38 protein-coding genes and 4 pseudogenes are annotated in these 41,338 nt (G+C 68.9%); 23 read left to right on the top strand and 19 right to left on the bottom strand.

Going from position 1 to position 41,338, the window contains the following annotated elements:
• Positions 1 to 538 precede the first annotated feature (538 nt).
• Positions 539 to 2,299 (top strand): S8 family peptidase, encoded by a 1,761-nt coding sequence (locus tag ACZ48Z_RS40420; RefSeq protein WP_468740909.1) that lies wholly within the window; start codon positions 539 to 541, stop codon positions 2,297 to 2,299.
• A gap of 227 nt (positions 2,300 to 2,526) precedes the next feature.
• Positions 2,527 to 3,240: a TolB family protein gene (locus ACZ48Z_RS40415; RefSeq protein ID WP_468740908.1), complete on the top strand. Its 714-nt coding sequence runs from the start codon at positions 2,527 to 2,529 to the stop codon at positions 3,238 to 3,240.
• 160 nt (positions 3,241 to 3,400) lie between these two features.
• Here the strand turns inward: ACZ48Z_RS40415 and ACZ48Z_RS40410 are convergent, their stop codons facing one another.
• Positions 3,401 to 4,192 (bottom strand): SDR family NAD(P)-dependent oxidoreductase, encoded by a 792-nt coding sequence (locus ACZ48Z_RS40410; protein ID WP_468740907.1) that lies wholly within the window; start codon positions 4,190 to 4,192, stop codon positions 3,401 to 3,403.
• A gap of 261 nt (positions 4,193 to 4,453) precedes the next feature.
• Here ACZ48Z_RS40410 and ACZ48Z_RS40405 point away from each other — a divergent pair, with 261 nt between their 5' ends.
• Positions 4,454 to 5,071, top strand: coding sequence for a TetR/AcrR family transcriptional regulator (locus tag ACZ48Z_RS40405; RefSeq protein ID WP_468740906.1), 618 nt, complete (start codon positions 4,454 to 4,456; stop codon positions 5,069 to 5,071).
• A 187-nt stretch (positions 5,072 to 5,258) separates the two neighbouring features.
• On the opposite strand, the gene ACZ48Z_RS40400 is transcribed toward ACZ48Z_RS40405, so the two are convergent.
• Positions 5,259 to 5,861 carry a TetR/AcrR family transcriptional regulator gene (locus ACZ48Z_RS40400; RefSeq protein ID WP_468740905.1) on the bottom strand — a complete coding sequence of 201 codons (603 nt, stop codon included), beginning with the start codon at positions 5,859 to 5,861 and terminating at the stop codon, positions 5,259 to 5,261.
• A gap of 165 nt (positions 5,862 to 6,026) precedes the next feature.
• Between ACZ48Z_RS40400 and ACZ48Z_RS40395 the strand changes: the two genes are divergently transcribed.
• Positions 6,027 to 6,740: an SDR family oxidoreductase gene (locus ACZ48Z_RS40395; RefSeq protein WP_468740904.1), complete on the top strand. Its 714-nt coding sequence runs from the start codon at positions 6,027 to 6,029 to the stop codon at positions 6,738 to 6,740.
• Between the two features lie 564 nt (positions 6,741 to 7,304).
• Here the strand turns inward: ACZ48Z_RS40395 and ACZ48Z_RS40390 are convergent.
• The 4 genes from ACZ48Z_RS40390 to ACZ48Z_RS40375 all read right to left on the bottom strand — a co-directional run bounded on the left by ACZ48Z_RS40390 (position 7,305) and on the right by ACZ48Z_RS40375 (position 11,024).
• On the bottom strand, positions 7,305 to 8,048 hold the full coding sequence (locus ACZ48Z_RS40390) for an enoyl-CoA hydratase/isomerase family protein (RefSeq protein ID WP_468740903.1): 744 nt from the start codon (positions 8,046 to 8,048) through the stop codon (positions 7,305 to 7,307).
• Between the two features lie 224 nt (positions 8,049 to 8,272).
• A complete protein-coding gene (locus ACZ48Z_RS40385) occupies positions 8,273 to 9,079 on the bottom strand; it encodes a strictosidine synthase (protein WP_468740902.1) in 807 nt (268 codons plus the stop codon).
• A 33-nt stretch (positions 9,080 to 9,112) separates the two neighbouring features.
• Complete coding sequence (locus ACZ48Z_RS40380) at positions 9,113 to 9,979, bottom strand: alpha/beta fold hydrolase (RefSeq protein WP_468740901.1); 867 nt, start codon at positions 9,977 to 9,979, stop codon at positions 9,113 to 9,115.
• Positions 9,980 to 10,028: 49 nt separating this feature from the next.
• On the bottom strand, positions 10,029 to 11,024 hold the full coding sequence (locus tag ACZ48Z_RS40375) for an NADP-dependent oxidoreductase (protein WP_468740900.1): 996 nt from the start codon (positions 11,022 to 11,024) through the stop codon (positions 10,029 to 10,031).
• 148 nt (positions 11,025 to 11,172) lie between these two features.
• On the opposite strand from ACZ48Z_RS40375, the gene ACZ48Z_RS40370 reads away from it, so the two are divergent.
• Complete coding sequence (locus ACZ48Z_RS40370; RefSeq protein WP_468740899.1) at positions 11,173 to 11,796, top strand: TetR/AcrR family transcriptional regulator; 624 nt, start codon at positions 11,173 to 11,175, stop codon at positions 11,794 to 11,796.
• A 69-nt stretch (positions 11,797 to 11,865) separates the two neighbouring features.
• On the opposite strand, the gene ACZ48Z_RS40365 is transcribed toward ACZ48Z_RS40370, so the two are convergent.
• The 3 genes from ACZ48Z_RS40365 to ACZ48Z_RS40355 form a co-directional block, all read right to left on the bottom strand.
• The gene (locus ACZ48Z_RS40365; RefSeq protein WP_468740898.1) at positions 11,866 to 12,513 is read right to left on the bottom strand and encodes an ATP-dependent DNA ligase; all 648 of its coding nucleotides are present in this window, start codon (positions 12,511 to 12,513) and stop codon (positions 11,866 to 11,868) included.
• A 79-nt stretch (positions 12,514 to 12,592) separates the two neighbouring features.
• Positions 12,593 to 13,828, bottom strand: a complete 1,236-nt coding sequence (locus ACZ48Z_RS40360) for a hypothetical protein (protein WP_468740897.1) — start codon at positions 13,826 to 13,828, stop codon at positions 12,593 to 12,595.
• A gap of 595 nt (positions 13,829 to 14,423) precedes the next feature.
• Positions 14,424 to 14,978, bottom strand: a complete 555-nt coding sequence (locus tag ACZ48Z_RS40355; RefSeq protein WP_468740896.1) for a hypothetical protein — start codon at positions 14,976 to 14,978, stop codon at positions 14,424 to 14,426.
• A gap of 733 nt (positions 14,979 to 15,711) precedes the next feature.
• Between ACZ48Z_RS40355 and ACZ48Z_RS40350 the strand changes: the two genes are divergently transcribed.
• Positions 15,712 to 17,217, top strand: a complete 1,506-nt coding sequence (locus ACZ48Z_RS40350) for a hypothetical protein (protein ID WP_468740895.1) — start codon at positions 15,712 to 15,714, stop codon at positions 17,215 to 17,217.
• A 254-nt stretch (positions 17,218 to 17,471) separates the two neighbouring features.
• A complete protein-coding gene (locus ACZ48Z_RS40345) occupies positions 17,472 to 18,158 on the top strand; it encodes a hypothetical protein (RefSeq protein ID WP_468740894.1) in 687 nt (228 codons plus the stop codon).
• A 234-nt stretch (positions 18,159 to 18,392) separates the two neighbouring features.
• Here the strand turns inward: ACZ48Z_RS40345 and ACZ48Z_RS40340 are convergent.
• A pseudogene (locus ACZ48Z_RS40340) lies at positions 18,393 to 19,198 on the bottom strand (phosphotransferase).
• Between the two features lie 275 nt (positions 19,199 to 19,473).
• Between ACZ48Z_RS40340 and ACZ48Z_RS40335 the strand changes: the two are divergent.
• From ACZ48Z_RS40335 to ACZ48Z_RS40320, 4 genes and pseudogenes are all read left to right on the top strand, one after another.
• A pseudogene (locus ACZ48Z_RS40335) lies at positions 19,474 to 20,403 on the top strand (transposase).
• Entirely contained in the window at positions 20,397 to 20,555 is a 159-nt protein-coding gene (locus ACZ48Z_RS40330; protein WP_468740893.1) for a hypothetical protein, read from the top strand. The pseudogene ACZ48Z_RS40335 and the gene ACZ48Z_RS40330 overlap by 7 nt, the downstream one beginning before the upstream one ends.
• Positions 20,552 to 21,187: an MFS transporter gene (locus ACZ48Z_RS40325; RefSeq protein WP_468740892.1), complete on the top strand. Its 636-nt coding sequence runs from the start codon at positions 20,552 to 20,554 to the stop codon at positions 21,185 to 21,187. Before ACZ48Z_RS40330 ends, ACZ48Z_RS40325 begins: the two co-directional genes overlap by 4 nt.
• 76 nt (positions 21,188 to 21,263) lie before the next feature.
• Positions 21,264 to 21,833: a hypothetical protein gene (locus ACZ48Z_RS40320; protein ID WP_468740891.1), complete on the top strand. Its 570-nt coding sequence runs from the start codon at positions 21,264 to 21,266 to the stop codon at positions 21,831 to 21,833.
• Positions 21,834 to 22,324: 491 nt separating this feature from the next.
• On the opposite strand, the gene ACZ48Z_RS40315 is transcribed toward ACZ48Z_RS40320, so the two are convergent.
• Positions 22,325 to 22,756 carry a spore-associated protein gene (locus ACZ48Z_RS40315; RefSeq protein WP_468740914.1) on the bottom strand — a complete coding sequence of 144 codons (432 nt, stop codon included), beginning with the start codon at positions 22,754 to 22,756 and terminating at the stop codon, positions 22,325 to 22,327.
• A 624-nt stretch (positions 22,757 to 23,380) separates the two neighbouring features.
• Between ACZ48Z_RS40315 and ACZ48Z_RS40310 the strand changes: the two genes are divergently transcribed.
• Positions 23,381 to 23,551, top strand: coding sequence for a hypothetical protein (locus ACZ48Z_RS40310; RefSeq protein WP_020121623.1), 171 nt, complete (start codon positions 23,381 to 23,383; stop codon positions 23,549 to 23,551).
• A gap of 121 nt (positions 23,552 to 23,672) precedes the next feature.
• On the opposite strand, the gene ACZ48Z_RS40305 is transcribed toward ACZ48Z_RS40310, so the two are convergent.
• On the bottom strand, positions 23,673 to 24,854 hold the full coding sequence (locus ACZ48Z_RS40305) for a WD40 repeat domain-containing protein (RefSeq protein WP_468740890.1): 1,182 nt from the start codon (positions 24,852 to 24,854) through the stop codon (positions 23,673 to 23,675).
• Between ACZ48Z_RS40305 and ACZ48Z_RS40300 the strand changes: the two are divergent.
• Positions 24,838 to 25,002: pseudogene (locus tag ACZ48Z_RS40300) on the top strand (lipocalin family protein); the annotation flags it as partial. The gene ACZ48Z_RS40305 and the pseudogene ACZ48Z_RS40300 overlap by 17 nt on opposite strands.
• On the opposite strand, the gene ACZ48Z_RS40295 reads toward ACZ48Z_RS40300, so the two are convergent.
• From ACZ48Z_RS40295 to ACZ48Z_RS40265, 7 genes and pseudogenes are all read right to left on the bottom strand, one after another.
• Complete coding sequence (locus ACZ48Z_RS40295; RefSeq protein WP_468740913.1) at positions 24,960 to 25,754, bottom strand: IS5 family transposase; 795 nt, start codon at positions 25,752 to 25,754, stop codon at positions 24,960 to 24,962. The pseudogene ACZ48Z_RS40300 and the gene ACZ48Z_RS40295 sit on opposite strands and share 43 nt — an antisense overlap.
• A 285-nt stretch (positions 25,755 to 26,039) precedes the next feature.
• Positions 26,040 to 26,780 (bottom strand): hypothetical protein, encoded by a 741-nt coding sequence (locus tag ACZ48Z_RS40290; RefSeq protein WP_468740889.1) that lies wholly within the window; start codon positions 26,778 to 26,780, stop codon positions 26,040 to 26,042.
• Positions 26,781 to 27,167: 387 nt separating this feature from the next.
• Positions 27,168 to 27,551: a hypothetical protein gene (locus tag ACZ48Z_RS40285; protein WP_468740888.1), complete on the bottom strand. Its 384-nt coding sequence runs from the start codon at positions 27,549 to 27,551 to the stop codon at positions 27,168 to 27,170.
• 835 nt (positions 27,552 to 28,386) lie between these two features.
• On the bottom strand, positions 28,387 to 29,811 hold the full coding sequence (locus tag ACZ48Z_RS40280) for a family 43 glycosylhydrolase (protein ID WP_468740912.1): 1,425 nt from the start codon (positions 29,809 to 29,811) through the stop codon (positions 28,387 to 28,389).
• 900 nt (positions 29,812 to 30,711) lie between these two features.
• A pseudogene (locus tag ACZ48Z_RS40275) lies at positions 30,712 to 31,110 on the bottom strand (IS5/IS1182 family transposase); the annotation flags it as partial.
• Positions 31,111 to 31,279: 169 nt separating this feature from the next.
• A complete protein-coding gene (locus tag ACZ48Z_RS40270) occupies positions 31,280 to 32,959 on the bottom strand; it encodes a molybdopterin-dependent oxidoreductase (protein WP_468740887.1) in 1,680 nt (559 codons plus the stop codon).
• A 26-nt stretch (positions 32,960 to 32,985) separates the two neighbouring features.
• Positions 32,986 to 33,189: a hypothetical protein gene (locus ACZ48Z_RS40265; protein WP_355754855.1), complete on the bottom strand. Its 204-nt coding sequence runs from the start codon at positions 33,187 to 33,189 to the stop codon at positions 32,986 to 32,988.
• Between the two features lie 219 nt (positions 33,190 to 33,408).
• Between ACZ48Z_RS40265 and ACZ48Z_RS40260 the strand changes: the two genes are divergently transcribed.
• The 10 genes from ACZ48Z_RS40260 (at position 33,409) to ACZ48Z_RS40215 (ending at position 41,156) form a co-directional block, all read left to right on the top strand.
• Positions 33,409 to 34,656 (top strand): sensor histidine kinase, encoded by a 1,248-nt coding sequence (locus tag ACZ48Z_RS40260; RefSeq protein ID WP_468740886.1) that lies wholly within the window; start codon positions 33,409 to 33,411, stop codon positions 34,654 to 34,656.
• A gap of 18 nt (positions 34,657 to 34,674) precedes the next feature.
• Positions 34,675 to 35,310, top strand: coding sequence for a response regulator (locus ACZ48Z_RS40255; RefSeq protein ID WP_468740885.1), 636 nt, complete (start codon positions 34,675 to 34,677; stop codon positions 35,308 to 35,310).
• Positions 35,311 to 35,323: 13 nt separating this feature from the next.
• Positions 35,324 to 35,851, top strand: coding sequence for an acyl-CoA-like ligand-binding transcription factor (locus tag ACZ48Z_RS40250; RefSeq protein ID WP_468740911.1), 528 nt, complete (start codon positions 35,324 to 35,326; stop codon positions 35,849 to 35,851).
• A gap of 62 nt (positions 35,852 to 35,913) precedes the next feature.
• Entirely contained in the window at positions 35,914 to 36,192 is a 279-nt protein-coding gene (locus ACZ48Z_RS40245; protein ID WP_468740884.1) for a hypothetical protein, read from the top strand.
• Between the two features lie 142 nt (positions 36,193 to 36,334).
• Positions 36,335 to 37,246 (top strand): alpha/beta hydrolase, encoded by a 912-nt coding sequence (locus tag ACZ48Z_RS40240; protein ID WP_468740883.1) that lies wholly within the window; start codon positions 36,335 to 36,337, stop codon positions 37,244 to 37,246.
• A 36-nt stretch (positions 37,247 to 37,282) separates the two neighbouring features.
• A complete protein-coding gene (locus tag ACZ48Z_RS40235; RefSeq protein ID WP_468740882.1) occupies positions 37,283 to 37,882 on the top strand; it encodes a flavodoxin family protein in 600 nt (199 codons plus the stop codon).
• A 51-nt stretch (positions 37,883 to 37,933) separates the two neighbouring features.
• A complete protein-coding gene (locus tag ACZ48Z_RS40230; protein WP_468740881.1) occupies positions 37,934 to 38,326 on the top strand; it encodes a nuclear transport factor 2 family protein in 393 nt (130 codons plus the stop codon).
• Positions 38,327 to 38,351: 25 nt separating this feature from the next.
• Positions 38,352 to 39,050 carry a type 1 glutamine amidotransferase domain-containing protein gene (locus ACZ48Z_RS40225; protein ID WP_468740880.1) on the top strand — a complete coding sequence of 233 codons (699 nt, stop codon included), beginning with the start codon at positions 38,352 to 38,354 and terminating at the stop codon, positions 39,048 to 39,050.
• A gap of 169 nt (positions 39,051 to 39,219) precedes the next feature.
• Positions 39,220 to 40,089 carry a helix-turn-helix domain-containing protein gene (locus ACZ48Z_RS40220; protein WP_468740879.1) on the top strand — a complete coding sequence of 290 codons (870 nt, stop codon included), beginning with the start codon at positions 39,220 to 39,222 and terminating at the stop codon, positions 40,087 to 40,089.
• A gap of 134 nt (positions 40,090 to 40,223) precedes the next feature.
• Complete coding sequence (locus ACZ48Z_RS40215) at positions 40,224 to 41,156, top strand: NADP-dependent oxidoreductase (RefSeq protein WP_468740878.1); 933 nt, start codon at positions 40,224 to 40,226, stop codon at positions 41,154 to 41,156.
• Positions 41,157 to 41,338 lie beyond the last annotated feature (182 nt).

The raw sequence follows: 41,338 nt of genomic DNA, 5'->3' as shown, positions 1-41,338 counted from the left end.
CGCGGTCTGCCCTCGACCAGTTTCGGACCTGGCTTGGGCAACAACGGCTCGATGAGCGACCAGAGTTCGTCCGAGACGACCCACGGCCGCGACTCCCTTTTCCCCACGGCAAGACCAACGAGGAACCACGCCGACAGTCACATGATCAACAACTTCTGTTAGGACCTCTTAGACCGACACGAGAGGGCAGTACGCCGCCGACGGCCGCCAGGGCGCGGGCAGTGTCGGTCACCGCGCGGGTCCGGCGCTCTGCTGCGGGCAGCACGGCCGGCACCAGGCCGGCGGCGTACGCCAGGGCGCGGTCGCCGTCGCCGATCTCTCGGTGGATCCCGACCCCCGACGCCGGGTGTGCGTCTCTTTTCAGCCATTCCTTTCTAACGTCCCTGCACAGAAAGGTACTTCCGCACAGGGGCATGCACCTGACATCTTGCATCCACCACTCGTTTCGTACGACCCGGCCGGTGCCACGAGCACGGCCGGGCCGTCTCCGGAGGACGCATTGATACCCCACATATTCAGCCGATCCAGACGCACGCTGGTGCTCGCGGCCACGCTCGGAGCCACCCTCGCGTTGGGCTCCTCGGGCGCCCTCGCGGGCACGCTCCCGGTCGTCCCCTCCACCGCGCCGGCCGCCAAGGCCCACGCTCCGGCCGCAGTGGCGGCTGCCCAGAGTGCGACCTGGGTGGCCGGGACGCGTGCCTATCTCGTGATCACCGCCCCCGGTGACAGTTCGGCGGTCCGCTCCGCGATCGAGGCCAACGGCGGCACCGTCTTCTCGAACTTCGACGCCATCGGCGTGATCGTCGCCCACTCGGCGTCCAGCGGATTCGCCGCCACCATGCGCAACGTCGCCGGTGTGCAGCAGGTCGGCGCCACGCGTACCTCGGACGTCCCGGCCGACGCCTACAACCCGGCACTCCCGGCCAACCCCGCCCAGGCCTCGACCCCGGCCGGAGAACCGGTCCGGGCCGACATGAGCCAGATCAAGGCCGACCAGGCCTGGGCCGTGAACCCAGGCTCCGCCTCCGTCACCGTCGGCATCCTGGACACCGGTGCGGACGACCAGCACCAGGACCTGGCGCCCAACTTCGACGCGGCCGACTCGGTCTCCTGCGCCTACGGCAAGCCCGACACCCGCGCCGGCGCCTGGCGGGACGTCGACACGCACGGCACCCACGTAGCGGGCACCATCGCCGCGGCCAAGAACGGCAAGGGCGTCGTCGGTGTGGCACCCGGGGTGAAGATCGCCGCGGTCCGGGTCGCCGAGCCGGGCAACGCCTTCTTCTTCGCCGAGAACACCATCTGCGGCTTCGTCTGGGCCGGTGACCACGGCTTCAAGGTCACCAACAACAGCTATTACACAGACCCGTGGCAGTTCAACTGCCCGGACAACATCGACCAGGCCGCCATCATCGAGGGCGTCAAGCGCGCCCAGGAGTACGCCGAGAGCAAGGGCTCCCTCCAGATCGCCGCCGCGGGCAACGAGAACTACGACCTCGCCCACAAGACGACCGACTCCGCGAGCCCGAACGACTCGACGCCGGTCACCCGCACCATCACCAACGCCTGCCTCGACATCCCGACCGAGCTGCCGGGCGTGGTCACGGTCGCGGCAAACGGCACTGGCGTCACCAAGGCCTCGTTCTCCAACTACGGTCAGGGCGTCATCGACGTAGCGGCGCCGGGCAGCAGCGTGTACTCCACCGTCCCGGGCGGCGGCTACGGCAGCAAGAGCGGCACCTCGATGGCCACCCCGCACGTGGTCGGCGTGGCGGCACTCATCGCCAGCGCCAACCCGGGCATCACCCCGGCGCAGCTCCGCGCCAAGCTGGCCGAGCAGGCCAACGACATCGCCTGCCCCTCGGACAGCCGCTGCACGGGCACGACCGCCAACAACTCGTTCTTCGGCGAGGGACAGGTCGACGCCCTCAAGGCCGTCGGGACCACCCCGCCGGCCGGCAAGTACTTCGAGAACCTCGCGGACTTCGCCATCAACGACAACGCGACCGTGGAGAGCCCGATCGCCGTCACCGGTGTGACGGGCAACGCCCCGGCCACCCTCAAGGTGGGTGTGGACATCAAGCACACCTACATCGGTGACCTGAAGGTCGACCTGGTGGCGCCGGACGGCACCGTCTACACGCTGCACAACCACACCGGCGGCAGCGCCGACAACATCGCCCAGACCTACACCGTGAACGCCTCCTCGGAGGTCGCGAACGGCACCTGGAAGCTGCGCGTCAACGACAACGCCGCCTCCGACACAGGCAAGCTTGACGCCTGGAACCTGACCTTCTGACGCAGGTCCCGGCAACGCCCGCGCACAGCACGCACAGCGTCGGCGACGGCTCCCCCGCTCGCGACCGCCAGACACCGCGGGTGCGCCGCGGCCGCTCGGCCAGGGCTGCGAACTGCTGGGCGGCAGAAGGCATATGGGCCCCGGTGGCGGTGTACGCCGCGGTCGGGGCCCATATGCCGGAGGCGTCCAGAAAGGCCGCGGACGGCCTGGCAGTACGGGCCGGCGGCATGACCCAGGCAGCCATGGGCGAGGGCACGCGCGCGGCTCGCGCGGGCCTACCCGCGGATCGGGTCAGCACCGCCGCCGATGACGACACACAGGGCGATGGCGCCTCCAGTGCGGCCCTCACCACGCCGAACGGCCGCTACGTCGCGTTCCGTTCGTCGGCCACCAACCTCCTGCCCGAGGGGGTCACCCACCCGGGCGCCTACTCCTACATCCGTGACCTGACAGCCGGTGAGGTCACCAAGATCGAGCAGGCACTGAGCACACCCCGGCTCAGCGCCGACGGCCGCTGGGCCACGTACACCGACTGGCCCAGCCGCACCATGAACGTCTTCCTCTCCGACCTGAGCACGGACACCAGGATCCAGATCGGGGCTCCCGGCGGCCGGGACACCTCGGCACAGCCGGACATCAGCGCGGACGGCCGCTACATCGGCTCCCGGTGGCTAGGGCATCCGCAGGTTCCGACCCGCATCGACCTCTGCGACCGTCCCACCAGCACCCGCGAGACCGTCAGCGCGGGCCCGCAGGACTCCACCCAGGACATGCACAAGCCGTCGATCAGCGGCGCCGGCCGCCGGGTCGCCTACCAGGGCAACGGCACCAGCGACGTGTGGGCCGCCGACCGCGCCACCGGCGCGCAGACCGAGACCGACGACGGCACGACCTCGACCGCGGGGCAGTCGACGGTACGGACGGGCTTGCCGCGCACATGACCGCCGCCACTGCGGTGCCGGGCCCCGGCTGTTCGGGCGAGGGAGGGGAAGATGGCGAGTGTGTCGGTCTTTCCCCCACGCCGCACGACGCATCGGCCGTGTGCAGCAGCGGCCGTGCCGTTGTCACAAAGGGACTCCCGCACGGGAGTCGGAGCGGGTGTCAGCCGCGGTAGCGATCGGCCGGGACCTGCCGGGACAGGTTCGGGACGAGGGTCTGACGCGCCTTCTCGAACGACTCCCAGTCACTGATGTCAGGCAGTGACAAGATGGTGACGGGCTCCCCGGCGTCGAGGCCGGCGAGCGCCGCGTCGACGGCGTCGTCCACGTTCATGACGATCTCGTCGGGAAACGTCGCGAGGTCGACACCGGAGCCGTCCCAGAGATCCGTGCGGACGGCGCCCGGCAGCACGGCCTGCACCGTGACGGGGCTCTCGGCGAGTTCCTGCTGCAGGGCCTGGGTGAACGTCAGCACGTAGCTCTTGGTGCCGCTGTAGACGGCGCTGACGGGCAGGATGTTGAGAGCCATGGCAGAGGAGATGTTGACGACGGTGCCGCGCCCGCGGGCCGTCAGCCCCGGCAGGACCGCGATGGTAAGCCTGGTCAGCGCTGTCACATTGAGGTTGATCAGCGCCTCGTAGGCCGCCGCGTCGGAGCCTGCCAGCGGCGTGAGCAGCGCACCGCCGGCGTTGTTGACCAGCATCTCGATGCTCTCGTCGGACCGCAGACGCTCCTCGACGACGGAGAGCTGCGCCGCATCGGTGAGGTCGGCGGTGATGACGTCCACCGCGCGGCCCGTGCGGCTGCGGATGTCCGACGCCAGCGTTTCCAGCCGCGCGGCGTTCCGGGCCACCAGGATCAGGTCGTAGCCCCGGTCGGCAAGTCGCTGCGCGTAAGCGGTTCCCAGGCCGGCGGACGCCCCGGTGACGACGGCGGTCTTGTTCTGCGTGGTCATGGGGTGGATCTCATTTCTGGTGGCGGATGAGGGGGCCAAAGCGCCGCCCTCGCTTTAGATTACGATAGATATCTAACGCCGTCCAGCCAACGGCTGCGACGCCGCCGGCCACCCACCCGCGACCGGAGACCGACGCGGACTCGCAAGCCCCTCGCCTTGCGACAGCGAGAACGGGTCATGCGGGAGGAGGGCGCTGCGGCCGGCCGTCGACACTTCGCGTACGATAGATGCACTTAAGTATCTAACGTGAGCAGGTGACTGATGAGTCGCGTTTCGCAGGCGCAAGCGATCGAAAACCGCAGGCGCGCGGTCGCCGCGGCCTCCCAGCTCTTCCGGGAACGCGGCGTGAACGGCATCAGCGTCGCCGATCTGATGAAGTCCATCGGGCTGACCACCGGCGGCTTCTACAAGCAGTTCCCCTCCAAGGAGGCCCTGGTGGCCGAGGCGGCTCAAGCCGCTTTCGGGGACCTCGACCTACTCCTGGCGTCGTTCGATACGGACCACGGCGACCACGCCACCGCGCGCGGCGCCCTCGTCGACTTCTACCTGTCGGCCGAGCACCGTGACATGCCCGGCACCGGTTGCCCCACCGCCGGATTCGCAGGGGACATGGCTCGCGAGCCCACAGCCGGGGAGGTGCGCGAAACGTACGCGGCCGGAGTCCAGGAATTTGCCGCGTGGATGTCCACCGACGCCAACGACGGCCTTCCCATGGTGGCCACCCTGGTCGGCGCGATCCTGCTCGCCCGGGCCACCGCCGGCACAGAACTGTCGGAGAAGATCCTGGAATCGACCCACAAAGCCCTGACCGCACCGCACGGGCCTCGACTCGGAATCCAGGGGACAGGGACTGAGCGACGGGGACCCGACGCCACGTAGGTAGGCAAGCGCCGAAATCCCAGCAGCACGCGGTGGCGGAAGCCCTGCGCCCGCCCTCGCCCGCTCGCTCCTCCGGTCATGCCGGAATGGGCAGCAACGGCCGGATGACCTGCCGTCTATGGATTCGGGCCGTGACGCAGCCGAGGACCACCCAGATGGTCGCCTGGGCCTGACGCCGGGCCGCGCTTCAGTGAGGCAGCAAGACGTCGACCTGCCCCCGGATGTCCTGCACGATCTCCTCGACGCTCAAGGCGATGTTCACGCTCGCCGCCGTGCTGAGGAACATCACGGCGGACACGATGTGTGCCAGCGTCGCGGCGTCGCCCTCCGCGACCCGCTCGTCTCGGCGCAGCACGGCGGCGATGGCCTCCTCGGCCTGGGCGACGATGGCGAGTGCCGCGCCGTGCCGGGGCTCCTCGGGGTCGCCGAAGACCATCTCTCGCAGGTAGGTGCGTCCGTTGTCGATCTGGGTGCGGTTGCATTCCACGATCGGCCTGACGATCGCCATCACCGCGTCCAGCACGCCTGGGATGGCCTCGGCGTCCGCCCGGCCCTGCTCAAGTGCTTCGGCGTACTTGGCGTTCTGCACCAGCAGGAGGAGTTCGCCCTTGGTCTTGGCATAAAGGAACAGGGTCCCGGTGCCGATGTCGGCCTTGTCGGCGATCTGCTGGGTCGTGACCTCATCGACGCCGTGTTCGGCGAACAGCTCAGTGGCGGCAGCGACGATGCGGTCGAATTTCTCCTGCTTGTTCCGCTCGCGCCGTCCGGCCGACCGGGGGGCGACAGGCATGACGGTGTCCTCCAGGAATAGATTCTGACTATAGTCAGTTATGACTGTAGTCAATATCGTGTGGGCTCGGATACGGCTGCGCTCATTCTCCCATGGCGGGGCGACGAGTCATTGCTCCATCCGGGCACAGCCACGCACTCACATCCCCTTGGAAAGAAGGAACCCATGCCCTCTCTCGATGGAGCAGTCGTCCTCGTCACCGGCGCCAATGGCGGTATCGGCACCCACTTCGTCCACGACGCCCTGGCTCGCGGCGCCGCCAAGGTCTACGCCACCGCCCGTTCCCCCCGTGTCTGGGACGACGAACGCATCGTCCCCCTGACCCTTGACGTCACCGACCGCGCGTCGATCGACGCGGCCGTCGCCGCCGCGGCGGATGTCACCGTGCTCGTCAACAACGCGGGCGCCATCCCGCCGAGCGCGAGCCTGCTGGACGTCACCGAGGCGGACATCCGGGCGAACATGGAGACGAACTTCTTCGGACCGGTCTTCCTCGCCCGCGCCTTCGCACCGGTCCTCGCCGCCAAGAAGGGGTCAATCCTCATCGACGTGCACTCCGTTGCCAGCTGGTATGCCTTCGGCGGCGCCTACAGCGCGTCCAAGGCCGCACTGTGGTCGGCCACCAACTCGCTGCGCATCGAGTTCGCGCCCATGGGCGTCCACGTGACGGGTGTGCACATGGGCTACGTCGACACCGATATGGCCGCGCACGCTGACGGACCCAAGATGCTGCCGACGCAGCTGGTGACGACGGTCTACGACGCCGTCGAGGCCGGCGAATACGAGGTCCTGGCCGACGAGTTGACCAAGGGGGTCAAGGCGGCTCTGAGCGGCCCGGTCGAGGCGCTTTACCCGGACCTGCACAGCACGAACGCCTGACATTTGTCTTCGGTCCCGACGTGATCTCTTCACGTCGGGACCCCGTGGTCCATGGCGTTCGTACAGTTGGCCGGCCGGTGTCGAGTAGTGGGTGCACCGTCGCGGCCGTCGAGCCGTGGATGACATCGGCGGTCGATCCGCCCGCATGCCCGATCAGCAGCGGGGCACCACGGTGGTGACAGACCATCGCGGCTGTCGGGCCAGGGGTTCAGGCGGTACCAGGCACCGGGCGTTCGGCCCGGTCTGTGTCGGTGAAGCCCGGTCAGGCCATGGTCGGCGCGCACTCGTCCGCGCATCATCCGGTGTAGTTCGTCCAGCGACCGCCAGGGCACTGCCCGGAACGCCACCTGCGGCAGTGTCGGCGGGTACAGGATTCGCCACTGGGTGGTGAGTCCTGGCCAATCGGCCCGTGGCCCGGAGAGGGCACCGACGCGTTCGAATTCGCCCGCGATGCTGGTGCGCCGGTCACCCACGGTGCCGAAGATGTCGGAAATCAGGTGGGCCCCGCGGCAAAAGAGGACGGGTGCGGCATCGGCTGCGTCCGTGCTCGCTTTCTGATGGGTGTCAGCGGTGCTGGTTGGCGACGCCGATGTAGTGCCCGAGCCGGTACTCGAAGTCGATGCCGGCCTGTTCGGCGACGGCCTGCGTGCCGGCGGCCCGGGTGAGGAATCCGGGGAGGGCGAGGGAGTGGGTGAACTCGCCGTACGCGGCGACCAGGTCCGCGTCCGGGGGCAGGGATGCCCGGTTGATCTGGGCTTTGGCCGAGGCGAGTGAGGTGCGGTCGAAGGAGGCGAGCCGGGCGGCGACGGTGCCGACGAAGGCGTCGAGTTCGCTGTCGGGGAGGGCGCGGGTGACCCAGCCCCAACGCTCGGCTGTGTCGGCGTCGTAGTCGTCGCTGGTGAGGACGGCTTCCAGGGCGCGGTCGCGTCCGATGGCGCGAGGGAGGCGTTCGGTGCCGCCACCGCCGGGCAGCAGTCCGCTGCCGACCTCGGGCTGTCCGAAGATCGCCTTCTCACGACTGGCGTAGCGCAGATCGAGGGCGAGGGCGAGCTCGTTCCCTCCGCCGCGGGTGCGTCCACGGATGGCCGCGATGGTGATGTAGGGCGCTTTGGAGAGTTCCAGGACCAGATTCGTCCATGCCGGCACCGCGTCCGGGTCCTCGGGAGCGGGAAAGTCGGCGGCAGCGGTCAGGTCGAAGTGGTTGTAGAAGAAGTCGGGGGTGGCGCTGTCGAACAGCACGACCTGGATGTCCGGGTCGGTAGCCAGTTCCTCGACGATCTCGATGAGGCGCAGGACGGTCTCGCCCACGATGAGGTTGACGGGCGGGTTGGCGAAGGGTGATCTTCGCGATCTGCGGTGCGGTGCGCTCGTAGTGGATGGTGCTGTGCTCGCTCATGGCTGGCTCCCGATACGGATACGGATACGGATACGTGATAGGTGTCAGACGGCGACGGGTGCGCGAGGACGGCTGGGAAGCGTGGGCCGGACGAATTGCTGACCAGATCCGGCGGTCCGCTCCTCGCCCGCGCCGCTCACACCTCGTAGTGCGGGAGGATGTCGCCGTTCTTGACGTAGGTGAGGGCGGCGGTGACGTCGTAGGCGTGGATCGCGGAGACCTGCGGGGCCAGCCGGTCGGACAGGTCCTGGATCACCTGGCCGGTGAAGAAGGCGTCCCGTGCCGCAATGTCGGTGAGCCCAAGGCTGACCGAGGCGTGGAAGTGCTGATCGTGGGGGTTGTCGTGGGCGACGTCCGGGGTGTCCCAGAGTTTTTCGATCCAGGGCAGGAACGTCTGCGTGCGCAGTTCCTTCAGCACTCCGGTGCCGGCGAGCGCGGGAGCGAGCTGCTCGTTGACGAACTTCCGGAAGGCGCCGGCCCCTGCGCCGTCTCTGCGGCGCAGATAGACGAGAGCGCGGGCACCGACCGTCTCTCCGGGGCCTGCGACGTCGTACCAGCGGGAGGAGTTCGGCGGGCCGGTGTAGAGCAGGGTGCGGCGGAACACGTTGATCTCGTCGGCGTAGGCCAGCTTCGTCTGCTTGCGCCCTCTCAGGGGTGCAAGCGCCGACTGGAAGGTGACTTCCGCGACTCCGTCGATCTTCCGGTCAGCGGGGATCGCGGTCTGGACCCCGTCTATGGCCGGCCACCGGCCCGGGTTGTGCTCGGCGAGGTGGATCTGCCGGTACTCCTCCAGGCCCGGGGTGGCGGAGATGATCCCTGAGTGCGGGCCCTTCCAGTGGTCCATGCCGGTCTGGCGGGGCTGATCGGTCCGCACCCACAGCAGGATCGAGGAGGTGAGAGGCTTCTTCACTTCCAGGGGTGCGACGGCCGGTGACGTGCTCACGATGTTGCCCTTCTCTTCCTGGTCAGGCGGTTGTCACCGGGCGAGGAACTCGACCGCCACGGGGGCGAACTCGTCGTGGTACTGGAAGACGCCGCCGTGCCCGGAGTCGGGGTAGATGATCACCCGGCTGTCCTTGATGCGCCGATGCAGGTCCCCCGACAGGACCGACGGCACCATACGGTCGTTGTCGCCGTTGGCGATCAGGGTGGGCTGCGTGATCGACGACAGGTCGTCGGGGGCGGAGCGCCCCCACTTCTTGATCGCCTTCAGCTGTGTCTGGAACGCCTTGACCTTGATCTCCGCGTCGCGGTCGACGGTGCGCTCCTTGAGCCGGTTGACGAACGCGCGCCCGGCGGCCTTGCCGGTGGCGTTGCGGTTGAAGAACAGGAACTCCTTGGGGTCCGAGCGGGTCAGGGTGGCGCGCAGGATGTCCCAGTAGGTGGTTCCGGCGACCTTGTCGATGTCCTTGCCGCCCTTGGGCCCGGTGCCGGTGAGGACGAGCTTGCGGACGAGCTCGGGGTGCTTCACCACCAGGGCCTGGGCGACCATGCCGCCGAGGGAGAAGGAGAAGACGTCGATCTTGTCGTACCCGAGCGCCTTGATGAAGGTGTAGGCGTCGTCGGCCATCGCCTCGACACTGTCCGGCACCTGGCCGGTGGACGCTCCGACACCGCGGTTGTCGAAGGCGATGACGTGACGGCCCTTCGCGACGGGGTCGACGATGCGGGGGTCCCAGTTGTCCAGGGTCGCGGCGAGGTGGACGAAGAAGACGACGGGGATGCCGCCCTTCGGGCCCAGCTCGCGGTAGGCAAAGGTGACGCCACCGGCGCTGACGGTGCGGGCCGGGGCCTTCGCGTAGGAGGTGATGACGGCTTCGTTCGGGGTGTCGGTGCTGCTCATGACGGATTCTCCTCGTGTGCTGTGTGTCGCCCGTCGCGGTTGCGGCGGGTCAGCTGTTGCCGATGACGGCCTTGCCGCGGATGCCGCCCTGGGACAGGGACTGCAGCGCCTGCGGGGTCTGGTCGAAGCGGACCACCTTTCCCACGACCGGGCGCACCACGCCCTGGTCGATGAGGGTGGTGATCTGGCGGAGCTGGTCGCCGCTGGCGCGCATGAACAGGAACTCGTACGTCACACCGAGCTTCTTCGCCTGCCTGCGGATCTTGCCGCTCAGGCCTGCGACCGCAAGGCGCAGCAGCGGGTTCAGGCCTGCCTCGCGGGCGAACGCGGGGTCCGGGGGACCGGCGATCCCGATGGCCTTGCCGCCAGGCTTGAGCACCCGCAGGGACTTCTCGAGGTTCTCGCCACCGATGCCGTCCAACACCAGGTCGTAACCGGTCAGGAGCTGCTCGAAGTCCTGGGTGCGGTAGTCGATCACTGTGTCCGCGCCGAGCGCGCGCACGAAGTGCGCGTTGGAACCGCCGGCGGTCGTGGCGACGCTCGCACCGAGGTGTGCGGCGAGCTGGATCGCGATCGAACCGACCCCGCCGGCGCCGGCGTGGATGAGAACCTTCTGCCCGGGCCGCACCTTCCCGCGCTCCACCAGCGCCTGCCACGCCGTGAGCGCCACCAGCGGCAGCGAGCCGGCCTCATCCATGCTGATCGAGGCGGGCTTGAGCGCCACGTCGCCCTCCGCGACGGCGATGCGCTCGGCGAACGTGCCGATGCGGTCCGCGGCGGGCCGGGCGTAGACCTCGTCTCCGGGCTTGAATCCGCGAACCGCCGCCCCGACGCCGATGACGGTGCCCGCGACGTCGTTGCCCAGGATCAGTGGCAGCTTGTAGGGCAGGATCTGCTTGAACTCACCGGCGCGGATCTTCTCATCCAGCGGATTCAGCCCGGCGGCCTCCACCCGGACCAGCACGTCGTGCTCCCCCACGGTGGGTTCGGGGACCTCCGCCTCCTGCAGCGGCTCCTTGTACTTGGTGACGACGAACGCTCTCATGGGGCGTCTCTCCTTGCCTTCATCCAATTCATCCCGGTTTGCGACCAGGTCGGCCAATTCAGCGCGACTTCCGGGGTCTCGCCTCACTCCGCCAATCCGAGTACGCTCAACTATGAGCGCACTCAGAATTATTGTCAAGGGAGGCCCCATGGGACGCGGCCACATGCCGATCGGGCGCCGCGAGCGGGCCAAACAGGCCAAGCGCGAGCGCATCATGACCGCGGCTCGTGAGCTGTTCGCCGAACACGGCGTCAGCGGGGTCACGACGCAGCAGATCGCCCACCGGGCCGACGTCGCGATCGGCACCCTCTACCTGTACGCGTCCACGAAGGCCGAGTTGCTGATCATGGTGCAGAACGAGAAGTTCGCCGCCGCCATCGACGCCGGCCTCGCCGCCGCGAACGTCGGCGCCGGACAGGGCGCCCTGGAGCCGGTCATCGCCCTCATCCGTCCCGTGGTGGAGTGCCTGAGGGAACACATCGAGAACGGCCGCACATACCTGCACGAACTCGTCTTCGGCGACCCGGCCGAGCCCTACCGGCAGGCGGGCCTGGCCCTTGCCGGCCGCCTCGAGGACGGCGTCACCGGCCTGCTCATCCGCGACCCGCGCATCGGCACCGCCGACGCGGCAACGCTGGCGCGGGTGATCACCGCGATCATCCACATCAGCACCACCGCCACCGTGTACCTGCACCGCGGCGACGAAGCCGTCCTCGCCCACATCCGCGACCAGATCCAAGCCACCCTGGCGCCCCACCGCCGCGCCGCATGACCACTCGCCCCACGGGCCAACCATCGAACACCCCGGGGAGGGGGCACGTCATGAGCGCGCACTACGACGTCATCGTCCTCGGCGCCGGCCCGAGCGGGTACGTCGCCGCGATCCGCGCCACACAACTCGGCAAGAACATCCAGCCCGGCAGTGCGGACAACGGACAGCCGCAAACACTGTCCATAACAGGCCCTCCACGCCCACCGAGGACCACCACTCAAGCCAGTCGGCGACCTGCTGCGGATCGGTCGTGGCCGGGCACAGCGTCCAAGGTGGCGGCAACTGCTGATCGGCGAAGAGCCGCTCCAGCACTGCACGGCGCTCCCGATAGGGCCGCTCGGTCCGGTCGCTGCCCAGGCGGAGCAGGTCGAAGGCAACGAAGTGGGCTGGCCACTGCGCAGCCGCCCGGGCCGCAGCTGCCGATCTGCGGTGCTGGCGTTGCTGAAGCCGTTCGAAGGCGAGCCGACTGTTCTCCCACACGACGACCTCCCCGTCGAGCGCGGTGTTTTCGGGTAAGTCGGCGGCTGCGGCAACGATTTCGGGAAAGGCTCCCGTCAGATCGCCGCCGGAGCGGGACCGGATAAGGACACGCTCGCCGGACCACCGGCCCACGAGTGCCCGGTAGCCATCCCACTTCGGCTCTGCCGCATGACCCAGTGCCAGTGCCGGTGCCAGTGCCAGTGCGAGTGCGGGATCGGCGGTGGGCTTGGCGAGCATCGGATCCGGCAGAGACCAGGTCAAAGACACCGTTGACGTCTTCCACGATGCGTCGGGTGTGCGGGTCGGTGTCGCCTGGTCAGCGGATCCGAGGCAGAGCCTTGTCCGGGTGCGCGGCGTGTACGTACTTCACGGCGATGCTGGGGTGGATGCCGAAGAGGCGGACGAGGTGGACCGGGTCGGCGGTCTCCCGGGCCTCGTCCAGGATGCGGTCGGCCCATATCTGCCGTGGCAGCAGCCCGATCTGGTCGAACGCGGCACGCATCGCGCAGTAGCTGATCTGCGGGGAGGCCGGGTGCCGGTAGGTCTGGGAGGTGATGAGCAGGTGCGGGTTGGTGGCCTGGGGCCAGCGGCGGCGGCGCTCGCGCAGCCAGTCGGCCGCCAGGTCGGTGCTCAGGTCGTCGAGGTAGACGAGGTGGATGCCTTCACCCCGGCGCACCGCCAGTGTCCGGCGGGCGAGGTCGGGGTCGGCCAGGTCGAGCCGGGCGACCTCCACGGCACGCACGGCGTGGATGGCGACCAGACCGACGATGAGGCGCGCGGCGGGACCACCCAGCCGGTCCGGGGCTCCGGCCAGTCGATCGCTGGACAATGGCCGTGGCAGGTGTACTCCAGCGGGCAGTTGCAGCCCGGCCGTGGGGTTGAGGAAGATCAGCCGCTCCTGCTTCAGGGCCCGGAAAATGCTGCGCAGCACGCTGAGCAGTCCGCGGGCCACGTTGCCCTGATGGCGGGCGAGTTCGCTCGTGATGTGATCGGCGGTGATCTGCCGCAGGTCCAGCCCGGCCGCCGTCCATGAAGTCAGGGTCGGCCAGGCGATGCGCAGGTAGCGGCGGATGCGCCGGAAGCAGGCGGGGGCGTGCCGGTAGCGGCCTCGACCGCGCAGCACCCGCACCCAGGTGCTCAGCTGGTCGGACATCGGAGCGGGAAGTTGAGCGATCCGCGTGTGCAGGGCCTGCTCGTCGTACCGGTTGCGTCGTTGCTGGCTCAAGTCGGGTGTGTGCGGGGGCACTTGGTGCTGGACGTCGGTGAGCAGCTGCGCGGGTGTCTCGGAGAGTTCGTCCGCCTCCAGCAGCGCGTGCGCGTGGAGGAAGGAGATCACGCGGCGCGTGGCGGCGGTGCCGGCCGCAACGGTCCCGGCCAGGGAACGTACGTCCCGCTCGGGGATCGGCACGTGCGGCCCCAGCCGGGCCAGCAGAGTATGCAACACCACGGCCGCACCGCCCGGCACATTGCGTTTGTCGGCGAGCCAGGACCGCGGGTATCCGGCGGTGAAGGTATCCAGCAGCTCCTGCGCCGGAGCCGGCAGTGGGGACATCCGGGGGCAGCGCGAGGACGCGGGTGCGCTGCTTGCGCTGCCAGGTCCGCGGCATCGAGAACAGACAAAGCTGCCCCGGTCCTACCAACATAGCCACCGTCTGTCCCTCCGGGGAGGGCGTCGTGCGGGGCCGGGCGCATGAACGAGAGGCCGGGCCGGACCTGTTGTGCACGACGAAGCCCAGCTCCCCGGCCCGCCGCAGCGCCGCACCGGAGGCAGAGCTGGACGCCGTCGGGGCCGCCGCGCCGGGGGCCGACCCTCGGCGCCCCGTGCCAGGCGGACGGCCCGTCCCGCTCGACCTGCAACGTCGTGGCGTTGGGCGCGGGTAACACGGTGTAGACGTCCCGCAGGAAGCCGCCACGGTGGTTGAGGGGCCTGGAAGTCGCCCGCTGACGCAAGTCGACGTACAGCGACGGCAGCGACGGCGACCGCCTCGAAGTCGCCGACGGCTACCTCGCCCACGTCCCCGTCCCCGTCCCCGACTGGAAGAACCCCCTCGGCCAGTGGCTTGTGTTCCGGGGCGGATTCAGGGTCGGCGTTTGTGGACGGAGGAAGGCGACGGACAGTTCATGACCTGACCGGCGCGGCTCCCCCGTCACGGCGTCGCGGGCTTGGGTTCCCCGGGTCCGCGCACCGCCGCCTCGTGGAGCTTCTCCACGTCCAAGCAGCCGGCGCCGTCCGGCTCGTTTCCTGGGAACACGACAACCACACTGCCGTCCCGCGCCATCACGGTTATGCGAGTTCCCCAGTCGGCACTCTCCCCGCTCCCGCTCCGCCATTTCTTGCGGTGAATGGTGAGCTCGGTCCAGCGATAGGCCCGCAGGACGTCGCCGGTGGCCACCACGACTCCGAGCTGGAAGCAGTACAGCCGGGGGGTGGGGCCGCCCGTGCGCCGCTCGTACCGGGACACGAAACAGCAGCCGATCAGAAACACGGTCCAGAGTCCGCTGAGCGGGGCGAACCAGCCGTGCAACCAGCCACCCTCCCCCTTGAAGATGTGCACGAGATCGACCGTGGTGCCCCAACCCTGCAAGATGCCAAGGGGCGCGAAGAAGCCCCAAGCGTGCGAATAGGCAGGGCACGCGAACCTCACATAGCTGCCGTAGTCGGCGTCTTTCCCCATGGCCAACGCCTTGTCCCGTTCGCGCACAACACTTCCCCCGGTTCTTGAAGCCCTGGACGGTTCAATGCCCGGCGAGAGGAGCCCCGAAGCTAAGCCACCAGCTCCGAGCCCTCTGTTTCAAGGAGTGGGTGGAGGATTCCAACCCTCCACCCATGCGGCGAGTTACGGGGTCTGACGCAGGTTCGGGTGACAGCCGCGGCGCGCAAGGTGCCGCAGCCCCACGTTTCCTCCAGCCCGCAGGAGTAGTCGGTCTCGTTCTTGACGCGGTGTCCGTCCGGCAACTGGCCCGGTGCCAGCGGGAAAGCGCTGGAGACCAGCGGGCTCAGTTCGTCGGCTCGGACACCGCCGCGCCGCCGCGCCGCCGCGCCGTCGCGCGTGGCCCGAGTCGGCCGCACCTCGCGCTGCTCGTACCGACCGGCCGGCCGGCAAGCCTGCACACAGCATTGGTCTGACCATCAACTCACCTTGCCTATACAGCAGTTGACGCGATTCCAATTGTGACCCACATAACCCTGGACGGGCGGGGAAACTGGCCCCGGCGCCATGCCACGCCTGGCATGCTCATGCACCACTACTGGGAAGTAGCCACCGCGTACGCACTGTCACGCCGACAGCTGTGGCGCCCGGTCCACTCCCGCCAGCAGGTGTCACCCCACAACTCGCGCCCGCCTTCCGGAACGTCGTCATGACACCGTCGTCATGCCGCTCTGCCGTCCCTTCTGGAAGCGCAGCCCCTGTCACCGTTCACAAGGACTCACGCGTGCACAAGCCCAGAAGACATGCCTTCGTCTCAGCGCTGTCAGCGATCACCGTCGCGACCCTGCTGGCCACCGGCTGCTCCACCCACTCCCCCGCCGCCACTGACAAGCCGGCCGCCTCGACTGCCCAGAACCCACAGTCCGGTGCGGCTCAGGAGCAACTCGCGGTCGCCTCCGTCCCCACCGGCGACGCCACCCCTACCGCCGTGGCCGACACGAGCTCGGCAGACCGGGGCACGGCCAGGAAATCCGCGCTCAAGGTCGCGTCCTACAACAAGAAGAGCGGCCGGGCGGTCATAGCGGCACCGTCCGCACCGTCCTCCGGCTCGGGCGCCGAGCAGTCGGCGACCTCGCCGGCTACCCCTTCGGAAACTGTCTCTTCCGCTCCGGACGACTCCGCCACGCCTCAAGGTGCCGGCTCCGGTGCCGCCGAGCCCAAGGCCGCCGTGGGTGTCGGCGACGTCATAGCCAGCGCCCCCACCTCAGGCGCCCCCGACGGCGTGCTTGCCGAGGTGACGGAGATCGTCGACACCGCGGCGGACGGTGCTACGACGGTCGAGACTCAGCCGGCCAAGCTCAACTCGGTCCTGGGCAAGAGTGAGGCGGACGGCACGGTCCCCGTCGATCCGTCCACCATGAAGGTCGATCCGCTCGTCAAGGGCGTGAAGGTCTCCTGGGCGAAGACCGGCGACCTCACCTTCGGCCCTCAGGGCGCGAAGCTCCCCCTGGGCAGCCTGCGCATCGACGTGGGCGCCGCCGTGGAGACCGCCCCGGGCGCGCCCGCCTCAGCCGCTGCGTCGGTGGAGGGCTTCGTCCAGCTCGCCCCCGAGGTGGCCTTCTCGTACGACGGTTCCGGCTCCGGCACGGGCTCCTCACCCGGCGGCGCGTTCCTGGGCCTGACCGGCGAGTGGGCCTCCCAGTGGCAGCTGAAGGGCCGCGCGGCCGGGTCGACCAACGGCACGCCGATCCGTATCCCCTTCGCCGAACTGCACGCCGACCCCGTGATCCAGGTCGGCCCGGTCCCGATCGTCGTCAACCTCGACCTCGTCTGCTACTTCCAGGTGGACGCCGACGGCCATGTCACGGTCGACGCCGAACAGGACCTCAAGGGCGACTTCCGCGTCGGCGGCAACTTCACCTGGGCCAAGGGCTGGAAGGGTGTCAGCGAGTCCCACATGACCGGTGAACCCTTGAAGACGACGGTCGCCGCCGTCGGCGACGTCAAGGCCGCGATGGGTGCCGAGGCGACGGTCGGCCTCTACGGCACGGTGGGCGTCACCGCCGACGTGGCCCCGTACCTTCGCGCAGAGGCAGACGCGACGGCGCAGGGCTCGGCGGACGGTACCGGCTCCGCTTCCGGTTCCTGGGTTCTGTACGGCGGCATCGACCTCTCCGGCACACTCAATCTCCAGCTCTCCATCTTCGGCACGCCCATCTTCCGGACGAAGATCCCCCTCGGATCCCTCCACGAGGAGTGGCTTCTGACGAAGGGTGAGGCGAAGACGTAGGACGTCACCCTGACCCCGCGGCACAGGCGCCACCCCCGCTGAGGGCGTGAGCCTGTGCCGCGCTCGTCGTGAGCAGGGGAAACTCCGGAGCGATCTGAGCCACGTCACATGCCGGTCTCAGGGGTGCGCCGAGGAGTTGCACGGTCGAGGGAGAGCCGCTCGGCGGGCTTCAGGCCCGCAGTGCGACGGAGGGCCAGAAACAGCGGATCCGCTGCCACCTGTACGGTGCCGCTTTCCGCTGTTCTACTTGCGGAATGCGCTGGCGAGACAACAGCAGTTCATGGTGGGTCGCCGGCATTGTGTTCGGGTTGATTCTCGTGGGACTGGGCGCCTGGCGCATCGGGCCGGCGCACCACCTCGAGCACCAGCAACGGGTCGTGTCGGCGTGTATCGCCGAGCGTGGTGTCGAGCAGTGCCTGCCTGTGCGGACCGCCGCCATCACAAGGGTGGCCGTGCAACAGGGAATGTGGTCTTACAAGCTGAACGTGTATCTCGATGGGGCCCCGGAGCCGGCGTTCGAGATCTCGCAGAACTGGAGTGAGCGGCACAGCTCGGAAGTGGTCGTCGCCGATTTCCAGGGCGAGGTGTGGGCCTGGCAGGAGAGCGCGCACCATCGGTGGGAAGAACTGTACGAACCATGGTCGCTCTGGACACTCATCTATCTCGGACTGATGCTGGTCGGCGGCTGGTTCGTACTGCACTACGGGAACGTGCTGCTGATCGAGGGGCCCGGTCGGTACACCGAACTGGCCGAACGGTTGGTCTCCGCGTACAGCGGGATGAGCTTTGCGGGATGGGCGATCGTCGCCGGGTTCTCCCTCTCCCGGGTCTTCGGGCTGATGTCCATCGCCGTCGTGGCGCTGGCCGTCGGTGTCAACGGCGCGGACAACTGGCGCCACTGGCAAAGCGCCTGGCGCCGTGCCCGCCGTGTGCCGCGTTGACCGTACCCACACCCACACCCGCGCCCGCGCCCGCGCCCGTGAAGGACGGCAGCTACTTCTGCCCGGCGCGGCCGCGGCGGGCAGGCGTCAAGCAACCCGTCACACGATGAAGGGCCGGGAATCTCCCGGTCCTTCATCGCTCCTGACGCGTCCGGAATGAGCCACGACTCTCGGAGCGGCACAGACTTCCGGGTTCCGGCACAGCTTCTGATCTTGTCCTTTAACCTCTGTCCGTCACTCCAGCAGCACTGTCGCGAACCTCAGGTGGTGCGTCACCAGCCATTCCTGCATGCGGTCCCAGCGTTGCCGGCCACCGCGCTCCGCCAGAGCTTGGGTGTAGACGGGGTCCCCGCCCGCCACGCGGTCGGCGACGAAGGCCCGGCAGGACGCGGTGGCCTGTTCGATGACGTCGGGCAGTTCAGCGCGGTCCTGCCGGGACAGCCCGTAACCGTCGGCGAGAATCCGCAATCGCGTCGGGACATCCAGCCCTGCGGGATAGAGAGCCATCGCGGATTCGGGATCGAGCATGGGAACCCAGTACCGGGCGGTCATGGCGACATCCCACAGCGGTCGGCCAGGGGCCGCCAGGTCGAAATCGATCAGGCCCGCCGCACGACCATCGCGGAACACGACGTTCTCCAGGCACACGTCGTTGTGGCACAGCATCGTCCCGCCCTGGGGGTCGGCCAGGTCCCGGGGCCACTCGACATCTGTATCGGCCGGGATGGTCGCGCTGGCCTCGTGCAGGCGCCGCAGCAGGCTTCCCACCGATCTCAGCGCGGTCTGCGTCATCGCCCAGCGCGGAAACGGCGGCAGGGCGACGTCGCCAGGGATGAAGGTCAGCCGTCCGCGGTGAGACCGACCGGGGTGGGAGCCGCGTCGAAGCCGTGCTCTTCGAGCGCGAGGAGGTAGGAGTGGAGGGCGCGCGCGGTGCGCGGGGCCGGGCGTTCCGCCAGGGTGCCACGCCGGACGACCGCGCCCGCGTTCACCATGCCGCCGACCAGTGCTTCGTCATCTGTGGCTTCACCCTCAGTTGCCATGTCGATCACGTTATCGCCAGGTCGGCCGCGTGAGGGGTGTATCGAAATGTGCTTCGAACTTGGATGTTCACCTGGGTGTTCGCCGGACGCTGGGGCGGCCTCCGTCTGATCCTGTGCTCCAACCAAGGTGCACTGATCAAGACGAAGGCCGTGAGGGTGGGTTTGCTGTCTGACGCCGGTCCGGGGAGGCGTTCGCGCAAGCGCCACGCTTTCGGGAGGACTTATGCGAGTGCCTGACCGCGCGCGGGGACGAGCTTGTCGATGCGTTGCTGTGTGTGGACGGTCCGGTGACTTCGCCGGTGGATCTGACGCTGGTGGCCGAGCACCGGCGCGGGCACGGTGCGATGTACGACGCGCTGAACTGCGGGAACGTGGATATAACCCGGCTGCGACAGGTGCTGGCCGGTCTGCCGATGCCGCGAGCCGCCGACGGCCGCTTGGTCCTGGCGGTCGACGTCAGCAACTGGGTCCGCCAGGCGTCCCGACCTGAGCGGAGCGCCTGTTCTGCCACGTCTACGGCCGCAGCGGACGGTCCTCGGACCAGTTCATCCCCGGTGGCCCTACTCCTCCGTTGCCGCCCTCGAATCGGGCCGGACATCCTGGTGTCAGCTCCTGAACGCCGTCCGCCTCGGACCCGAGGACGACGTCCCCGAGGTCACCGCCGCCCAGCTCCGCCGCGTGGTCGAGGACCTGATCTGATGGGCCGTTGGCACGTCGGCGGCCGCGACATCCTCATCGTCTTCGACGCCGGCTACGACGCACCGCGCATGGCCCACCTCCTGGCCGGGCTCCCGGTCGAGGTGCTGGGACGGATGCGCTCCGACCGCGTCATGCGACGGCCCACACCTTCACTCAAGGAGTAGGCCCTGGCCTACCCGCAGAACGGCCGGCCGCCGAAGCACGGCAAGGAGTTCCGCTTCGCCAAGCCGGATACCTGGGGCGAGCCGGACGAGGCAACCGTGCAGGTCACCGACCGATACGGCACCGCCCGCGCGATGGCCTGGGACCGCATCCACCCCCGCCTGACCACCCGATCCGGGGTGGACCAGCATCAGGTAGCAGGTCCTGCGGTCGGCCAGGGTGGCGATCACGGAGTGCTTCTTGCGACCGAGGGTCAGCATGTGCGCAACGCTTTTCGGCCACCGCTCCGCGGGAACGTTTCCTGGGCACACCCTGGTCCCTCACCCACGGAGCACCCGTGCTGAGCAGCTCAACTCTCTCCGCGGTCTGCGAGGTCACCGAAGCGGTACCCCTGCTCGACCGCACGGTCGTGGCCGGCACCATGGTCTGGTTCCGCACCGACGACACCGAGCCCACCGTGCCGTACCGGCACCGGCAGCACGTCATGCGTCCATGACGAACGTGACCGGCACCGCGCCCCGCACCGGAGGCCATTCGCCTCTGGCGGTGTACCTGACCTCTGCCGTTCTCGCCCGGACGGCGGACGAGGGAGCCCGCGTCGCACTCGTCATGCTGGCCACCCAGCGTGCCGACAGCCCGGCCCTCGGCGGAGCCCTGGTGGCGGCGCTGATGATTCCCCACGTGGCAGCGGCACCAGTGGCAGGCGTATTGGCTGACTCGGTGCGGCGCCGCCGTCTCTTCCACGGCAGCGCCGTGACGCTCTACGGCGCGGCGCTCAGCGCCTTGGCCCTGTTGGTGGGCCGTGCCGACAACGTCGTGGTGCTGGTTCTGGCCGTGGCCGCCGGGGGCGTCGCACCCTTGGTTACCGGGGGTCTCACCAGTCTTCTGGGGGAACTTCTCAGCAAGGACCGTCTGACCAGGGCGTTCAGTGCTGACGCCGTGTCGTACAACCTGGCGGGCATCTCCGGGCCTGCGGTCGCGGCAGCCCTGGGCACAGCGGTGAACGCGGGGACAGCCCTCGCGGTCCTGGGTGCCGGAGCGATGACGGGCGGGCTCCTGCTGTTCTCGCTGCGGCTGCGTCCCCGGACCCCAGAAACAGACCGGACCGGGTCGGCTCAGGCCCGCTGACCTGATGCAGGGAGCGGCCGAACTGACCCGCAGTGCTCAGCTGAGGTCGGTCACCTGGGGCAGCAGCGTAGGACAGATGGGTGTCGGGGCACTGCCCGTGGTGAGCGTGCTGCTGGCCGCCGACTATCACGCCTCATGGGCCACCGGCGGACTGATGACCGCGTTTGCCGCCGGTGCCCTGGTGGGCTCCCTGAGCTACGCCTGGCGCCCCGTCGGCCGGAACAACCCGGAGCGTGTAGTGCTCTGGGGTCTGCTGGCCACCGGGATTCCTCTGGCGTTGGTGCCCTGGGCCGGTCACGCGGTTCCCGCGGCGGGGCTGTTCGCCTTGGCAGGCTTCTGCACAGGTCCTCTGTTCAGCGCTCTGCTGGCCAGCCGTGACCGGTACGCGCCGGCGGCCGTCCGCACCCAGATCTTCACCCTCGGCGCCGGGCTCAAAAGCACCTTCGCAGCCGCCGGGGCTGGCACAGCCGGCGCTCTCAGCGGGCTGGGAGCCGCACCCCTCGTGCTGGGAACCGCCGCGTGCCAGGTACTCGCCGCCGCTCTCGCCCTCGTCCTGCTGACAGGCAGGCCCACCGGCCCTACCGACTCAGGAGCAGGTCCGGCCGGGCTGCCGCCTACGCCTGCGGAGCAGGGGTGGGGCGAATGAGGAGCAGGGCGCGGTCGTCAGGCCACAGATGATCAAACGGCTCGCCTCTGCCCTACCAGGGGGAGCCCGGCGGGAGGTCCACCGAGGACAGCACCCGGTCCGGGTCGACCCGCTCATGCGCGACCGCCAAGTCACGGCGACCAGCCGGGCGCCGCAGGCCATGCGTGGCAAGCACCTGGTCCGTAGAGGGCAACTCGTTCCCGGCCCTGCTCTGAGGCGCACGTCATGGACCGCCTTCGGCTCCCGCGCCCGCCCCCGGCATCAGGACAGGAACAGGCACAGGCATGGGGACGGCCAGCATCGGCTCCGGCAGCGCCCACGTCACGCGCCATGCCTGCCTCCCAGACCATCAACACCCGAGTAGGCGCCACGGCCGGACCGTGGCGGGGGCCGTGGTCGCGCGCCGGGAAGTACGCGACGTGCCGACGTCACCCCGCATACGCGGGCGGGGTGACGCGGTCATTCGAGGTGCGTACGGGGCCGCTGCCCGCTCAGTCGGCCAGTGGTGCGCAGTGCACGTTGTTCGCTCCGCCGCTCTGGCCGGAGATCCGTCCCCAGTAGCTCACGCAGTGTCCGGGGTGGCCGATGTACGTCGGACCGGCGTAGGTCGTGTAGACACCGTCATCGAACTCGGGGTCGACGTCCTGGGCGTCCGTGAGCGCTGCCAACATGGACACTGCGGCGCCGGGACGGGCGCGCACGGTGACCACGCAGTCCCGTCCGGTCGACGGGTTGTACGTCAGGTAGACGGTGCCCGCCGTACCTACCGGTGCTGAATCGACCACTGTGTAGCCCGCCCCGCAGACACCGTTGTACTTCGCCAAGGGCGTCGCCGCCCCTGCCTGCGGTGCGACGGCTCCCATGGCGCCGACCACGGCGGCTGTGACCGCTCCGACCGCTGCGGCACGCTGAATGATGTTCATGTGAATCCCCCGTTTCGTCGACTGCTCCAACAGCTTGTCGACCTCGAAGGGTTCGACCGTCGTCACCCCAACAGCGTTGTAGGCCACCGGCACCGGTTACGGAACCCGGACACGGAGTGAACGGCTCCGTGTCCGTTGATGTAGGGGTCCTCGGGGGTCTTCATCTGGTGCTCGACACCGGCGCGTACTGCTCCTCCACCCCCTGCCACTACAACAGCCTGCCGGACCCCGCCGTACACGCAGTGCGCGTCGATCCCGACGGTCGCGTCCACTTCAGCCCCCTCCGACAGGCCGAGACCATCAAGGAGGTGCTGGCACGACCGGCCGATGACGTTCCCCGCAAGGGCTGGCGAGCCCCGGCTACACCCCGGCCGCTCTCTCCGCCGCCGCCCGCATCGCAGTCGATGGACACATCAGCGGACCACACGCGACGACCACGGGACGAGGAGACACAGGACGGGCAACGTGTCGCTGCCGTCGGCCACACGTCAACTCGGTCCGACCGTGAGGTGAACGCCGTGGAGAAACTGAGACCAGTTCCCGAATGATCAGTGGAGAAACCAGTGAAATCGACCGTGTGTTCTCGCATTCACCGGGCACGAGGAGCGACGGAGGTTGATAACTATGGTTCCCCTGCTTGTTGTTCTTCTGCTGGCTCTGATCCTCTTCGGCGCGGGTTTCGCGCTGAAGGCACTGTGGTGGCTCGCCGTCATCGTGCTGGTCGTCTGGCTGCTGGGCTTCGTCATGCGCTCCGCGGATACGGGCGGCCGTAAGGGCCGTTGGTATCGCTGGTAACCGCCAAGCAGCAACATGCCTGTGGCTCCGGATGCATCCGGAGCCACAGGCATGTCCGGCATCGATCTCCGACCCGGATCGGGGACGCTGACGCGTGGAGGCCACCTCACAGCCGGTCCGGTCAGCCACACACCCTTCTGTACGGCGCGTCAGGTACGTGCGTGTTCCACTCCGCTCTCGTCAGGTCGATGTTGCCTGCGCGGGCGCAGATCAGGGCCGCGGCGCGGCTCTGGTCGAGCGTGTGCCGGCGGAGGGGGACGTGACTGCCGGCGACGAGGAGGGTGCTGCTGTCGGGGCTGAAGGCGAGAGAGACGACGGGTTCGCCGGGGGTCGGGAGGAGGCCGCCCAGAGGTTGTTGGGTGGTGGTGTCCCAGAGCTGGACGGTACCGGCGTCGCCGCCCACGGCGAGGGTGTGGCCGTCGGAGCTGAGGGCGAGGGCGCTCACCGCTTCGGCAGTGTCGCCGAGCGGGACCGGGAAGACATTGCGCAGGACGCCCTCGCGGTGGCGCAGGTCACCGTCCCACAGGGCGACGCGGCCGGTTTGGTCGCCCGCAGCCATGCGGCTGCCGTCGGGGCTGAACGCCAGCGCGCTGATGCGGTCGCCCTTGACCAGGTCCAGCGCGACGATGCTGTCGCTGGTCTTGCGGGCCACCCGGTTGTCGCCGACGACCAGTTCGATGCGAGGGCTGAGCGCGAGGCGCGCGCTGACCAGGCCGGAGCCGGTGAGCAACTCCGTCCGTCGACGGGTGTCGGTGTCCCACATCTCGTTCGCGGGTTCGCCGCCGGGCGGGGTGCGGGTGGTGAAGAGAATACGGCCGTCGGGGGTCAGGGCCAGCGCGGTCACCGCAGTACCGAACTGGGTCGAGGCCAGGTCCAGTGTGCTCTGTTCACGGTCATGGGTCAGGCCCCAGACGGTGAACCGCTGTGGCGCGGCCCGTCGGCCGGGCGCGGTGACGCCGTAGACGAACCGGCTGCTGTCGGGGCTGAACGCCAGCCGGGGGGCGGTGTCCGCGGGCGCGAGCGGTGTCCCGTCCCTGCCGCCGATGGCGACCGGCGAAGGCAGGGGCGGGAGCACGCGGACGAGCCTGCCGTTCGCGGTGGCGCGCAGTTCGAAGTCGTAGCCGTTGGCCGCGCGTCGGGCGGTGGCGAAGAGACGGCCGTCGGGGCTGAGCAGTACGCCGTCCATGGGGCGGTCGTGCCAGGCTGCCGTGACGGTCGCGGTCAGGTCGATGGTGTGCACGGTGCCGCCCTCCAGGTAGCGCAGCAACGGCAGGCCGGGGTCCCAGATGAAGCTGCGCGCCAAGGTCCCCGAGGGAACAATCGACGTCACGCTGCACCCCCGCGGTAACGTCCCCTGCAACCTGGGAACGGGCTGCTTCCCCATGTTCGGCGACGCGACATACTCCAACTACGGGTACGCGCTGCCCACCGTGGCCACCTCCGGAACCCTGACCATCAACGGCCGCGCCGAGAAGATCCGCGGGCAGTCCTGGCTGGACCGCCAGTGGGGGCCCCTGCCGGATCTCACCCCGGGTCGCGCCTCCTGGTCCTGGATGAACCCGAGCGTCCGACCCTTCTCCAGACTTGGCCGCTCCGCCTCCCAGTACGTGAAGCCATGCCGGTGCAGACATGTCTCGGCGCTGGTGGTGCGGTGCTCGAAGTCGCGCACCAGGCGGCGGCTCCGCATCAGGTGGGCGAAGAGACGTTCGACGATCCACCGTTTGGGCAGTACCACGAAGCCGCGCATGTCGTCGCTGCGTTTGACGATCGCCAGGACCAGGGTGAACGTGGCCAGGCAGTACTCGACGAGGCTGCTGGTGTAGCCGCCGTCGGCCCAGACCAGTTCCAATCGGTGGTGGGCGTCGGTGACCTGCCTGAGTAGGACCTGGGCGGCGGTGCGGTCGCCGGTGTCCGCGGCGGTGACCATCACGCCCAGCAGCAGGCCGAGGGTGTCGACCACGACGTGCCGCTTGCGGCCGTTGACCAGCTTGCCGCCGTCGAAGCCCCGGCTGTCCGCGCCGACGACGGCGTCCGCCTTGACGGACTGCGAGTCGATCACCCCGGCCGTCGGCTGCGCGTCTCGCCCCAGCTCCTCGCGGACCCTCGCGCGCAGCCGGTCGTGGAACTCCTTGACCAGGGCGTTGTCGCGCCAGCGGCGGAAGAACGCGTAGATGCGGTTCCACGGCGGGAAGTCGGCGGGCATCGCCCGCCACGCACACCCCCAGGTGACCGGGCTGGACTGCCCGGCAATCGGCACGCAAGACTGCTGCACTAGGGCCTCCTGCCACTCGGTGATTCGACACCAACGAGCTGTTCAGGAGGTCCCGTTCCTATGCGCCCAGCGCCCCGCGACCACCCGATCGGGACTCCCGTTCGACGCTCGCCTTCCCGAACCGTGTAAGGGCGCTCGACGATAACCAACCCCTGCAGCTCGGCGGCTGGTCACAGCGGTGATCGATGTGGCGGCCGCAAGTCAGGACCCCGGACATCAGTAGTGACAGAGCAGGTCGACGACGACGGCTTCGGCATGGAGGCCGTCGAGATAGTTGTTGGCCTGCTCCCAGTAGCCGTCGCGGTCCGCATCCATCCACACACCGTCGAGGGTGACAAGGGCAAAGCCGGGCACAGCGCACTGGACCGACGACTGCCGGGCTTCCTCGTGCTCCTGCGCGAAGTACGCGACCGGGTCATTGAATAGGAACGATGTGTCGAAGTGCGGGTCGCCCGAGACGGCCAGCTGTGCCACGTCCTGCACCAGCGGCTGGGCCAGGTGCTCTCTCTTGGCGTCCGCCAAGGAGTAGCCACCGGGGTCGGACTCGTGGCGGGCGACGAAGTCGGACAACGGGCGGGCCGGCGGATGCAGCGCGGCCAGTTCCTGCCAGGCGGCGAGCCTGGCATCATGCCTTATCGCCGCTCGCCGCCGCATAGCGCCGAAATCGAGCAGGTCCCGAGGTCCGCCGTAGCACTCCAGCGGCCCGAGGGCATCAAGCTCGGCCTTCCTGCGGGGGACGGTGGAGGTCGTGACGAGCCTGCGGTCGCCGTCATGCTCGGGCCGGGTGAGGTAGGGGCTCTCCGCATCGGAGTAGATGACCCACCAGTCCCACCGGCCGACCGGGTTCCAGTCGTCGGTGAGGTTGGCGTCATATGGCGCCATGGTGGCCGCTATCGCTTCAGGAAGCTTCCGCGGCTTGGTCGGCGGCAGGCACACCGTGACGAAAAACTTGCTCATACGCTGGATCGTAGAACCCAAGTGCTGTTCGAGGCATAACGTCCTCAATCCGCTGGACACCCCTTCGACCAACAAGCCACAAAATCGGTACGACAACAGCTACTGACTCCAACAGCCGAAGAAAGTCACGCTGGGACAGGCGGGCCATCATGTACCTCCCAGTTGAACTGGCAGTTCAGCAGCGAGAGTTGCATGGTGGCCCGCCTGCCGGGCAGGAAGCAGCATCCCTGTCGACACACGCCCCAGGGGCGAACGCACCCAACGTTGATCGCCTACACCTCGAAGCGGGACGCCATCTTTGACGACGCGACGCCGCTGCAGCCGAACACCTGGACTCGGCCTTCTTCACCCTCATCGCCCAGGAGCCGACGCCAGGCTGCTACGGCATCACTCGCGCTCTCGCCGCTCATCCGGAGCAACCGCCTGATGGTTCTGCCCGGATGCGTGCGGGGTCACCGGTGGGGCGTCAAGTTCCCGCTGCCTGGCAGCCAGTGCCCTCGCCAGCACCTTCGCCCGGTAGGGGTTCTCCGTGCTCAGGGCCTTCGCCACTTCCACGGCCTCGTCCAACAGCGCCAGCCGCCTCTCAGGTATGTCCCGCATCAGGGGTGAGGCAGTCTCCTCCACCAGGACGTACGCCAGCTTCGATCCGTATGCCTCCGAGTCGACCTGTGTCAGAAGACGGTAGATCCAGAGCCCCTCGGCACCCCGCACCACCCGCTGGTTGGCACTGAGCAGCCTGACTCTCGCCAGTACGACCATGTCCTGATCCATCGATCCCCTTCGTCCCCTCACTCCCGATCAGTGCTGTCCCACGGCGGGACAGCACGGCGAACGCACCGGCAGCCGATGAAGGATGCCGGCACGTGGACCGGAGAGTGGATGAGGACGATTCTGCGGGCACAGCGCTACCCGCAACAAGACCGAACAGGCGTGCGCTACGTCCTACCGAAAGCGTCGTTGAACAGGCATGATGGACCTGACACTCACTCAAGCCTGTTCCCCGGGAGTCAGCCGGCGCGACATTCACCGCCGTCGCAGCCGCACGGGTGTCCGCTTCGTGACGATCCGCCAACTCGGCGGTCATCATCCGGGAGTTGACCGGTACAGGCTCCCAAGGGCCTGGGAAGTTCTCTACGCCCTGTGATCCACAGGGAAGAACGGGCCCGCTCGATTGCCCACCGCAGGGGACGCTCACTCCGGTACGGGGTGCAGCCTCCGGCACGACGGACATCGGCATGATCGCCGGTCAGCCACATGCAGGGGGCGCTCCTGATCCAGCTTGCCTGCGGCACCTGGCCCCTCAACGCTCGTCGACCACCCTCCACCCACCGAACGGACGGCCAGGGTTCCGTCACCTCCACGTGAGCCGCCCATCCAGCTGAGGTGTCCAGCCCTTTTGTGCCCGGACCCGGACGCCCACAAGATGGTGGTGCTCGCGGTGAGCTGGGCTTCACTTCGGGCCGCTGGAGCGGCTGTCGGCGTACCGCGTGTGACTGACACTCCTGATGACGTCCGCGCTCCGTTCCCTTCACGTCGCAAGGGGCCCTCTGGGGCGAGGGCGCCTTGCGACGTGCCGCCTATGCGAGAGGCGGGCCGGGGCTGCGGCTCACTGCGTGTAGAAGGTGGCGTCGGCCCGGTCGGTCGCCGTGCCGGGAACCTGGACGTACAGCAGGTAGTCGTAGTGGCGGATGTAGCGGCCCGGCACGTTGTACGACTCGTACGAGATCCCGGCGGAGTCGGCGAGGCCGGCCCGGGCGGTGAAGGAGGCGTCACCGCCGAACTGCGCCGTCCCGTCGTTCTTCTCCACCCACACCTCGTAGTTCTTGTGGCGGAGGAAGTATCCGGGGAAGTTGGCCGATTCCAGGGAGACCGTGCCGCTGCCGGCAAGACCGGTGACGACCCGGAACTGTGAGTCGGCCAGCGGGGAGACGTTCGGCTCGATCTTGGCGCGGAACTCCCAGTGCCGGATGAACCGGTCGGGAAAGTTGTAGGAGGAGAGCCGGATCGGGGTGACGCCGTCGGCGACCGGAATGCCGAAGTCGGGTGTGCCGTCGGCCTTCCAGTAGATCTTCTGAACGCGGGTGCGGCGGTTGGGGTCGTTGAGAGGGTCTCCGCTGATGTCCTTGTAGTTGCGGTCGTGGTAGACGAGGATGTCGGACTTGCCGTCCTCCGAGACCGTGAACTGATTGTGGCCTGGGCCGAATTGGCTGGTCGCGGCGTTGCTGGCGAAGACCGGGCCGGTGGACTTGGCCCAGGACGAGACGCTGAGCAGGTCGGCCGTCGCGGACGCGGTCAGCATCCCCATGCAGTAGTTGGCGTCGGTGGCGCTGGCCGAGAAGGTCAGGAAAACCTTGCCGTTGCGCTGGAGCACGGCGGGACCCTCGTTGACCGTCTGGCCTCCGGCAGTCTCCCACGAGGCGGTCGGCCGGCTGAGCATGACCGGGGCGCCGCTGATGGTCCACGGATTGGACATCTGCGCCAGGTAGATGTTGGTGCCGGAGCCCACCGCCGGGTCGTTCTGCGCCCAGGCGAGATAGCGAGTGCTGTTCACTACGAACGTCGTCGCGTCGAGGGAGAAGGTGTCCAGCGGCAGCGCGATACGCCCCTTCTCCGTCCAGGGGCCCGCGATCGGGTTCGCGGCGGTGCACTCCAGGACGTACGGCCGGATCTTCCAGATGTTGTCGGCGTCGCCCGCGGCGAAGTAGACGTACCACTTGCCGTCGATGAAGTGGATTTCAGGAGCCCAGATGTGGGCGCCCATCACACCGCTGGCGTGCTTGGTCCAAATGGTCGTCTCAGCGGCGGCGGACAGGCCCTGGATCGTGGTGGCACGGCGCAGCACGATGCGGTCGTACGCCGGCACGGTGGCGGTGAAGTAGTAGTAACCGTCGGTGTGCTTGAAGATGTGCGGGTCGGCCCGCTGCTCGGCGATGGAGTTCGTGTACGTCACACCGGGTGACGCGGGCACGGCGGCGCGGGCGGTACCGGCCGACACGCCGGTGAAGGTAGCGGCGGCCGAGCCGGCGATCAAGCCGAGGACCGTTCGACGGGTCAGCGCAGGTCTCAAGAAGGGCTCCTTCTACTACACACGTATCTGAGAGTGAGTCGGCGCAGGACATGTGCCCGCCACCAGCCCATCTTCGATATTTCGAACTTCGTTCGGAGACTCGGGCAGAAGATAGGCCGCTTCACAGGTCCCGGTCAACGCTCTCGTCACACCGGCCACAAAAGAATGTGGCTGGCCGGTGGGCCACGACCCGGGCGAGAACGCCGGCCTGCACCGCGGCCGATTTCGCGTCGTCAGCCTGCACATGCTTCGGCGATGGGCCACAGCCTCCGCACAACGAGGGTCAGCACGCGATTAGCGCCCGGCCGACAGCCCGGCGTGGAAGAAGAGCGTGGAAGAACAGTCCAGGGACTCACCCGCCCTCTGCCCATCGGCAGAGACCCGGACCGGGCCACCGCCTCGTGGCGGTGCGCTTCAACATGATCCTCAGGTCAAAGACAGGGTCCCTTGCGACCGCGTGGGCCGGTCCGGCGGCGACCCGTTACGGAACCGGGCTTCCAGGTTCCTCAGCCCTCTCAGCCTGCGCACCGCCCACGCCCTTGAGTGACTGTGTCCCGAAGTTCATGTCCATGACGGGAAACCACAGGAACACCAGGATCACCAGGCGCCGTGCGCTCGCAGTCGCTGGGGGCACGGTCGCGGCCGGCGGCCTGGCCGCCACCGGCTACCAGTCGGCCTTCGCCGGAGGCGTCCGCGTCGCCGGACTCGTTCGCCGCGAAGACCATCGGCGTCGGGCGGCACCGGCGGCGACCGCTCCCGCCGCGCCGATGACGCCACCCCGGGACAGCGAGCGTTTTCTACGGTGGGAGGAGGATGTGGGGGTGGGAGATCCGGACACGGAAGTGCCCCTTCCAGAGGTGCATGTGACGGGCGCGCCAAGGGGTGGCGGAGCATGCCGACGGTGGAGGTCCAGTAGACGCGGGAGGCCGCGTTGTCGGGTCGGTGGTCGTAGTCGCGGGCGAGGCGCCGGTGCAGCATGAGGCTTCCGTTGACCTGCTCGACCACCCACCGCCCCGGATGTGGGACGAAGGCTTTGCCCTTGTCGTCGGGTTACGGCGGACCACCTCGACGGTGATGTCCTTCGCCGCCCCGCGGAATGATCACGGCGTCCTTGGAGCCCTGGTCGACCAGGACCTTTTCCAGGCGCATCCCGCATCGTTCGGCCGCCTGGTCCGGCAGGGCTGTGCCGGCCTCGTTGTCGTGCTCGCTCGCCGCGAGGATCACCACACCGATGATCAGACCCAGTACGTCGACGGCGCGTCCCGCGGTGACCACGGGCCACTCCAGGTCCCGGATCTCATACGCCTCGTCGATGATCTTCGCGAACGCCTCCTCGATCGCGGATCAGGGTCTCCTCGATGCCCCGATGCCCCGATGCCCCGATGCCCCGATGCGAACCGTGCGAGAACCAATTCACGGCGTCCTCGGGGGCTCAAGTGACGGTGACGTTGATGGTGTGCCAGCCGGTTGCCCCGTCGGGAAGCGGCTTGTGCGCCTGTCCTGTCTGCACCTGGCCGGTGCTGTCGGTGGCGCGTACCTGGAGCCGATGCTTGCCGGACCTCGCCTGCCACTGCCAGCTCCACTGCCGCCATGTGTCCACCGACGGCACCGCCGCGAGCTGTGCCGGCTGCCATGGTCCGTCATCCACGCGGACCTCCACCGCGGAGACCCCGCGATGCTGTGCCCACGCCACCCCGGCCACCATCACCGGACCCTGCTCCAGCCGCTTGCCCGCGGCCGGTGTGTCGATCCGGGACTGGGTCTTCACCGGAGCCAGCGCCGAGTAGTCCCGCCGTACCCAATAGGCGCTGAAGTCCGAGAAGCTGGTCAGCTCCAGCTCCGTCAGCCACTTCGTCGCCGATACGTACCCGAACAGCCCGGGCACCACCATCCGGACCGGGAACCCGTGCTCGACCGGCAGCGGTTCCCCGTTCATCCCGACCGCCAGCAACGCGTCCCGTCCGTCACGCAACGCAGCCGTCGGTGTGCCGGCCGTGTACCCGTCCTGGGAACGGCTCACCACCTGGTCCGCCCCGTCCTCCGGCTCGACCTCGTCGAGCAGATCCTTGATCGACACCCCCAACCACCGGGCGTTTCCGACCAGTTCGCCGCCGACCTCGTTGGACACACACGTCAAGGTGATGTAACGCTCCACCATCGGCCGGGCCAGCAACTGCTCGTATGTCAACGTCAGCGGCCGTTTCACCCGGCCATGAATCCTCAGCTGCCAGTCCTTGGGTTCCATCTGGGGCACCGTCAGTGCGGTGTCGATCCGGTAGAAGTCCCCATTCGTGGTCACGAACTTCGTCACCCCGGGCACGCCGGCGGAGACCTGGGGCAAGGGCGCTGCCGGACTCGACGGGGACGGAAGGACGACTGCGGCGCGAGCCGCGGCCACCCTCTGTGCCCAGAGCAGGCGTCCGCCCGGTACCCCCACCACGGCCGCACCGATCGCCGCACCGGCCAGGGTGAGAAACCGTCGCCGGCCCGGCGGCTGTCCTATGCCGTCCACCAGCGGGATGCCGGCATTCGACGACGGCGGACGGGCGCCCACCACAGGGGTGGAGGCTTCCTGCGCCGCCCCGTCAGTCTCCGGGCCGGTGCTGTCCTCCAGGTCCTCCAGGTCCTGCGCCGATACCGCCGCAGGGCGCGGCAGCGTATGACGCAGCAGCACCAGAAGCCCGGCGGCGGCCAGTACACCGGCCACCGTCGGCAGCGGGTACGCCCACGTGGCGCTGGGCCGGGTGGCTGCCGCGAGTACGCCGATCACCCCGAACACGGCGACGCCGGCCAGCCCATAGCCGAGCCGGCGCATGGCCAGCACGCCGATGAACGCGGCGAAGGCGGCCAGCACCAGGACGATTCCCGCCTGCAGGACCAATTTGTCGTAGGTGTAGAACACCGTGACAGCGAACTCCTTGACAGGAGTCGGCGTGGCGTCCACGGCGACGCCACCCACCGCGACGAGGGGCGCGGAAGGCCCGCCCGTCGCGGCGGCCACCAGTTCGCCGACCCCCAGGGCCAGCGCGGTGGCCGCGACGCCGGCAAGTTCGCCGTACCACTGCTTGGGCGGTCGTGCCGGTGCCGGTCGACCTGTCTTCTGAGCTTCCATGTCGATGTCAGACAGCCGGGGGGCGCTTATCGGCCGGCTCGGCGCAGCCGGGTGAAGCCGACTCCCAGCAGGACCAGACCGCCGATCGCCACGATCGGTCCGACGATCGCCCACAGTGTCACGCCGCTCATCGTCGAGCCCCCCATGACGTCGGTTCCCTGGAGGAACCAGGTCACGCCCACAAAGATCAGCAGTGCGCCCAGGACGAGGACGATCCAGTTCTTCTTCATGCGGTATCTCCAGGTGTGGAGCGGAGGTTGTCGACAACGAGCCTGACCGTTGTGCGGTCGCGGCGCGACAACGCTTGGTTGGACCCCGTCGTCAACCGGTCGACGTACGCACGACTCCCCCGGTGAGTGGATGCTCCCCGACTCCGCGCCGGGCACCCTTGACATGGACGCTCGTAGACTGGCGGCCGGACCTCGGCGGGCGAAGGTGGGGGCAGGGAAGTGGCAGCGCGCGGCAGCGTCGACCTCGGATCCCGCTACAGCGTCGGATGGCACGTCCTCGTCGGCGCCGTCGCGGTACCTCTTGCCGTCGCCATATGGGCCAACGTCTCCGTCGCGCTGGGACAACGCCTGCTTGCCCTCGGAACGCTCGCCGTCATCGTCGCCTGGTACGCCCTGGTCGCTCCGCTCGCGATGGAGAACCGCGACGAGCGTTGGGGTGCGACCTATTTCGCCGTGCTGGCGGTCGCTTTCCCCTTCCTGCTCGCCATCGCGCCGCTCAGTGGCGCACTGCTGTTCGCGCTGTGCCCACAGCTGTTCGTGATGGTCGCGAGGTGGCGGATACGTCTCCCGCTCCTGCTGCTCCTGTACGCCGAACTCGCCTGGGCCATGTTGGCGCGGGCAGGGTTCGGCCGCTACGCAGTGGCGATGACCGGCGTGACCGTTCTGGTGCCCATGACCGTGACGATCCTCGCGGGCGCCTATCTGACCGGCATCCGCGAGCAGAACCGCAAACGGGCCGAGCTGATCGAGGAGTTGACCCGGACCCGGGCCGCACTGGAACGCGCGGGCCACGAGGCCGGCGTCCATGCCGAGCGTGAACGCCTGGCCGCCGAGATCCACGACACCCTGGCCCAGGGCTTCACCAGCATCCTCATGCTCGCCCAGGCCGCACGGACAACCCTCCTGCGTGATAGGGCAGCCGCCGACGGCCAGCTCGACATCATGGAGAAGACGGCCCGCGAGAACCTCGCGGAGGCACGCTCGCTGATCGCCGCGCTGGCCCCGGTCGACCTGACCGGCCGCAGCCTCGCGGACGCGCTGGACCGGCTCGCCGCCCGGCACACCCGCGACACGGGTACGTGCGTCGAGGTGTCGATCGTCGGCGAACGGTCCAGCGCGCCCACCGGCACCGACATCGCCCTGCTGCGTACCGCGCAGGAGGCCCTGGCCAACGTCGGCAAGCATGCCGGCGCCACGACGGTGCGGATCGAGCTGCGTCACGAAGACGGCCGGCTAACCCTGGCCGTGACCGATGACGGCCAGGGCTTCGACCCCGCCACCATCTGCGGTGGATACGGCCTGCTCGGCATTCGCACCCGCGCCGCCGGCCTCGGCGGGACCTGTGAGGTGCGATCATCTCCCGGCCAGGGCACCACGGTTCGGGTCGAACTGCCGCTGGCCCCGGCTGAGCAGGCGGCGCGCGGCCTGCAACCAGTGCCTGATCTCAGCCCCACACCCGACCACTGAGCAGGCGGAACCAACCCGATGACTGTCCACATCCTGATCGTCGACGACCACCCGGTCGTACGCTTCGGCCTCCGCGGCATGCTCGAGGCCTACGACGACCTGCGGGTCGTGGGCGAGGCCGGCTCCGGCGACGAGGCGATCGTCCTCGCCGCCACGACGCGCCCGGACGTCGTCCTGATGGACCTGCGGATGCCGGGTACCGACGGCGCCACCGCGACGGCGCGCATCCGCCAGGACCACCCCGGCATTCGCGTGCTCGTGCTGACCACCTACGAAGGTGACGCCGACATCCTCCCCGCGATCGAGGCCGGCGCCACCGGGTACCTGCTCAAGGACACCCCGATCGGTACCCTGACCGACGCGATCCGGGCGGCCGCCCGCGGCGAAACCGTCCTCGCCCCGCTGGTGGCCGCCAGGCTGGTGACCCACGTGCAGGCGCCGACCGGGGAGCAGTTGACCCCGCGCGAGGTGCAGGTACTCGGCCTCGTCGCGCGCGGTCTGTCCAACGGTGAGATCGGCCGAGAGCTGTACATCGGCGAAGCGACGGTGAAGACGCACCTGCTGCGAGCATTCGTCAAGCTGGGCGTCAACGACCGCACCGCAGCGGTCACCGTCGCCCTCTCCCGCGGCATCCTCACCTCACCGCACCAGTGAGCCGTGCTTCGAGATCCGGGCCGCCGCACCACAGCTCGCGGAGGAACACGGTTTCGACAAGATCACCGTAGAGATGATCACCATCGCGGCCGACGTCTCTCATCGGACCTTCTTCAACTGCTTCCCGAACAAGGAGGCGGCCGTCGTCCATGCGCCGTCGAAGTTGCTGGGTGCGGATGTCGAGGCTTCCACCGCCGCAGGCGCCACGTACCCCGGCGAGATCCCGGCAGACCTGACCGCGCTGCTCCTGCCAGACATGGCCGAGCGGCCACCACAACGGAACGAGTTCTCCGCCGGCTTCGCGCCGGCCCGCGAGCACCCGACCGTGCCGGCCGCGATGCAGGCGCACTTCGGAACGTTCGAGCAGTCCCTGGCCGACATCGTGGCAGCACGCACGGGGGAACGGCCGCAGGACGAGGCACCGCGTCTGATCGCCGCCCTGGCGGTGGCCGCCGTCAAGACCGCGCTAGAGAGCTGGGGGGCCGACAGCCCCGAGGACGAGGAGGACAGGACAGCCCCATGCCGTACGTGGAGCGCGTGATGGCTTTACTTCGCACCCTCTTCGGCTCCTGACCCGGACATCGCCGCTCTCCGGAGCCCCTGGTGACCGACCTCTCCCCCACTGCACAGGCAGCGCAGCCTGGCTTCTCCGCCCTGCCGCCGCGATTCACCCTGATGGCCATCGCCGTCGCCGCCACGGTGCTGGTGGCGGACTGGGGCGCCAGCGCGTACGGCTGGACGGACCCGGAGGTCCTCGGCCTGGCCGCGGGCCCCTCCACCCGACTTCCGGCACTCGACGTGGTCCCGGTCCGTGGCCGCCCACACTCCGAGAGCAGTGCCTCGACCTGGTCCTCGCAGGGCTGGAACGCACCCGGGGAATGAGAAGGAGAGCCACCTACCCGGTAATTCATATCCAGGGGACGGTTTCTTCCCCCCATCGTGAGTGGACATCATCTCGGCACCGGCGAATTATGGTGTGCGGACCGCCGGTCGGCGAGTCGCGGGCGACAAAGGGACAGGCGCCATGGTCGAGACTGTTTCATTCAGGAACAAGGAAGTTGACATCGCGGGTCACCTTCACCTTCCGGACGACTTCGACAAGGAAAAGAAGTACCCGGCTCTCGTCGGAATTCACCCAGCCGGTGGCGTGAAGGAACAGACCATCGGCGAGTACGCGAAGCGGCTGGCCGCCCAGGGATTCGTCACCGTGGTCTACGACTCCTCCTATCAGGGAGAAAGCGGCGGCGAACCGCGTCTCCTGGAGGACCCGACGACCAGGGTGGAGGACGCCCGCTGCGCGGCGGACTTCCTCACCACTCTTCCGTACGTCGACATCGAGCGGATGGGCGTCTTCGGCATCTGCGCCGGCGGCGGTTACGCGATCAGCGTGGCGCAGACAGAACGTCGCTTCAAGGCGGTGGCCACCGTCAGCGCAGCTCCGATGGGTGAGGGCTCCAGGGGCTTCCTGGGGCACCTGTCTCCGGTGGCCGAGCAGATCAAGACCCTGGAGATGGTCGCTCAGCAGCGCACGGCGGAGGCGAGGGGAGCGGCACCTGTCTATGCCCCGTTCGTCCCGGAGACGCTGGAGGAGATCGACGACAACACACCGGACCTCCTGCGTGAGGGATACGACTACTACCGGACTCCGCGTGGCCGGCACCCGAATTCCAAGGGCCGTTTCCTGCTGACCAGCATGGACAAAATGTATGCCTTCTCGGCGTTCGATCAGATTCCACAACTGCTGACCCAACCACTGCTCCTCATCGCGGGGAGCAAGGCGGACACAAAGGTGTTCAGCGACCAGGCATACGAGCTTTCCAAGGGGCCGAAGGAACTGTTCGTCGTCGACGGCGCGACGCATATCGCCATGTACGACGTTCCGGAGTACATGGAACAGGCGCTCACCAAGATGGTGAAGTTCTTCGCCGCCCTTTAGTCCCACCGAAGAAGTCATTCGAGGAGCACCATCACCATGTCCCATCCCGGCCAGCCCACCGTCGCCATCGCCTTCCATTCGGGTTACGGCCACACGGCCGTCATCGCCGAGGCCGTGGCGCGCGGTGCCGCGGGAGCCGGCGCCGAGGTCGTCTCGGTCTCCGTCGACACCATCACCGACGAGCAATGGGCACGGCTCGACGTCGCCGACGCGATCATCTTCGGTTCCGCCACCTACATGGGCACCGCCTCCGCGGCGTTCCACACCTTCGCCGAGGCCAGCAGCAAGCGCTGGTTCCCTCATACCTGGGTGGACAAGCTCGCCGCGGGCTTCACCAACTCCGGCGCCAAGAGCGGCGACAAGTCCTCCACCCTGGGCTACTTCGCCACCCTGGCCGCCCAGCACGGCATGCACTGGATCAGCCTGGGCCTGCAGCCCGGCTGGGACTCCACCAAGAGCAGCGAGGACGACATCAACCGGCTGGGCTTCTTCCTGGGCGCCGGCGCCCAGAGCCCGACCGACGCCGGCCCCGAGGCTGTCCACAAGTCGGACATCGCCACCGCGGAGCACCTCGGCGCGCGGGTCGCACGCCAGGCCGCGATCTTCCGTGCCGGGCGGACCGCCCTCGCCTCCTGATCACACGGCTTTCCTTCCCGTAACCACTTCACCCCCCGCAAGGAGCACAGCATGTCCGACTCCCCGCACCTCGCCCTCATCCGCCGGCTGTACGAGTCCGGGATGGCGCCGGAGGTCACCGCAGAGGTCATGGCGCCGGACCTCGTCTGGGACATCACCCCCGGCTTCCCGAACAGCGGCGTCTACCACGGCTGGGACAGCGCGGCCAAGGACTTCTTCGGCAAGACGATGCCGAACTACGAGTCCTTCGGTGCGGTACCCGAGGAGTTCTACGCGGACGACGAAGGCCACGTCTTCGTCTACGGGCACTACCACGCCGAGACCAAGACCGGGATCAAGGCCGATGTCCGGTTCATCCACCTGTGGACCGTCCGTGACGGCCAGGCCGTGAGCATGCGTCAGGCCGCCGACAGCCACGTCCTCCAGGAAGCCCTCAAGGGCTGACACTCCCCCTCATCAGGAGCTCCCCATGGCGAAGATTCTCTTCGTGATCACCGCGTCCGACCACTGGACGCTGGCCGACGGAACACGACAGCCCGCCGGGTTCTGGGCCGAGGAGGCCATCGGCCCCTACCAGGTCTTCAAGGAGGCCGGATACGAGATCGCGGCCGCGACACCGGGCGGCGTGCCGCCCACCGCCGACGCCCTCAGCCTCACCCCCGACTTCAACGGAGGCGAGGAAGGCGCCCAGCGCATGCGGACCGCGCTGCGGGAAGCCACCGAGCTGGCACACCCGATACGCATCGAGGACGTGGACATCGACGACTACGTGGCCGTCTTCTACCCCGGCGGCTGGGGCCCCATGGAGGACCTCCCCGACAACGCCGCCTCCGGCAAGCTGCTCACCGACTGGCTCGCCTCCGGCAAGCCGGTCTCCTTGGTCTGCCACGGCCCCGCGGCCCTGCTGGCCACCATCGGCCCCGACGGCACCTCCCCGTTCACCGGCTACCGCCTGACCGGCCTGTCCAACGCCGAGGAGAAGCAGAACGGTCTCGCAGACCGCGCGAAGTGGCTGCTCCAGGACCGCCTCGTGGGCGAACTCAAGGCCGACTACCGTGAGGCCGACGCATTCACGCCGCACGTCCAGGTCGACCGCACCCTGTTCACCGGACAGAATCCGGTCTCGGCGGTCCTCCTGGCGCAGGAACTGGTCAAAGCACTGAGCTGACGACTCGCGAACGCCTCCGCTGGTGGCCTGGTGCGCACTCGCGCCCCGGGCCACCGGTATGTCGTGAGACCGACCGTAAACCCGAGGGATTCGGCGTCCCCTGGCCGATCAGCCAGGGGACGGATCTGTACCCCCCACAAGATGCGACGTTTGTGCCAGGCTGACGGTCATGAACCGCAATCCGCGTCTGAACGAGCTGGGTGAGTTCCTCAAGGCCCGTCGGGCCGAGCTCACCCCCTCCGAGGTCGGCCTCCGTGGCGGGCCACGACGGCGTGTGAAGGGGCTGCGCCGTGAGGAAGTGGCGCTCCTCGCCGCGATCAGCACCGAGTACTACACACGGATCGAGCAGGGCCGGCTCCAGGCATCGGCTCCCCTCCTCGACGAGATCGCCCAGGCCCTGCGACTCAACGACGACCAGCGCACCTACCTCTTCGACCTCGCGGCGAAGGAGAGAGTGCACCCGTCCACGTACCGCGAGCGCCAGCAGGTGGACCCGCAGCTGCAGCGCATGCTGGATGATCTCACCGCCTCCCCCGCCTTCGTCATCGGCCGGTGTACCGACATCCTCGGCTGGAACCAGCTCGCCGCCGCCCTGTGGACCGACTTCGGGCGCTACCCGGAGCAGGAGCGTGTGTTCGTCCGGCTGCTGTTCACCGAACCCTGGATGCGGGAGCTGTACGTCGACTGGGAAGAGGTCACCCGCCTGGCCATCGCCCAACTGCGCATGGAGAGCGCCCGCTACCCCGACGACCAGCCCCTCACCGCCCTGGTCGAGGAACTCTCCGCCCGCGACGCACAGTTCCGGCAATGGTGGACCGAACACGACGTCGCGATGCGGGGCCAGGGCGTCAAGAAACTGCGCCACCCGGTGGTGGGAGAGCTGACCCTCGACTGGAACACGCTCACCTGTGGCACGGACCCCGACCAGCACATCATCGTGTGGAACGCCGAACCCGGCACCCCCTCCCACGACGGACTGCGCCTCCTTGCCTCCTGGGCCGCCGACCAGAAGCCGACGGCGTCCGACGCGACGACCTGAACCCTCCTATGGGGGGAGAGATGCGTCCCCCCTGCGGCCGTATCCCCGCCAAGATTCCTCCCCTTTTCCGGGCGTACCCGAGACGGAAAAGTCGAACACCTCGACGACCTATCTCAGACAACGAGGTGCTTCACATGAAGGCTGTAGGTTTCACGGAATTCGGTGGGCCGGAGGTGCTTCAGGTTCTTGAGCTGCCTGCCCCGGAAGCCGGTCCGGGCGAGGTGCGCATCCGGGTGCGCGCCGCGACCGTCAACGCGGTCGACGCCCTCCAGCGCAGGGGGCCCGCCCGGTCTCCGGACGCTCGGCCGCCGTTCGTTCCCGGCATGGAGGCCGCCGGCGTCGTGGACCAGATCGGCGTGGGTACGGACACGGACCTGAGCGTTGGTGATCAGGTGACAGCGATCGTGCTGGCCGACGGATCGCACGGCGCCTACGCCGAGCAGGTCGTGGTCCCGGCGGAGTCAGTGGTGCGCGCACCCCACGGCACCGGTGATGTGCAGGCCGCGACCCTGCCGATGAACGGTCTGACCGCGCGCCTGGCGCTGGACACGCTGGGCCTGCAGGCAGGGCAGACCGTCGCCATCACCGGGGCGGCCGGCGCGGTGGGCGGTTACGCCGTCCAGCTGGCCAAGGCGGACGGGCTGCGGGTGGTGGCCGACGCGTCCGAGCAGGACGAGACCTTGGTCAAGGAACTCGGCGCAGACATCGTCCTGCGGCGTGGCGCCGAGTACCCGGACCGGGTCCGCGCGGAAGTCCCGGAGGGCGTCGACGGACTCCTCGACGGCGCCTCGCTCGGCGCCCTCACCGCGCGCGCGGTGCGTGACGCGGGCCGGGTGGTCACGCTGCTGGGTTACGACGGTCCCGGTGAACGAGGCATCGCCTACGAGCCGATCGTCGTGTTCCGCTACGCCCGGGAGCGCGCCAAGCTCGACCGGCTGCGGCAGCAGGCGGAGGACGGTCAGATCACCCTCCGGGTCGCCAGGACGTTTCCGGCGGAACAGGCCGTCGAGGCGCACCGGCTCCTCGCCGCGGGCGGCGTGCGGGGCCGCCTGGTCCTGACGTTCTGACAGAGTCACGTATGGGCACGAAGGGGCGGCCCTCAGCGCCACCTCATGGCTGCGGGGGGGGGGGGGGGGGAGGGGGGGGGGGGGGGGGGGGGGGGGAGGTGGGGGGGGTGGGGGGGGGGGGAGGGGGGGGAGCCACGGGGGGCCGTCGCGCTAGAACGGTAACGGCCGACCGTGCACCACCT

The organism is Streptomyces sp. NPDC031225 (genome assembly GCF_055570355.1).
Note: the sequence above shows the minus strand (reverse complement) of the source record. Positions and strands in the feature narration are given on the sequence as shown.

Excerpts from the sequence above, each read along its gene's own strand:
- ACZ48Z_RS40225 (WP_468740880.1), top strand. The coding sequence starts at position 38,352 with ATGGCGAAGATTCTCTTCGTGATCACCGCGTCCGACCACTGGACGCTG.
- ACZ48Z_RS40240 (WP_468740883.1), top strand. The coding sequence starts at position 36,335 with ATGGTCGAGACTGTTTCATTCAGGAACAAGGAAGTTGACATCGCGGGT.
- ACZ48Z_RS40325 (WP_468740892.1), top strand. The coding sequence starts at position 20,552 with ATGACGAACGTGACCGGCACCGCGCCCCGCACCGGAGGCCATTCGCCT.
- ACZ48Z_RS40285 (WP_468740888.1), bottom strand. The coding sequence starts at position 27,551 with ATGGATCAGGACATGGTCGTACTGGCGAGAGTCAGGCTGCTCAGTGCC.
- ACZ48Z_RS40235 (WP_468740882.1), top strand. The coding sequence starts at position 37,283 with ATGTCCCATCCCGGCCAGCCCACCGTCGCCATCGCCTTCCATTCGGGT.
- ACZ48Z_RS40395 (WP_468740904.1), top strand. The coding sequence starts at position 6,027 with ATGCCCTCTCTCGATGGAGCAGTCGTCCTCGTCACCGGCGCCAATGGC.
- ACZ48Z_RS40415 (WP_468740908.1), top strand. The coding sequence starts at position 2,527 with ATGACCCAGGCAGCCATGGGCGAGGGCACGCGCGCGGCTCGCGCGGGC.
- ACZ48Z_RS40370 (WP_468740899.1), top strand. The coding sequence starts at position 11,173 with ATGGGACGCGGCCACATGCCGATCGGGCGCCGCGAGCGGGCCAAACAG.
- ACZ48Z_RS40220 (WP_468740879.1), top strand. The coding sequence starts at position 39,220 with ATGAACCGCAATCCGCGTCTGAACGAGCTGGGTGAGTTCCTCAAGGCC.
- ACZ48Z_RS40365 (WP_468740898.1), bottom strand. The coding sequence starts at position 12,513 with ATGCTCGCCAAGCCCACCGCCGATCCCGCACTCGCACTGGCACTGGCA.
- ACZ48Z_RS40410 (WP_468740907.1), bottom strand. The coding sequence starts at position 4,192 with ATGACCACGCAGAACAAGACCGCCGTCGTCACCGGGGCGTCCGCCGGC.
- ACZ48Z_RS40320 (WP_468740891.1), top strand. The coding sequence starts at position 21,264 with ATGGGTGTCGGGGCACTGCCCGTGGTGAGCGTGCTGCTGGCCGCCGAC.
- ACZ48Z_RS40360 (WP_468740897.1), bottom strand. The coding sequence starts at position 13,828 with ATGTCCCCACTGCCGGCTCCGGCGCAGGAGCTGCTGGATACCTTCACC.
- ACZ48Z_RS40265 (WP_355754855.1), bottom strand. The coding sequence starts at position 33,189 with ATGAAGAAGAACTGGATCGTCCTCGTCCTGGGCGCACTGCTGATCTTT.
- ACZ48Z_RS40405 (WP_468740906.1), top strand. The coding sequence starts at position 4,454 with ATGAGTCGCGTTTCGCAGGCGCAAGCGATCGAAAACCGCAGGCGCGCG.
- ACZ48Z_RS40290 (WP_468740889.1), bottom strand. The coding sequence starts at position 26,780 with ATGAGCAAGTTTTTCGTCACGGTGTGCCTGCCGCCGACCAAGCCGCGG.
- ACZ48Z_RS40375 (WP_468740900.1), bottom strand. The coding sequence starts at position 11,024 with ATGAGAGCGTTCGTCGTCACCAAGTACAAGGAGCCGCTGCAGGAGGCG.
- ACZ48Z_RS40380 (WP_468740901.1), bottom strand. The coding sequence starts at position 9,979 with ATGAGCAGCACCGACACCCCGAACGAAGCCGTCATCACCTCCTACGCG.
- ACZ48Z_RS40295 (WP_468740913.1), bottom strand. The coding sequence starts at position 25,754 with ATGCCCGCCGACTTCCCGCCGTGGAACCGCATCTACGCGTTCTTCCGC.
- ACZ48Z_RS40215 (WP_468740878.1), top strand. The coding sequence starts at position 40,224 with ATGAAGGCTGTAGGTTTCACGGAATTCGGTGGGCCGGAGGTGCTTCAG.
- ACZ48Z_RS40255 (WP_468740885.1), top strand. The coding sequence starts at position 34,675 with ATGACTGTCCACATCCTGATCGTCGACGACCACCCGGTCGTACGCTTC.
- ACZ48Z_RS40345 (WP_468740894.1), top strand. The coding sequence starts at position 17,472 with ATGCGCTGGCGAGACAACAGCAGTTCATGGTGGGTCGCCGGCATTGTG.
- ACZ48Z_RS40315 (WP_468740914.1), bottom strand. The coding sequence starts at position 22,756 with ATGAACATCATTCAGCGTGCCGCAGCGGTCGGAGCGGTCACAGCCGCC.
- ACZ48Z_RS40310 (WP_020121623.1), top strand. The coding sequence starts at position 23,381 with ATGGTTCCCCTGCTTGTTGTTCTTCTGCTGGCTCTGATCCTCTTCGGC.
- ACZ48Z_RS40270 (WP_468740887.1), bottom strand. The coding sequence starts at position 32,959 with ATGGAAGCTCAGAAGACAGGTCGACCGGCACCGGCACGACCGCCCAAG.
- ACZ48Z_RS40400 (WP_468740905.1), bottom strand. The coding sequence starts at position 5,861 with ATGCCTGTCGCCCCCCGGTCGGCCGGACGGCGCGAGCGGAACAAGCAG.
- ACZ48Z_RS40230 (WP_468740881.1), top strand. The coding sequence starts at position 37,934 with ATGTCCGACTCCCCGCACCTCGCCCTCATCCGCCGGCTGTACGAGTCC.